Consider the following 56552-nt stretch of genomic DNA (forward strand, 5'->3'; position numbering starts at 1 on the left):
GATCGCGTTGCGTTGTTCTAAATACTCGCTTTCTGCTTGCTCAAATCCGAGCAAATTTACCATCAACGCACCCTGACAATTCAAGGCTGGACTGCCCAAAGGCAAATCGCTCACGGCTCGAAGCTGTTGTTCAAATTGTGAGGTTTCACAAGCATCGATCGTGTAATGTCCTGAATTGTGAGTTCGAGGTGCAATTTCATTGACAAGAACGCGATCGTCTTTCGTCAGAAATAGCTCAAACCCGTAAATTCCGACGACATCGAGCTTTTCTAGTACTGTTTGAGCAATTCGGTGAATCTCTTGCTGAACACCTTTTGAAACTTCAGCAGGCGCAATCACTCGACGACAGACTTGATTTTCTTGCTGCGTTTCCACGATCGGATAGATTGCAATTTCACCCGAACTTGAGCGAGCCGCCATCACCGCTAATTCGCGATCGAACGGAATAAATTCTTCCAGCACGATCGGAATATTCTGCAATTTCTCGATCGTTGCTTCCCAAGTTGCCGCATCCCGAATGATAAATGTCCCTTGTCCGTCGTAGCCTAACCGACGAGTTTTTAAGACCACCGGAAATTCAACATCTCGCTCACCAAGTAACCAGAAATCGGGAGTCGGGAGATCATACGTTTTGAGAAAATTCCGCTGGACATACTTATCTAGCAATGGTCTCAACGCAGACAAGCTAGGGCGAAAGATCACATTCTGAATTTTAGCGAGCGCATCGAGATCGACAAATTCATTCTCAAACGTAATCACATCGACATGCGTGCTTAAAACCTCGGTTGCACTGGCATCATTCACCCGCGCAAACAGCGTTTCTTGTGCTACCGACACGGCTGGATCACTCTCATTTGGGGTTTGCACCACCAATGTTAGATTCAGCTTTCTGGCTGCCTCTGCCATCATCCAAGCTAACTGTCCGCCGCCAATCACACCGACTCGGTTCATACTTGCCTCCTAGGACGGGCAACCGAGCGACTCACGAGTTTCGACCCCAGTTTTTGAGTTCGTTCCTTGAGCCACCTTGCACAATTCTCGAATCTGATAGCGATCGAGAATTGCCCCCGTAAAATCTGCCCCAGTGATATTAACATTCAAGAATTCACTGCGCAGCAACATTGCATCCGTTAAAATCGCATCGCTCAGATTCACCCGCACCATTGGAACTTGATCGACCATTGCCTGTTGCAGATTTGCACCATGCAGATTCGTCTCTGTCATATTCGATGCACTCATCGCAGCCCCGGACAAATCCGCATTCGAGAAATCTGCATCTGTGAGATTGGCATTCGTAAATTCTGCCAATCTCAAGGTCTGACCTGAAAAATTCTGACCTTTCACATCTGCATTGCTATAAGACAAAGGCGGGCGATATTGCTGGTCGTAGCGTTTTCCTACAATCGGATCAGCACCAGCGCTTGCCATGATCCAGACGCTACAGATGAGAGTCAAGCATACGATCGCGATTCGCCGTCCCATAACTATCTTGCCGATTCAACACCCTTCACTGTAGCGAACTTTCCGCGATCGCAATCGTTACCCCTTGGATCACTTGTTTCGGCACTATCAAAATTTGCGTTTGTGCAGCACACATTGCCGCTGCTTCTGCCACACTCGGCGTGTGTGTGGTCATCGCAACTTGTACAGAAGGATTGGGAACCGCGATCGTACTCAGCCGATCTGCGGAGAAGCATCGTAAGGACAAAGCGTGATCTCGACAATATTCGACCAGTCCAATTTCATCAGATTTACGATCGAGCGTTGCAATTCCTGCGATCGTCCTATGCTCCAATTGATACAGATCGAGAACTTGATCAATTGCAGTTTGAATGATCAACTTGGTCGCACCTCGACGACAGCCAATCCCAATCCAGAGGCAAAGCGACGACTGTTTCAGGTTAAGCCAATTGTCGAAAAGTTCTTGAGTACGGATTCTCACTGCAGCCAACTTAGTGCAAAATAGAACAAATTAGGGTGCGTTGGGTACGGAAAATGACTTGTCACCAACGTTTTAGGGCAAAAAAGATGCAAGTTTCTAAGCAATCGGCTCTCCCCCTCCTTTTGACTCTAGCAGCAGCAGCACTCACCACCGGATGCGATGATGCTCGCGATGCGGTTCGTGCTTCTACTCCAGAACTTTCAGCAGATCTCTCGCTTGGTGATCCTGCTTATTACGTCAATTTAGGACACGAACTGCAATCGAGTCGCAAATACGAAGAAGCGATCGCGGTCTATCGCAAAGCGATCGTGCTCGACATGGAAAACTCTGAAGCCTATAACGGTCTGGGACAAGCACTGATCGAACAACGTCGAATTGCAGAGGCGATCGCCGCCTATCGCCGCTCGATTGAAATTAATCCACAAAATGCCTCTGCCTATGCCGGATTGGGCAATGCTCTAGCCGATCGCAGACGCAACGAGGAAGCAATCGCAGCTTATCGCCGCTCGATCGAGGCGAATCCGAAGCAGATGATGGCTTATGCAGGATTGGGAAATGTGCTGGCAGAACAGAAGAAAATCCCAGAAGCGATCGCGCAGTACGAACAAGCCTTAAAAGCACCCGAGCAAACCGAGAAAGCGCAAGCGATCGCGTATGTCGGATTGGCACGAGCCTTGCAGACTCAAAATCGCACAGAAGAAGCGATTAATCTCTATCGCAAAGCGGCTCAAGTTGCGCCGGACTATGCTTGGGCACATATTTTCCTCGGTCATGCTTTAGCCAATCAGAATCAGTTCGATGCCGCGATCACAGCTTACCGAGAAGTGCTGAGCCAACCGAGTGAGCGCAAAGGCAATCTCGGCAATACCCATGCCATTGCACTGAATGGATTGGGTTCTGCTTTACAGCGACAAGGAAAACTCAAAGAAGCGATCGCGGAGTATGAAAAAGCAGTCGATACAGATCTCAACTACGAAGCCGCACAGAACAATTTGAACCGCGCCAAACAGCGCCTCGCTCAAGAAGTTTCCAAAACAACTTCGGCTCGGAGTTAACTCGCCGCATAATGGCAGAGATGACTTAATTCCGATGCCTTATGCGAACTCTGGCTGAAATCAACGAGAAAATTCAACGCGGAAGTGCGATCGTACGAACTGCCGAAGAGGTGAAAGCTCAAGTAGCAGAAATCGGAGTCGCTGCAACCGCAAAGCTCGTTGATGTCGTGACGACAGGCACGTTCGAGCCAATGGAGTCTTCGGGGGCAGTGTTGAACTTAGGACAAACTGATCCCCCGATCAAAATTCGCCAGTGCTGGGTCGATGGAGTGCCCGCTTATGCAGGATTTGGCGCAGTCGATTTGTATCTAGGCGCGTCGCAGGTTGTAGAGTATCCGGGCGGATCAGAGCCGTTAGATCATGACGATCGAGAATCCCCAGATGCCAGACAGCGACAGCGCGGTGGAGGGCATGTGATCGAGGATCTGATTGCCGGACGATCGGTAACGTTGCGAGCACTCGGACAGGTGACTGACTGCTATCCGCGATCGTCTTTTGAAACCAGCATTACGCGGGACACGATTAATCAATTCTATTTATTCAATCCTCGGAATCTGTACCAGAACTTTATCGTGGGCGTGAATGGGGGCGATCGCCCTTTATTTACATATCTAGGCGCGCTACAGCCCCAATTGGGCAATGCTGTTTTCTCAAATCCGGGTGCAATTTCGCCGCTGTTGAACGATCCAGATTTGCAATTGATTGGCATTGGGTCACGGATTTTTTTAGGTGGGGGAATCGGCTATGTCGCTTGGGAAGGAACACAGCATTTTCCACTTCAAAAGCGCTTGCCCAATCGGACACCCATTGGACCCGCTTCGACACTTGCATTAATTGGTGATGCAAAACAGATGGATGCGCGCTGGGTGCGAGGCTGCTATTTCCGCGGCTATGGAGCTTCTTTGATGCTTGGGGTGGGAATTCCGTTGCCTGTGCTGAGCGAAGAGGTGATTGCCCATTGTGCGGTGCAAGATCAAGATTTGGTTGCTCCGATCGTTGATTTTTCGATTCCGCGCCGAGTCCGTCCCACCTTTGGACTGGTGAACTATGCCCAGTTAAAGTCTGGGAAATTAACGATCGATGGCAAAGTCGTGCGAGTCGCACCGCTGGCAAGCCTTTATCTGTCGCGCCAAGTTGCAGTCGAGCTAAAACACTGGATTGAGGCAGGCACGTTCACATTAACTGAAGCTGTTGCCGCCATTCCCAACGATCGCGCATTTATTCCCCAAGATATGCGAGGGATGTAAATCCGTTTGGTGACAAATTTTGAATGGGTTGACCTGAGGGGAGACAGGAGCGCTACACTGCGATGAAGTTTGACTAGGTAAAAAGCATATGGATACGAAAGCCGCAGTTGCCTACAAAGCCGGAGAGCCTCTCAAGATCGAAACGGTGCAGTTAGAAGCCCCAAAAGCGGGAGAAGTTTTAGTCGAAATCAAAGCGACTGGGGTCTGTCATACCGATGCCTATACGCTGTCTGGCGCTGATCCTGAAGGCTTGTTTCCAGCCATTTTGGGACATGAAGGCGCAGGCATTGTGGTGGAAGTGGGAGCCGACGTCAAGAGTGTTAAGCCTGGAGATCATGTGATTCCGCTTTACACGCCAGAATGTCGAAATTGTGAGTACTGTCTCAGCGGCAAGACAAATCTTTGTCAAGCGATTCGATCGACGCAAGGAAAAGGAGTGATGCCCGATGGCACCAGCCGATTCTCGATCGGGGGAGAGCCGATTCTGCATTACATGGGCACTTCGACCTTCTCAAATTACACCGTTCTGCCAGAAATTGCCGTTGCTAAAATTCGCGAAGATGCTCCGTTCGAGAAAGTCTGCTTAATCGGCTGCGGTGTGACCACTGGAATTGGAGCCGTGATCAATACTGCCAAAGTCGAACCCGGTGCAAATGTGGTGGTTTTTGGCTTAGGTGGGATTGGGCTGAATGTGATTCAAGCAGCTCGTATGGTCGGTGCAAACATGATTGTGGGAGTCGATCTCAATCCGAGCAAGCGGGCTTTAGCCGAGAAATTAGGCATGACTCACTTCGTCAATCCCAGCGAAGTAGAAGGCGATATCGTTCCGTATTTAGTAGACCTGACGAAAGGTGGAGCAGACTACTCCTTCGAGTGTATTGGCAATCCCAAAGTCATGCGACAAGCGTTGGAATGCTGCCATAAAGGTTGGGGAGTCAGTGTGATTATTGGAGTCGCTGGTGCAGGGCAAGAAATTAGTACTCGCCCCTTTCAACTCGTTACTGGGCGGGTTTGGAAAGGCACAGCATTTGGTGGGGCAAAAGGTCGCACGGATGTGCCGAAGATTGTCGATTGGTATATGGATGGCAAAATCAACATTGATGATTTGGTGTCGAAAATTTTACCGATCGACGATATCAATCAAGCCTTTGATCTGATGCATCGAGGCGAAGTCATTCGCTCAGTCGTAACGTTCTAAAAGTAACAAGCAGCTTGCAATGGATTTAGTTAGTCAAACCAAATGCTTCGGAGGCTCGATCGAGGTTTATTCTCATGCCTCGATCGCTTGTCAGTCTCCGATGAAATTCTCGATCTATTTGCCGCCCCAAGCAAAAGCGCGATCGCTGCCAGTGTTGTACTTTCTCTCTGGCTTAACCTGCACCGAAGAGAATTTCATGGCAAAAGCAGGCGCACAACAGTTTGCCGCAAAGTATGGGCTGATCTTAGTCGCGCCAGATACTAGCCCCCGCAACACCGGAATTGCGGGGGAAGATGAGGATTGGGACTTTGGAACTGGCGCAGGATTCTATGTCGATGCAACGGCTGAACCTTGGAGCCAGCACTATCGCATGTATAGCTATATCGTCGATGAACTCCCAGAGTTAATTGGTGAAAACTTTCCAGTCTTACGCGATCGACAAAGCATCACCGGACATTCAATGGGCGGACATGGTGCATTAATCTGCGCCTTGCAAAATCCCGATCGCTATCGATCGGTTTCTGCCTTTGCGCCGATTTGTGCCCCGATACAATGTCAGTGGGGACAGAAAGCATTCTCAAATTACTTAGGAGCAAATCAGAACGACTGGCGATCGTATGATGCGAGTGAGCTAGTTCGAGTCGGACAATTTCCCGGATCGATTCTCATCGACCAAGGCAGCGAAGACAAATTCCTCGCGAATCAGCTTTTGCCAACCGTATTTCAGCAAGCCTGTGCAGACGTTGGACAATCATTAAATCTGAGAATTCAACCCGGCTACGATCATAGCTACTATTTCATTGCTTCCTTCATTGAAGATCACATTCGCTTTCATGCAGAAATGCTTTGACGGATCGGAATTTCAATCCAAAATTCAGTTCCCTGCCCCGGTTCAGAATGACAGTTTAGACTGCCCTGATGGTCTCGCACGACCACTTCATGACTGATCGCTAATCCCATGCCTGTTCCTTTTCCGATCGGTTTCGTTGTAAAAAACGGATCAAAGATACGCAGCTGAGTTTGGGCTGAAATTCCGCATCCATTATCTGCGATCGAAATGAGCACGCGATCGTCATGAACTTGTTTTGTGCGGATACGAATTGTGGGATTCTCGACCGTTTCAAGCGCATCGATCGCATTACTTAGCAGATTCATAAACACCTGATTCAACTGCCCTGCATAGCATTCAACTGGGGGCAATTCCGCATATTCCCTAATCACCTCGATGCTGCAATCTCCCCCGTTTGGTTTCAAGCGATGCTGCAAAATCAGCAGTGTACTTTCGATTCCTTCATGGATATCAACTGGCTTCATTTTAGCTTGGTCAAGCCGTGAGAAATTGCGGAGAGAGAGCACGATTTCGCGAATTCGTTCTGTTCCGACTTGCATTGAAGCCAGTATTTTAGGTAAGTCTTGGCGAACAAACTCAAAATCAATCGATTCGATCAGATCAATCACTTCTGATCGAGGTTCAGGATAAGCTGCGCGATAAGCGTCAAGCAGCCTCAGCATATCGATCACATAATGATTCAAATAGTTGAGATTGCCATGAATAAAGCTGACCGGATTGTTAATCTCATGGGCGACTCCAGCGACTAATCGCCCTAAGCTCGACATCTTTTCAGTTTGAATCAACTGCGCTTGAGTATGCTTCAAAGAATGCAGCGTTGCCTCGATCTGCTGAGCTTGATGCTGAGTTTGCAAGAGCAATTCGGCTTGCTCAAGTCCGATCGTCAACTGAATCGCAACTTGTTTCACAAATTGAATCTCATGCTCTGTCCAATTGCGCGGACGATCGCATTGATGCACACACAATAATCCCCACAGTTCATCTCCTCGTAAGATGGGCGCAATCAAATGGGCACGAATCGCAAGGCGCTCTAAAATTGCTAAATAACAAGGTTCGATTACGAGTGCTTCCACATCTGAGATCGAACTCACCCGACCATGCCGATATTGGGTTGCAAACCGTTCTCCAAAGCAATAATCTTCGATACGCGTGCCCAAAACAGAGGAAAGTCCTGAAACCATATTTTCAGCAATCACCTGCCCTGTATTGTATTGACGATCTAAATCAAATTGATAAACGCAGACTCGATCGACATTCAACGATCTCCGAAGCTCTTCGGTTGCGGTCGCACAAATCTGCTCAACTTGCAGCGATTTCCGCATATTCGTCACCACACTGAACAGAACATGCTGCTGCTCAGTTGCTTTCTGCAATCGAGCCGTACGCTCTTGAACTTGAATCTCTAAACTGGCATTCAGCTTTTGCACATGTTGATGCGTTTCATATTGTTGAATCGCGCTTGAAAACTGATGAGCGATCGCGCAACCTAGCTCTAAATCTCCTGCTGTCCAGGGCTGAATTTGTCCCCGTCGAGATTCACACCACGCCTTAAAAGACTGACGCGGATAAAGCTGCCGCTCGTCGGAGCTAATTTGCCCCGCCCAAAGAATCTCAGTTTCAATTTCATCTCGAAAGATAGTGAGATAGCCAAGCAATTCTCGGCGATACCACAAGGGCAAAATCAGTACCCCTCGGATTTTGAGCGATCGGAATGCAGGGTAGAACTTTTGCAATGCTGGCTCTTGATATAAATCCGCGATCGCCCAAACTGCATCTTGCTCAGACTGAAACTTATCTTGCCAAGCACTGTCTTCTTCGAGCAGCACAAATTCAGCCGTTTCGATACGCTCATCTCTAGGAGCCATTGGCTGGCTCCCACATTGAAACAATCTGACACAAGCACTCGGCAGTTTTAGATTGCGAGGAGAATGTTCGACTGCCAATGATGTGGCATTCACCCACAGTCGTCCCCCTGACCCTGCGAAGGCTGAAACTGCTGTTTCTAAAGCAGCTTGAAGTTCAATCGTCAAAAGCGAATGCAGTAAGCAACTAATGCGACGTAGCGTCGATTCGCGATCGGCTTTAGCACGCGCTTGTTCGATCAAATGATACTGAGCAATCGCTACAGTCAGCAAATCAACGACCATCTGCAGCGCACTCACTTGTGCGTCTGAAAACGATCTCGCTTCAGCATGGTGAATGACAAACAATCCCCAAAGCTTGCCTTCTTGCAAAATTGGGACGACCAGCGAAGACTGAATTCCCATTGCCATCAGATATTCAGCATGACAGGCGTTCAGCGGACGATAGCGGATTTCATCGGGTGCAGTAGAATCAATTCCCGTTTGTCCAATGCGACGTTCAGCCACATTGACAATCGATCGCGCTCCGGTTCTTGCAAACAGTTCGCGTGCTCCAGGGGGAATATCATTCGCAGGAAATGTTAACCCTAGCAGCGAAGGGAGGCGTTGTTCGCAAATCCACTCTGCGACTACGGTTCCCGTTTCATCAGGATTAAACTGGTAGATTTTTACCCGATCACAACTTAAAACGGCACTGATTTCCTGAGCGATCGCAGCTAAAAGTTCAGATAAACTTTTCGACCTCCGAATCCAGTGTGTCACTCGCCCAAATAGTTCTGTATTCGGAGATGAAACATTCGTCTGAAACTCATCGCTCGTCATTTAATTCCGCCCTATCCGTACAAGTTAACTTCTATAGAAACTCTTAACTAGCGTGTTTCTATTTTTAGCCTCAGTATGGGCAGAGTTTTTTGGAAATCTACATGCAGAACGCAGGTTTTCGACTAATAATCATTCTTTTTTGAGCGATTAACGACCATTCTTTTTTGAACGATAATCTTGACATTCATTTGCGGCTGATGTCATCACAACATAAGGATTAACAGCACATTTCATGTAATGATTATTACTAAAGAATTGACATTTCTTACAGGGAAGTCGAGCGAGTTCACGGCTAACTCTCGTCGATTTCTGGTTGTACTTCCAAGTATCAGCAATCACATAGATTAAGCCAATCCAAATCGCAATAAAGCATAAGGGAATCAGCACCATTCCCCCGTCTGGCTGAGGAGAATTCGAGGGGGTAGAAGTGCGTTCGGGCGGGATTTGTGCGATTTGAGTGTTGGCAGTTGGGCTAGGTTGTTGAGGAGATAGGTAGAGAGACATAAGGCTAGAGGGGACGCAAAAAGACTGACCTACTCACTGTTTTATCGATCGAGCTTTTTGACTATCTCTATCAAGGGGACTGATTTCTATCAATGTGGGTATATCTACAGATGGACTTGCTGAAAGATGTAACGCGGATCAAAGGTCTGATAACGGATGTGAATCGCAGGTTGCCTCGATAAGATGGCGCAAAACATTGGAGATTAAAATGATTCAGCGACTTCTCTTGAGTGGATGTGTCTTGGTGATAGGTGGACTGTGTCAGATGCCTGTCCAAGCTCAAACTCCAACCAGCAAACCTGCTCCAACAAGCCAGCCTGCGAATCAGACGGTGACTCCTGCCGAAACTCGCCAATTTGCAAATGCAGTCAAACAGGTCTTAGCGATCAGCCGTGAAGCAGAAAAACAGGCAACTCAGGCAATTCAATCGGAAGGATTAACCGAGCAACGGTTTGATGAGATCTTCCGTTCTCAAAACAATCCGCAGCAAAAGCCATCTAAACCCGTGGAAACAGGGGAGCGGCAAAAGTACGATCGTGTGATTGCAAAATTGACCCAAATCAGCAAGGACAATGATTCTAAGGTAGAAACTGCGGTGAAAAAAGAAGGGCTAGAAATCCCCCGATTCAATCAAATTTTCCAGATTGTCCGATCGAATCCCCAATTGCGCCAGCAGGTTCAAGACATGATTCGCCAATAGGCAGTTTCGACTACACTTCTCAAGTGCTGCATACCAGCCAATGAGCGTCTGAAAGGAATAGAACTCAGAAGATTTCTATTTAGTCTGCAACTTGATCAAAGCCGATGAGCTTTGATCAAGTTGGTCGATTTTTTGCTATCCCAAAATTTTACTGTCCCAAATAAGCCTCTAGTACCTTTGAATTGGATTGAATCTCAGCAGGACTTCCATCTGCAAGATTGGTTCCTTCTGCCAACACCCAAACGCGATCGCACAAGGACATAATCACATCCATATTGTGCTCAATAATCAAGAACGTTAATCCTTGCCGATTCCAGTACTGGATGTACTCACAGATTTGCTGAATCAACGTTGGATTCACTCCTGCCGCAGGTTCATCGAGTAACACAAGCCTCGGACGCGTCATCAACGCTCGCGCAATTTCCAAAAGCTTCCGCTGTCCCCCAGAAAGTGCGCCTGCATAGTCATTTGCTTTCGTCGCTAAGCCGACTGATTCGAGAATTTCCATCGCTCGATCGCGGTTTTCACGTTCCTCTTTGCGAATCTGTCCCGCTAGTAACCAGGTGTTAAGAAAATTCTCCCCGGTTTGCTTCTGAGCCGCTAACAGCATATTTTCGAGCACCGAGAGCCGCGACAACACTCGCGCTACCTGAAACGTGCGAATCATGCCACGCTGAGCAATTTCGTGCGGTTGCAGTGATTCGATCGCCTCTCCATCGAATAGAACTTGCCCTTGATCGGGCTGAATGAAATTCGACAGTAAGTTAAACAGCGTTGTTTTTCCGGCTCCATTCGGTCCAATCAAGCCTGTAATACTTCCAGCGGGAACCTCGATCGCCGCATGATTGACCGCTTTAATTCCACCAAAGCTTTTGACCAATCCACGTGCAGAAAGGACAGGAGTACTTGAAGTCTGCATGATTATTTCCCTAGTGTCAGTTCGTCTTTGTTGCCCAAAATGCCTTGCGGTCTAAATCGCATCAACACCATGAGAATCAATCCAATCAACATAATCCGCAGCGCCCCAACTTGATCAGCCCCGAGTCGAAGAACTCCATCTAAATCGCGAGTAAATGCAGTGTAAGCCCAGTAGATGCCCGCTCCCAAAATCGTGCCTGCATTGTTCCCGGCTCCACCCAGAATCATAATAATCCAAGCTTGAAAAGTAACAATCGGTTCAAAATTCGTCGGATAAACCGTACTCAACTGCCAAGCAAAAAATGCACCCGCAATGCCTGCAATAAAGCCCCCAAGCATTAAGGATTGTAGCTTGTAGCTAAACACATTTTTACCTAATGCCTTTGCAACCTGCTCATCTTCGCGAATGGCTTTGAGAACCCGACCCCAAGGCGATTTTACTAATCTTTCTAATGCCCAATACACAATTGCTAGAGTAATCAGCGACAAGAACAACAGTCCATTGCGCGCTTGATTGTCCCGATAGTTATAGAGTGCTACCGCAGCCACACTGTACAGTCGCAGCGTCAGCAGAATCAGCACTGCTGATACGATCGCTTGAACCGTGTTTTTGCGAGATAAGATCCGCTGCACTAATTTCCAAATCACAACGGCAAAAATCGGAGTCACGATCGCAATCATGCCAATCCGAGTCGCAACAGTGGGGCGAAATTCTGCCAGCGGCAACGGAAAATTTTGAACCCCAAATGCGCCTTTGGTGAGCCAACTTTCATTCAGCGCTACTAATCGCACTAATTCTGAAACCCCAATCGTGACGATCGACAAATAATCTTCGCGCAATCGCAGTGTTGAAAACCCCATCAATAAGCCCAACAAGGCTGCCAATAGTCCGCCAATCAAAACAGCCAGGAAAATTGGCATTCCACTTAAAGTAAATAACGAGGTCGCATAAGCTCCGACCGTCATAAAGGCAACATGCCCAAAATTGATCAATCCGGTGTAGCCCCACTGCAAATTCAGCCCTAGGCTAAAAATTGCATAAATCGCAACTGAGACGAGGAGAAACACCAAATAGCCGATCAATCCGGGATCAAATGAGAAAAGGTAATCTAGCATAAACATGAACTGCGATCGTGTAAGCAAATCGTACCGTAAGCAGGAACATAATCTGTCTTGATTCGCACCAGTTGCGCGGGATTTCCGGCAAGTCGATGGGCATTCTCAAAGGGACTAGTTGCTCCTCCTTAGCTATGAATCTCTATCGCAACCGCGCTCACCATTTAATCGATCGCATGTCTGATGCTGAACTCGAAACGTTTTGGCCGGTTCTAGAAACAGCGTATTGTGATGCATATATGTTGAAAGCAATCGCTGATGGCAGACGGACTCACAATCCGGGGGATACCCTGACGCGCGAAGAAGCGATGCAACTCTTACCGCTCCTCCAACCCGCACCGCGCACATTATGAAACCGACGAAAGCCTCATCGGCAGGTAGCATGATTTTTCCAGCCAGGTTAGAAGTGCGCTACGATCGCGCCTTCTTAATCGATCTCAAAGGACTCGAAACAGCCACGATGCAGAAGCTGCACAGTTTTGTGTTTGACGAGTTTTACAGAACCCATCAGCTTCAAGATTTGCCTGAATTCCAACCGCTTGAGACAAGCGAAATTTGGTATCGATTCACGATCGAGAATTTTCTCATCAGTATCGAAGTGACCGGACAGATTATTAAATTCCTACGCATTTTGCCCAAGCCGAGCGTTTGAGTTCAATTCGTCAAACCCTTGCCAAATCTGCTTTCTGGACTCTTTAAAAGATTTTAGTACCCTCGTACTAAATCTGTGTTATCCTGCTTGCGTTAGAGAGAGTATCAGAACACGGCATGAGTATTGACGACACAACCCAACTGATTCAGCTAATTCTCAATTCGGTGCTAATGCTGCTTGCCTGTGCATTTGTACTGGGTGGTCTACTTCTACGACGCAGTGTGATCGAAAATCGCCTGCAAATTACGAATATCGAATATTTTCAAATTCTCGATCGGTTTGAGCAATCCAATCGCCTCGCCATGCTGCAAAAGCAACTGCGCCATCTCCAGCAGCGAGTCAAGACCGCAAACAATGGCATTTTAGTGATGTACTACGCACTGACGCTATTTGTTGCGAGTACGCTGCTGTTGTCGATCCGAACGGTGATTAGTGCCGAATGGTTAATCACTTCTTCAATGGCAGTGTTCGTGGCTGGGGTTGGAGTTTTGCTGTTTAGCGTTGCGATCGTCTTGCTCGATTTGCATCAATCGGATCGTCCGTTCTGGCAAGAAATGCGAGATATTCTCTCGACAGATTTGCCCAAAAAACGTCGAGTTAAGAAAATTCGCGTTGCCCGATCGATCCGTCGCGTTGCAGTTCGTTAAACAGGTTCGTTACGCTTCCGGTGCGATGACCTTGGCAGATTTGCCCGCAGCATCCACCACGATCCATCCGGTTGCCGTGTCGCTTGGTTCAGCTTGACTCACCCGAAACGGGACTTTTTCGCCCTTTGTACTAATGTAAAAATCGGCATTTTGAGTCGGCTGAACCATAAAACCGCGATCGCGTAAACAAAACATTGCCCAGCCTTTCAGCGTTTGATTGACTGGGTTAAATGACACAGGAGGGTTATCAAATACTGTTTGCATCACTTGGATCAGTTGCGACATATTTCCCAATAGAAATCACTATTTTCAGCGTAAACGGTTATGGGCTGAAAAGATGGAAACCACTCCCTACTCCCTAAATTTGGTACATTGGTATTAGACCTTGGACGTTCGCCAAATTTGAGGAGTTAACTCCATATGTAGGGTTAAAGCTTCAAAAAATTTATAAATATAGCGTTCAAGATCGGTTACGCTAAGACTCATTCCTTCGCGTGGGTTGAGTGAATTATGTCTTTCGTCGGTCTGCACATTCACAGCGATTACAGTTTGCTCGATGGAGCTGGACAATTAGACAAACTGGTCGATCGAGCCGTTGAACTCGAAATGCCTGCGATCGCATTAACCGATCACGGGGTGATGTATGGCGCGATCGAACTCATTAAAACCTGCCAAGGTAAAAATGTTAAGCCAATCATTGGCAATGAGATGTATGTCATCAACGGCGACATTACGAAGCAAGAACGCCGCCCCAAATATCATCAAGTTGTCCTTGCTAAAAATACTCAAGGCTATAAGAACTTAGTTAAACTCACCACGATTTCGCACCTCAAAGGCGTTCAAGGAAAAGGCATCTTCTCGCGTCCTTGCATCAACAAAGATCTGCTTGCCGAATATCACGAAGGTTTGATTGTGACGAGTGCTTGCTTGGGTGGCGAAGTTCCGCAAGCGATTCTACAAGGGAAGCCTGAAATTGCTCGGCGGATTGCGACTTGGTACAAAGAGCTATTCGGAGACGATTACTATCTCGAAATTCAAGATCACGGGTTACTAGAAGAACGAATTGTTAACCCTGAGATTGTCCAAATTGCAAAAGAGCTAGACATCAAACTCGTTGCAACGAATGATTCTCACTATGTGTCTTGCTATGACGTGGAAGCTCACGATGCATTGTTATGTATCCAAACCGGAAAGCTAATTTCCGAAGATAAACGACTGAGATATACCGGAACTGAGTATTTAAAATCAGCGGATGAAATGCGATCGCTCTTTCGCGACCATTTGCCGCAAGACATCATTGAAACAGCGATCGCCAATACCGTAGAAGTTGCAGACAAAGTTGAAGAATACAAACTGCTCGGCGGCGAAGCGCGAATTCCGAATTACCCGATTCCAGAAGGCTACACAGCCGACACATACATTGAAAAAATTACTTGGGAGTCTTTAGTTCAGCGGCAAAAGCTCAACTCACGCGAAGAAATCAGTCAAGAGTATCAAGACCGCCTCGTCTACGAGCTGAACATGCTGAAGCAGATGGGCTTCTCCACTTACTTTTTAGTCGTTTGGGACTACATCAAATACGCGAGAGACAATAAGATTCCAGTCGGGCCGGGTCGAGGTTCCGCAGCAGGTTCACTCGTCGCTTATGCATTGGGAATTACCAACATTGACCCCGTTCATCACGGTCTACTCTTCGAGCGATTCCTGAATCCAGAACGGAAATCGATGCCAGACGTAGATACAGATTTCTGTATTGAGCGGCGGGGTGAAGTGATTCAATACGTCACCGAAAAATACGGCACAGAACGGGTTGCACAGATCATCACGTACAACCGCATGAACTCAAAAGCCATTTTGCGAGATGTTGCCCGCGTGTTGAACATTCCGCTGAGCGAAGCCGATCGCATGGCAAAGCAAATCCCCGTTTTTCGTGGAAAATCCACAAAGCTCAAAAAGATGGTTTCTCCCGAAGAAACCCCCTCGAAAGAATTCAGTCAAAAGTACCAACAAGATCAAGTCATTCCTAACACCAATCCACCGATCACTTATCGGCGTTGGTTAGATATGGCAATCCGCATCGAAGGGACAAACAAAGCAACCGGAGTTCATGCCGCAGGGGTCGTGATTGCGGCTGATCCATTAGATGAAATTGTGCCCTTAGAAATGACGAAAGATGGCGGTGTTGTGACCCAATACGCCATGGAAGACATTGAACAACTGGGTTTGTTAAAAATGGACTTCCTGGGGTTAAAGAACCTCACGATGATCGAAAAAACGATCGACTTAATCGAACAAAGCCGCAACATCAAACTCGATCTCGACACCTTGCCGCTCGACGATCCAGAAGTCTACAAGCTCCTCGCAAGAGGTGAACTCGAAGGGATCTTCCAGCTTGAATCGTCTGGTATGCGCCAAATCGTGCGTGAACTCAAACCGGACGGAATTGATGATATTTCTTCTGTACTCGCGCTCTATCGTCCGGGGCCACTGGATGCAAAGCTCATTCCCAAATTCATCAACCGCAAACACGGGCGCGAGAAAATCGACTATGCCCACGAAATTCTCACCCCAATCCTGAAAGAAACTTACGGCATTATGGTCTTCCAAGAGCAGATCATGAAAATTGCTCAAGACATGGCGGGGTATTCGCTCGGTCAGGCAGATCTGCTGCGTCGAGCGATGGGGAAAAAGAAAAAATCTGAGATGGAAAAGCACCAAGCCATGTTTGTCAAAGGTGCACAAGAGCGCGGTGTATCTGCCAAAGTTGCCGAAGAACTATTCGAGCAAATGGTGTTGTTCGCCGAATATTGCTTTAATAAATCTCACTCAATGGCATATGGATATGTCACCTTCCAAACGGCTTATCTCAAAGCGAACTATCCTGTTGAGTACATGGCAGCGATCCTGACAATCAACAGTGGAGAGCAAGATAAAGTTCAGCGCTACATTGCGACTTGTCTAAGTTTGGGTATCAAAGTTCTTCCGCCTGATATCAATCGATCGGGTATCGACTTTACCCCGATCGGGGATGCGATTCTCTTTGGACTTTCTGCCGTGCGCAACGTCGGTATGGGCGCGATCGAAGCAATTCTCGAAGCCCGCAACCAAGATGGCAAGTTCAAATCATTAGCCGATTTATGCGATCGCGTTGATTCTCGTGCAATCAACAAACGCGCCTTAGAAGCCTTAATCCACTGCGGCGCACTCGATTCAATCAATCCCAATCGCCATCAACTCGCAAGCGATCTGGAACTCGTGATGGATTGGGCACAGTCGAGAGCACGCGATCGCGCCAGCGGACAAGGCAGCCTCTTCGATCTCTTAGGTGCAACCACTCAGCAAGGCAGCTTTGAAACGGCTCCAAAAGCTCCAACAGTTGAAGACTACCCCTCTCAAGAAAAGCTCCGACTCGAAAAAGAAGTCCTCGGCTTCTACATCTCCGATCATCCGCTCAAACAATTGCAAGACGCAGCAAAAGTCCTCGCCCCAATCAGTCTCGGCAACATTCAAACCTGTCGAGAAGGTTCAACGGTCAGCGCCATCATTATGATCACGGCTGTCAAACGAGTCACTACCAAAAAAGGTGATGCAATGGCAGTGATTCAAATCGAAGACCTCACAGGTCGATCGGAAGCGGTTGTCTTCCCGAAAGCTTTTGAGCGAATTGGTAGCTTGATCGAACCCGATGCACGCTTAATGGTTTGGGGCAAAATCGACAAGCGCGACGAAGATCAATATCAATTCATTGTTGACGATGCAGAGCCGATTCAAGATGTTCGCATGGTGATGGTCGAACTCGATGCAAAAGTTGCAGACGATGCAATGGAACGTCATCGCTTAAAGACTGTTTTGCAGCAGCAAGGCGATCGAGACAAAGCCAAAATTCCAGTGATTGCGATCGTAGGTACACCTGTAAAAAATCAAATCGTCCGTTTCGGCTCCCAATTCCGCGTCCAAGATGAAGCTGCAACCGTCGATGCTTTAGAAAAAGCAGGCTTCAGAGCGCATGTTTCCTCATTAGTTTAGGATTGAGATCAGCCCTTGAGGAATTCACTCATGAGTCAGACGACAAACAATTTTCGTTGGACGATTCGCGATATTGAAGCTTTGCCTGACAACGAGTGGATTCGCTATGAAATCATTGATGGAGAATTGTTTGTGACGAGATCTCCTCACCATAAACACCAGCAAGTAACCGGACGCATTTTTGCTGTTCTCGATCAATGGTCAGTTGAAACTGGACTTGGACAAGCTTCAATCATGCCAGGGCTGATCTTTTCAGATTCCGACAATGTTTCTCCAGATGTCACCTGGACAAGTCAGCAACGATATACTCAAATCGTTGACGACGCTGGGCATTACCAAGGCGCACCAGAGTTAGTTGTCGAAGTCTTATCTCCTGGGAGAGTGAATGAAGATCGCGATCGCTCTGCCAAACTCAAGCTTTATTCGACTCAAGGCGTTCTGGAATATTGGATTGTCGATCGCATCTCTCAACGCTTAGAAATCTATCGCCGCAACAATGCCCAACTCACTTTGGTTGCCACATTAGTTGTGGGTGATCAACTCACATCCCCTCTCCTGCCTGAGTTTCACTGCGATATTGCCCGTTTTTTTCTATAAAGTCTGTGGTATCAGATGTTGCGTTGAAATTTGACACCTAGCAATTCCAAATCTGAAAACAATCCGGGAAATCCAACAAATCCCGCCCCAGACGGTATGCTAAATCACAGATTTGAGGAATTTTCATGTCCTGGCAGCGTCCAGATGGTCGGCAATCCGATCAACTCCGTCCCACCCGATTCGATCGCCGATTCACCAAATTTTCGGCAGGCTCCGTTCTCACCCACTGTGGCGACACCCAAGTTCTCTGCACCGTCAGCATCAAACCTAAAGTCCCCCGCTTCCTCGAAGGCAAAGGACAAGGCTGGCTCACCGCAGAATATCGCATGTTACCTGGAGCCACCCCCGATCGCCAAGATCGCGAATTTCTCAAACTCTCTGGTCGCACCCAAGAAATTCAACGCCTGATCGGACGCAGTTTGCGCTCGGTTCTCGACATGCAAGCCTTAGGAGAACGCACCCTGACGATCGATGCCGATGTCCTACAAGCCGATGCTGGAACTCGCACTGCTTCTATTACAGGCGCATTTGTCGCACTGCATGACGCAATTGCCACATTAATCCAATGCGGAGAACTCGACCAGTCTCCCATTCGCCATCAAGTCGCAGCCGTTTCCGTCGGCTTACTCGAAGGCGAAGCCTTTCTTGACCTCAACTATCCGGAGGACGTAAGCGCAGATGTGGATTGTAATGTGGTGATGAATGATGCGCTGGAAATCATCGAAATTCAAGGAACCGCAGAGCAAGGCAGTTTCACCCGACAACAATTGGATCAGATTGTTAACCTTGCCGAGAAGGGGATCAAAGAACTGCTACAATTGCAGCGCGAAGCACTTGAATTCAATAAGATTTGTTGATAAAGCTCTATAGACATCGCCTGTTCTATGTATCAAAAAGTGTGCAATCTCACTGGCTCATTCGTAGAAAATCCAACGAATTGACAGAGAAAAGACACGTATCATAGTTAAAGTTAGGAACTGAACATTACACACCCAGACGCGCGATCGAGTGGACGAATCGGAGCATGTTTCAGCAAGATCATCTGTCGGTTAGTAGTAACCTTACAGTGTTGAACCACGTCCAGAAATGGTTCGAGAGATTCTGGTTTCAACACGATCCTCACTTTCCACGACGGGAAAATCAGCTTCACCGTCTCAATCTCGCTCTTGCAGAAGGCTTTACCAACGCCGTTCGGCACGCTCATTCCGGTTTATCCAACGAAACCCAAATTGATATTCAGGTTGCGCTGCATGACGATCGCATGGAGATTGAAATCTGGGACTGGGGACAACCTTTTGATCCCAATAATATCCGTGAACCCCAGCCTGGAACTCTTCAAGAAGGAGGATACGGCTGGTTTTTATTACGCCGACTCGCCGATGAAGTCAGCTACAATCGCCAAGGTCAGCGCAACTGCCTAAAAATTGTCAAATATACACCCGAAACCCGTCCTTCAGAAACTCGAGCCGCGCAAGTGTCCAAACTCTATTGAGAAGGCTAGACTAGGGACAGATTATTGTTACCGTCCCTTTACGGGCGATCTGCCCCTTTCGCGTTCCACCAGGCATAAGGCAATCCCATGATCAAAGGTTCTCGTCAATTCGCGCTCTCACTCCGTCTGACAAAAGCCAAATCGAAAGCGGCTAAATCCGCGATCGTCGGCTGGATGCTCCTGCAAAGTGTCCTGATGAGTGTCCCCGCAATGGCTCAAGCCCGCGAATCTCTCAGCTACACTGGATTGCTAAAAAAAATCGATGCCGGAGAAGTCGAGCGGGTCGAAATCGACGAAACGCAGAATGTTGCAAGAGTTCGGCTTCAAGGCAAGAAGCAGAGTGAACCCGATATCGAAGTGCAATTGCTAGAGCGAAATCCAGAACTGATCGATCGTCTCCGCAAAAACAAAGTTACGTTTGAATCGAAACCCACCACAGACAATAGTATTTTGGTGGGTTTGATTGCGAACCTGCTGCTATTTATGCTGCTCATTGCTGGGTTGCTGCTAATTTTACGACGATCGAGCAACTCACCCGGCGGTCCCGGACAAGCCATGAATTTTGGTAAGTCTCGTGCCAGGTTCCAGATGGAAGCCAAAACTGGTGTGATGTTCGATGATGTGGCGGGCATTGAAGAAGCCAAAGAAGAACTTCAAGAAGTCGTGACATTTCTGAAGAAGCCAGAACGCTTTACCGCAGTAGGCGCACGAATTCCCAAAGGCGTTCTCCTAGTGGGATCACCTGGAACTGGCAAAACCTTACTGGCAAAAGCGATCGCAGGAGAAGCCGGAGTGCCATTCTTCTCGATCTCGGGTTCAGAATTCGTCGAAATGTTTGTCGGTGTCGGCGCTTCCCGGGTTCGTGACCTGTTCAAAAAAGCAAAAGAGAATGCTCCTTGCATCGTCTTTATCGATGAAATTGATGCAGTTGGACGACAACGCGGAGCTGGAATTGGCGGCGGCAATGATGAGCGCGAGCAAACCTTGAATCAGTTGCTGACTGAAATGGACGGGTTTGAAGGCAACGCAGGTATCATTATTATTGCGGCAACAAACCGTCCAGATGTTTTGGATTCTGCATTACTTCGTCCGGGACGATTCGATCGACAAATTAGCGTCGATTTACCTGATCGTAAAGGTCGCCTGAAAATTCTTGAAGTTCACGCCCGCAATAAGAAATTAGCCGACGAAGTGGATCTCGAAAAAATTGCTCGGCAAACGCCTGGATTCTCCGGCGCAGAATTGGCGAACCTGTTGAATGAGGCTGCGATTCTCACGGCACGTCGGCGCAAAGACGCGGTGACGATGCTAGAGATTGACGACGCGATCGACCGAGTGTCGATTGGGCTGTCCAAAAATCCCTTACTCGACTCGAACCGCAAGCGCATGACGGCATATCACGAAATCGGTCATGCCCTGCTGACCACGATTTTAGAGAATGCTGACCCCTTGAACAAAGTCACGATCATTCCACGCGCAGGCGGAATTGAAGGGTTCTCTCAAACTATTCCAAACGAAGAAACGATCGATAGTGGGCTTTACACCCGTGCCTGGATGCTCGATCGCATTAAGGTAATCTTAGGCGGTCGCGCCGTTGAAGCAGAAGTATATGGCGAAGATGCGATCGATACGGGAGCCGCAAGCGATATCGGCAAAGTCACACAAATTGCCCGCCAAATGGTGACAATTTTCGGAATGTCTGATCTCGGTTCAGTTGCCTTTGAAAGCATGGGCGATGAAGTGTTCTTAGGACGGAATTTGATGCCTCGATCAGAATACTCCGAAGAATTGGCAAGCCAAATTGATACCAAAGTCCGTGAAATCGCGAAGTTCTGCTATGCGGAAGCGCGGCGCTTAGTGAGTGAAAATCGTCCTTTAGTCGATCGCTTAGTCGATGTCTTGTTAGAGCAAGAAACGATCGAAGGCGACCAATTCCGCAAGATTGTTGAAGAATACCGCCAATCTATCCCCACCGCGAACGTCAGCAGTTAGGAAAAATAGATACACCGATTAAAGGCGGATGATCCTCGGATCATCCGCCTTTATTGCAGTTCGCGTTTACATACAAATTTAACCCGTCAGGCTTGAGGCGAAATGAATCAATCGCCTACTCGAAAAACTTACCCCTGCCGTGGAAAATGCGTCACTTCCGCATATCCACTAAAAATCAGCTTATCGCCCTCCGTATCGAGTCGATTCAACCGCATCGTTACCCCATCCAAATTAAATCGATCGAGATCCACCATATTGTTCAAAATCTGAGCAAACGCATTCGTCAACAACTCTGAAACTCCACGCTGGGCTTCAGGAATTCCCTCTGCCGAAAATTGCGGATTTTGAAACAAAATGCGACGACGACGTTCGATTCCAATCGTCGCTGTCAAAGAAATTGGCACAATACCATTCGGCAAACTCGCCTTTGCTAAAATCCGAATCTGATTCTCCGGCAATAATTTCAGCTCAACATCAGAAAAAGCAACAGGTTCCCCACCCGATAAATCCATCAGAGAAGACTCTGTAATATTTTCCATCCGGGGTTTCACCAATTCGGATTGAAATGCTTTGTTGATTCCAGCTTCAGTCAATATTACCTTCGCCACAGCCTGCGCTGCCTGCTTCAACCGAATTTTCCCAGACAATACCGAGCCAAAATCGATCGAAACTGCATCTGTTTCAAACCACATCTCCTCGACCCAAAATTCGCGACGGATCAAAAGCCCGCGACCGCTCATTTTGAAGCTGTCAATGCTCCCTTGCAGCAACTTACTCGATGGAAAACATTTGAGCGAGACATCCACATTCTCGCTCTCTGTAAATAGATGACGAATGGACTGACTCAGCACTGAATTGAGCATCTGCTCTCCAAAATCGGTTTGATTGGAAGGGGGCTTAAAGCCAGTAAATCCGCCAAACATAAGCACTTTTTATTTCTTCCTTTACCCATTATGTAACACAATATTAAGACTAGCAATCAAGAGTCATTGGGAGACATGATGAAACCCTTCAATGATCCAAATCAATCGTTAGTCAGGAATTCGTGTTCCCCTCGCCTGCATGAAAACTCTGTGAACTTAATTGACGCTACCCGGATATCTAAGCGAAATTACGGAAGTAGGTGATACATTACGTGTCACCTCGTCGAGAATTCGAGCAACAAATCAGCGATCACGCTTAGGTTTGTCTGAATCTTGCAGGGTTCGGTTGAATCTCCCCACAATTGGGTTGCATCACCTTCAACGTAATCAAACGACAACGAACTCACTGAACCGGGAATGCAGTGAAATCTGGAGGTGCTATGACAAGTATTAGCTGTGATACAACATTCAATCCGTCTCAAGGTTGGTTGGGACGTGCGATCGCGCTGAGCCAAAACGGCTGGCACGAAGCCGCGATCGCCTGCCTGGATCAGGCGAATTCAAACGATCCTGATACTCTACACTATCGCGGCTATATTCTGGGCAAATTGAAGCGCTACGAAGCTGCCATTACGAATTACGAGACTGCCCTGCAACTCAATCCAGCTGATCCGAAAGTCTGGTACAACTGCGGACGAGCACTGGCAAAACTGAAGCACTACGATCGAGCGATTGCTTATTATGATCGAGCGATTGAGCTTGATCCGACCCACCTCAAGTCCTGGTATCAAAAAGGCAAAGCCTTAGCGTATTTAGGTCGGTATGCAGAAGCACTCCGCAGCTTAGAGAAAACGGTCAATCTCCAGCCCGATTACTACAAGGCATGGGGCTACCAGGCGCAGATTCTCGGCAAATTGGGCAATTACGAAGATGCAATCAACCGCGTCGATCAAGCCATCAAATTCGAGCCGAACGATGTGCAGTTATGGAATTTCCGCGCCTATGGATTGTGGAAACTCGATCTTTACCCTCAAGCGCTCACCAGCATCAATACAGCGATCGCGTTGACTCCAGACCGTTTCCAGCCTTGGTGTATGCGGGGCATGATTCTTGGCTCAATGGGCGAATTCAAGCAAGCTCGATCGAGCTTTGACGCAGCCCTTCAGATTCAGCCGGGTGAAATGTCAGCTTTATTCAATCAAGCGATCGTGCTGCGCAAATTGGGACAATTGACAACCGCACTCAGCTTTATCGAGCAGGCGTTATCGATCGATCCGCAAAACTTCAAACTCTGGGTGCTCCGCGCTTTGATTTTCTGGGAACTCAAGCAACCCGAAGAAGCCATTCAAAGCCTCGACCATGCTTTGATGCTGCATCTGAATCATCCTAAGGTGTGGCAATATCGCGGCACGATTCTCGATAGCATTCACCGGCATGATGAAGCGATCGGCAGTTACATTCGCGCCCTGATGATCGAGCCTTACGATTCTCAAGGCTGGATCTCACTTGGCTCAGCCCTACAAAGTGCTGGACGATACGAAGAAGCCATCGCCAGCTATGACAAAGCGCTCGGCATTGAACCCGATGATGCAGAAGCTTTTTACCACGAAGCGTGCTGCTATGCGATGCAAAACAATTCAGAATGGGCACTAGAGCACTTAAGACGGGCGATTGCGCTCGCTCCAGGCTATCGAGAAATTGCCGCCAACGATCGCGTCTTTGCGAGACTGCAGAAAGATTTGAGATTTCAAGCCTTGCTGCAATCGCGTTCTACCACAAGCGTGATGACAGGCTCTTGCTGATCCACGTTTAATCAAGTTAAAGATTGAGCATTGATTCAGAATGAAAAGGCTGCTCGTAATCCTTAGCAGCATTGCGCTAATGCTGCTTACCCTTCAAACTTTTTTCCCCGCTCAGGCACAAGTTGGACTCGTCGAATCACGACTTGCCCGAGTTGAATCAGAATTAGCGGGCATTCGCTCGCAATTAAGCCAACTCTCTGCTCTTCGTGCGAGTCCAGGAGTTTCAGTGCCTGCTCCGAGAAACGCCCTGCCCCCGCAACGCCCAACGAAGTTTACAGATGCTCAGTTTGATCGGCTTGCCACCTTGGTGATTGAATCGCGCGATCGCATCGAAGCACTCGAAGCAAAAGTCGCCCAACTCGAAGGTCGCTAATTTTTCTCCGCAAGTGCAAGACGGCAAGGTATATTAAATTGCGCTTACCACAATAGACTTTTCTCTGGAACTAAATTCAGAAAAACTCTATCTTGTTCAACAGCACGCAGTATTTCTTACATACAGTAATTTTTTAGGCATGAAGAGGTTCTTTCAAGCATTTGCGATCGCGATTATTGGACTATCCGGTTTCTTAATTGCGATGCAAGCCGGTCAAGCATCCTGGCTAGACGGCATTCAAATCCGGAATTCGCCATTGCAATTGATCGCACAGCGTCAACCCATTGCCGATACAACTGACCTCTTATCCAGTGCTTGCGCAGTTAAACCAAACCCGAACAAAAATAAACTGAGAAATCTGCCTGCAATTCGAGGCACAGTCCCTTTGACTCGTTTCCGACAAGAGTCTCCAGACGCTGATTCTACTTATCGTCCCAGAGAAGAAGTTGCACTCGCCCATCCTTCTAACTTTGGACGACGATTCACCCAAGATTTATTCGGTCGCCCTGTAGACAATGAACCGATCGTGGTTCTGCACGAAACAGTGGGTTCAGGCAGTTCTGCGATTAATTATTTTCAAACCCCGCATCCGAGAGATGATGACCAAGTCAGCTATCACGCCCTGATTCGGGAAAATGGCAATGTTGTCTATTTAGTTCCGCCTGAGCGACGCGCTTTTGGGGCTGGCAACTCGATTTTCAACGGTACAAAAGGCGATGAAGCGGTTAAAACAAATCCGGTATTTCCCCCTTCAGTCAATAACTTCGCCTATCACATTTCGTTAGTCACACCACCTGATGGTCGGGGAAATGGATCACGCCATAGCGGATATACGCGTGCTCAGTATCAATCATTGGCATGGCTAGTTGCAAAAACAGGGGTTCCGAATAACCGGATTACGACGCATCGATTGGTGGATCGATCGCGCCAACGTCTCGACCCGCGCAGCTTTGACACTAAGTTATTTGCTCAACTCTTAGAGTCGTTCCCCAAAACAAACGATATTTCGATGCAATGTACGATCCCAGCGATCGCCCAAGAAGAATAAAAAAACAGGAATGCCTTTGCAGCATTCCTGTCTTAACTCAGTTCTTGCGCAGACTAGGAGAGCGTGAACTTGAGGTAGTTCTTACCTAGGGTGTCTTCCGCCGTTTCAGGGTTGAGTTTGTTGTCGAGGGGATCGTCTAATGGAACGCTGTTGTTCAGCGGATCAATCCAAGACGCAAGGTAGAAGGTCGTCGATCCATCAGTCCATCCACTCCAGTCTGCGGACGGCAGTTTCAGGTCAACCATAAAGGTGAAGGTATTCGAGACTCCACCCGCACCATTCTTGCCACCCAAAGCAGGCACTGGAACCGGATTATTCGGATCGAGAGGACGGCTCACTATGTAGGAGGAGAACAGATCTGAATCCTCCACCACCATTGCAGTGCGATCGCCACCCTCTGCACCCTGTTGAGTAATTACAGTATCAGTTGACAAGAGAAACTGGATTGGGATACCGACACCGTTGGGGGATGATCGGTTGCCCTGATTTTGGAGCGTGAATTCCACTGTCACAATTCCATCGGGTGCGAAGGTCGATGGATTTGAGATCAGAGTCATTTGTGAACCGACGATAGCAATTGTGTCTGTGTCAAGAATCTCAAGTGTCACTCGATCGGTTCCCAAAGCACCATTGAAGTTATTCCTTTCATTAGTCTCAGTCAGACGATTGTTTGGATCGACGACTAAACCGATCGTATATTCACCGTCCACAAACCAGAAAGAAGAGTCAGTATTCGGCAGCAGCAGTTGAATATTCTGAAATTCTCGTTCTTCGCCTGGGTCTAACGGAGTTGCGATCTTGAGAATTGTCTTATCTGGAGCCGTTGAACCCAAAAATTCCAAACGAGTATCCGTTGTGCCCGTATCCAGATCAATCACACCATCACGCGAGATGACAAAGCCCACTTCAATGTCGCTGATTGCCATTGAACTATTGTTCTTCACCTTGAACGTTGCGGTAATCACGTTCGGCGTTTGGTTTTGTCCAGACGGATTGAGATTCACCGTGCTAACCGTTGTCGTCAAGCCTGCGGTCGCAATATCAGTAGACTCGGGTTGCCCAAACACTCTCAATTCGTAATTGGTTGGTGTACCTGTGGTCGTGAACACGCGAACCGCATAGGAACCAAGCTCAAGCGCCATGTCCTTGCTATAGGTCAGTGCAGATCCTAAGGTGCCGTCTGACAGAATCGGGAAGAGTGCAAACTGTACGGACGGACTGTTGAACAACTCCAATCGAATATTCGATTTCACAGGGGTTGTGAATTTGAAGTAGTCATCAAAGCCCGATCGCACATCATTTTTGTACGTACCGCGCCCTTCAAGCGTTCCCATATCAAAGGCAAGCGCACTGGCAAATCCACCGGCTGAAGTGCGATCGCTAATGTCGAATGGTTCCGAGGAGACATTGCGCTCCATAATTCCGCGCACTTTCCAACCCGCACCAATTCCACTATAGGATTGGATGTCAATGATAGTGGTTCCATCCATCAGCAGCACTTCGACAAGTCCTTGCTGCTCATTGCGATAAAGAATGTCTGCTTTGCCATCATTGTTAAAATCGCCCACGCCTGCGATTGTCCAGTCTGCACCTTTGTTGAAGGCAGCGCCATTTAAGGTAATTCCTGCTTGCTTGGTAAACCCAGTCCCTTGTGAGTTAAACAACCAGATGCCCATCTCGCCGGTTCTACGATTGCGCCAGAGCAGATCTGCATTGCCTCCATTGGCAGTTCCATCAAAATTGCCAATCGATTCAATTTGCCATTCCTGGCTGATCGCACCGGTCAGCCAAGAATTTTTGATGGTGACACCATCCATTTGCCAGAACGCGATCGCGCCACTGTTCGTGTCGCGCAGTAGAATATCGTCCTGCAGATCTCCGTTGAAATCCCCATAGAACTGAGGAATCCAAGTCGGGCCTGTGTTAACGATCGTGCCTTCTTCAATCACAGTTCCATTCAGCTTCCAGAACGCAATCTGCCCTCCCACTGAATTGCGCAGAACAAAGTCAGCTTTGGTGTCCGCATCCAGATAAGCAGGTGCAAGAGGCTGCCAACTTGCACCCACATTAATCGTACTCGAGCTGATTAATGCCCCAGCTTTGAGCGTCCATAGCCCAATCAGTCCAGCTTGAGGATTATGCCAAACCAAATCCGCATTGAGGTCACCATCTAGATCTTTTACAGCAACAATTTTCCAATCTAGGGGAATCGGCGCACCAAAAGAGATTCCCGTCGAAACGCGTTGCCCATCCTTAAACAACCAGTACGCAACATCACCAGATTTCATGTTGCGCCAAAGCAAATCATCTTCTCCATCTCCATCCAAGTCTTCAACGCCTTGGATTTCCCATTCTGCTGGAAGCTGACTGTAAAGCTCTGTGCCAGCAATATTGATGCCGTTCATACGCCAAATTGCGGCTTGGGCAGCAGCAGAATTGCGCCACCAGATGTTACTGAGGTCTGCTTCAGCTTTGGCAAGAACATTCAGGGTGTAGGTCGCGTTGCTCGTTCCTTCAGCCAAGGTGACTTCGATCGTATAAAGATCAGGCGCAAGGAGATTTTGCTGGGAACCCAGCAGAATCGATTCGGACAGCTTACCAGTGTTTTCAGAAGATGCAAGAACCGTGCTGTTTCGGAGCACTTTGAGATTGACATCATCAGACAGGTTCGTTAGGGAGAGGCGAGCCGAACTGCTGCTAAAAGAACGTAGATCAATCTGAAAGGTATCTGTTCTGTTGCCAGGGCTGAGAGAACCGTCCAGTGCCGAAGGAATCAGAGGATTTTGAATCAGTTGTGGAGAAGACATAGTGGGTTGGTTTTAGGCTGAATTGTTACTGACTTCTGCTATAGTGTTCCCTGGTTTGGGAAAGGCAGAAGCTTTTGATATGGACGCGATCAACTCAGCCGAACTCAACAGAGCAAAACAATTGCTTAGAAGAATTTATACATATAGAACCGGAATAGCTACAGAATAAATACTGACGGATTTTCATAAAAAATCGCATCGCAGTCTTTCAACCAATCTGCGGTGCGAGTCTAAGTGCAGTAAATTGCAATTTAGAATTCGATGCCGGGCTGTGCTTTAATCCCTTGTTCTCGGAAGGGATGTTTTACGAGAGTCATTTCAGTGACGAGATCCGCTCGATCGAGCAACGCATTTGGAGCACCTCGTCCGGTCAAAATGACATGGGAATCTTCTGGCTTTTGATCTAATCCTGCGAGGACAGTTTCAACTTCTAGATAGCCAAGCTTGAGAGCAATATTCACTTCATCAAGTAGAACTAAGCGAAACTCAGGGTTTTGGATAAATGAACGTGCTTTTTCCCAAGCGGCTGTCGCGTGGAGAATATCACGATCGCGATCTTGAGTTTCCCAAGTAAACCCTTCTCCCATTGCGTGAAATTCGATTTGATCGCCCCAAGGTGCAAAGGCTGCTTTTTCAGCAGGTTCCCAGGCTCCTTTGATGAATTGTATGATCGCGACTTTATAGCCATGCCCCAGCGATCGTAAAACCATGCCCAAAGCCGCTGTTGTTTTACCTTTGCCGTTGCCTGTGTTGACGATAATCAGTCCTTTTTCACGCGTGCGATCTGCTATGCGCTGGTCTTGAACTTCCTTGCGGCGCTGCATCTTGAGGCGATGCTGTTCGGCGTTGAGCGTATCAGACATATCTAAGCCAGAATGACGAGAAGCTGATTTTAGCGCAGTGCTGAAGCACAAGCCAAGATTCTCACTCAGGATTGATTAGGGCGTTTGAGGCGCGACAGTCCCTGGAGCAGTTTGAGGAGCAGTACTATTTGGGGATAAGGAACTTCCGGGAACGGTCGGCTGAGGAATCGTATTTCCGGGTGCAGGTTGTACAGGTGCTCCAGGAGTCAGCGTCGGATTTGTACCGGGAGAGGTAGGAAGAGAATCTGTTGGATTTGGAATCAGTTGGGGAGCAGGGGTCAGTTGGGGAGAAGAACCCGGGAAAGGAGATTGACCCGGTTGCGGCTGTTGTCCAGGCTGATTGTTAGGTGCAGTGGAGAGGGCAACACGATCAGCAGCGACTGAGCGCATCACATCTAAGACTTGAATCACATCGTTATAAAAAGCCGTTTGAGAGGCTTCGAGAACCAGTAGACCTTCGGGCTGTTGTTGGTGATAAGACTGCACGAGTTGAAAGAGTTGAGTGCGATCGATGAGTTGTCTCTGCCCTTGATTCGACAGATAGGTTTGACCATTAGAATCGATGCCAATGATCAACATTTCACTCATCAAAACACTGCTCGTCTCAGCTTTCGGAAGTTCTAATCCGATGCCTTGCTGACGAGTTAATTGCAATGCAGCAAGGATAAAGAACGTCAAAATACAAAAGATCACGTCGATCAGCGGAATGATCTGGATCTGAGCTTCATCGGCGGGAGAGTCAAGATTGATTTTCATAACGCTGACAAGAAGGGTCTATAAATCGTTGGGAGGCAAAGCTTGATCGTGAGTAATCTGCCATTTCTGACGGTACAGCAATTCTAAATCGTTGCCTGTCCGGCGGAAAATCTTTGCTTGGTTGAAAATAAGACCCTGAAAAATGCGATAGAACGCAAGGCTAAAAATTGCGACAACTAGCCCGGTTGCAGTACTGATGAGCGCTTCACCAATCCCAGTTGTTACGCCAGCCGTTGAAGCGGTTCCAATATCACCAATCCGGATCGATCGCAGTGACAAAATTAGACCGATAACTGTCCCAAGTAGACCCAGCAACGGAGAAAGCGCGATCACGGCTTCTAAAATTTTGTCGCCACGACGCATAGAGGCGATTTCTTCATCCGCAGAGGATTCTAGGGCGAGACGGAAGAGTTCAGGATCTGGATTTTTCAGCCGCATCGGGGCATATAAGAACCGTCCGATCGGTTGATCATAAGATTGACGTGCAATTTCAACTGCAGATTCCCAATCTCGCCGGGAGGTTTCGAGAATTCTTCCCGCAACTTCTTTCTCTTTATTGAGGACGTTAAACCAAAACCACGATCGCTCAATAATGGCTCCTAGGGACAAGATTGAAAGAACAAACAGCGGGAGCATCGTCACGCCGCCTTTCTGAAATAATTCGATGATGTTCATGTTCCGCCTTCCTGCACGTCCCTCTTTGATCTGAGTGATTTTAAAAAGAGTCCATAAAATCTTACTGCGCGATCGAAGCGATTTCCGTCGATTTCTCAAAGAAAAAAGAACTTCAAGCTAGAAATTCCAGCTTAGAAGTTCTTTTTCAATCCCAAAAACCCGTTAAAACGATCGATTTAATTCCTCCCAAGCTGCGATCGTTTGCGGAACGATCGGCTGGATTAACTGCTCGATCGCACTGGCATAAGTATGGATTTCTTGCTGTGCACCTTCGCCTTTGCGTAATCCAATAAAGTGCAAGACGGTTTGCAAAGAAGCTGTCCAAACCCAAGACGTATAAACGCTTGGAACCAATACACCTCTTGCCTGTTCCCGTCCGACTCCTAGCTCAAGCAGGTCTTTGTAAGCTTTGTAGCTGGCTTCGCATTGTGCCTGATAGATTGCCAACGCCTTTTCGTTATTATCTTCAGGAATTTCGCCAAAGGTCGCTTGGCGGTTGCTCTTTGACTGTTGGCGAAACGATTGCGGAATGTAGAAATCTTCAGAATCCTCGATCGCGACATAGCGAAAACTCTTTTCATTCCAGCCGACTTGCTCATCGTTATGGCTACTTGCGATCACATGCTTCCACCATTGGCGCGCAACAAACAGCGGGGCTTTGACTTTGAATTTGAACACAACGCCTCGGAAAGGAGACGTGTGATGATGCTGAATCAAGTAGCGAATCAGTTTGATATCTTTTTCATCGAGTTCGGTTGAGAGTTTGTCAAAACTCGCTCTCGCATCATTGACCACATCGAGATCGCTGCCCATATGTGACAAGAGCGCAATCCGGCTTTTGCCATCGTTGAGCGGATCAATCTCAGGAACCGTAGAAATTGAATCATTCATTTTAGGAAGGGTAATCGATTGAACCATGAAAGGATTCCTCAAACGATGGAGAATTTAGTGACGCTAGATGTAGCGTGTAATTTACCCTTACTTTCGGAAAAGTTCAAGATGTAGAGTTCAAATTTAATAATCGCGCCGATATTCCCTGAGCGCTAGCCCCTTGAAAACGAACTTCTTTCTCGATTCCAGCGTCCCAAACTCAGTAAGATCGATTAAGCTAACGGAAAGTTTCATCTCTCGTCGTTTTTCAAAGGCTTTGTTGTGCCCAAACGTGTCTCTCTCTTCTCAGCCTGCTTGATCTTAGGGTTGTGGACAGCCCAACCCGCTTTCGCTCAAGCTCTGATCCCCCATGCTCCTCAAGTTGATTTTGAAAAACTTGAACAGCAAGGTCTTGGCTTAGTTCAGGAAGCGTCGCAGTTGGCGCAGTTCAATCAGAATCAACTGGCGCTAGCACGAGCGAGATTAGCAGTTCAATTGGCTCCGAAGCGACCCGAAGCTTGGGCGGTTTTGGGTGGATTGTATTTAGAGACAAACCAAGCAGAGCAAGCGATCCCCGCTTTGAATCAGGCGGCAGCGCTTGATCCCCGCAATGCCGCGATCCCGTTTGCGTTGGGAACTGCATATTTTCAGAAGCAGCAATACGAAGAATCGATCAAGCATATTCAGGCAGGGCTGAAACTTAAGCCGAATGTGCCAGGGGCTTACTTCGATATGGGCAATGCCTATCTGATGTTGAAGAAAAATCGAGAGGCGATCGCGAGTTACGAAAAAGCGATCGCACAAGAGAAGCAGTTTTGGCCAGCGATCAACAATATTGGTTTGATTCGGTACGAAGAAGGCAAAATCGACGAGGCAATCAAGCTGTGGCGGCAATCGGTCGCGCTAGATCCCAAAACGACCACCGAGCCGCAATTAGCGATCGCAGTTGCGCTTTTCCGCAAAGGCAATCAAACCGAAGCAACGACCCTAGCTGAAGCCGCGCTGAAAACCGATGCAAGATACGGCGAGATGAAATTTCTCAAGGATAATCTTTGGGGTGAAAAGTTATTAGCAGATACGCAGAAATTCTTTGCGTTGCCTCGGATTCAAGCCGCGATCGCTCAAGCTCAGTCCGAACAAGCTGCTCAAGAACGTCCGCGCGGTCAGTAATCGCTTGAGAAAAGCCAAACTCTCTGATAGGTTAAGCTTGAGTTTTTTCAATCCGTAGGGGTGGCATCGTGCGCTTGAGAGCCGTTTCGCCGAATCAATTTCATCAGTCCGCTCGAAGACGAAAGCGCTCGTTTCCTTTGTTGCTCCTACTTACACCTTTTTTTCTGTGGATGGGAGTGCGATCGCTGAGATTACACTTTGAGAAGCCCGACGCAATTCTGGTGCTAGGTGGCTCAGAGGATCGAGAGCTTTTTAGTGCCCAATTTGCGAAATCGCATCCCGATTTACCAGTTTGGATTTCATCTGGTGCGCCTCGCGATTATGCGGAACGCGTTTTTCGCAAAGCGGGAGTTGATTTAGAGCGTTTAAATTTAGATTATCAAGCGGTCGATACGGTCACGAACTTCACGTCGGTCGTCGATCGTCTACGCCAACAAAATGTTCGCAGTGTCTATCTGATTACATCCGATTACCATATGCGACGAGCACAGGTGATTGGAGAAATCGTGTTAGGCAGCCGTGGGATCAATATTCAGCCCATCTCGATCCCGTCTACTCAGACAGAAGAACCGATGAGTAAAGCAGTTCGAGACGGGGGGCGAGCCGTGTTATGGGTTGCAACTGGAAAAACCGGAGCAGGGTTTTCGATGCCGAAGTTTGAACTTCCTACAGAGATTAAGCAGCTAGTTCCTGAACCAGAACATAAGGCTGAAGAATAAGGGCTTTGAATCGTTTCGTTTGATCGCTATCCCAAACGATTTTTTGCTCGATCGACGGCTTGTAGAGCAAGCTATCTTGAATCCATTGATTGACAGAACTCGCTTGATCATTGGCGATCGCGTAGCCAACTTCTACCAAATCGAGCGATTTCGAGACAATAATGACAGCATCGCGATCGGCGTGCGGGATCAACCATTCCCATTGAGCTTCATCGATCGCGTCTTTTAGTTCGTCTTTCAAATCTGACATCTCAAAAATGATCCGAATAATTAGAGTGATGTTAGCGATTGCAGTCGTATGTTTCTGCGTTCTAGCTAACCCTAGCGCACTTTGGGCAGCCACAGAACCTGCCGAAATCTCGATCGTATCCGATGCAGTTGCTAGTCCGGGGATCAATGCAGATACGATCCCATCTGAGAAGTTAAATCAGTTCGTGCAAGCGTGTCTACAAGTCGTTGCCTTAATTGAGCGCCGAGAAGGAGAACTACAAGCCGCAGAAACCGATTCAGAATCCGTCAGAATCCAGCAAGACATCGAAGCCGACGCGATCGCCATCATTGAAAAAGCCGGACTAACCCGTCAAGAATATTTGCAACTTTTAAGCCTCGCCAACGTCGATCCAGATTTCGGAGAAAGAGTCGCCACCCTACTACAAGAAACCCCAAGCTAACCCAGTCCCCACTCCCTACTCCCCACTCCCCACTCTCTTCACTAAAAAACCTTGCACTTTCAAGGAAATCGATTAAAGTAAACCTCTGAAACCCAAGACCGGAAAGGACACCAGGTTTGACCATTTAAACCTTGAGTTCCATCCCCAGTCCTGTCAGAATGGCTTCATTCAGTTTCAGTCCGCTCTTGTTGCCTCACGCACTCCATGACAAGCATCGCCCCCGTGTCTCGCATCGAACTTTCCCAGCGTCGCAAAACCTTGCGTCGTCAACGTCGGACTCGATTTTTTCAAACCAGTTGGCGCAATATTGCGATCGCATCGCTTGCCATTGGCGCAGTTTGGGTTGCAACTTTACCAGAATGGGTGATTCGCAAACCAGAGCAGGTTACAATCAAAGGCAATCGATTTATCTCTGAGCAGACAATTCGTAATCTGTTACCGATCGCCTACCCGCAATCGCTCTTAAAGGTTCAGCCACAAGCGATTTCAGATGCTTTAAAAGAAAAAGCTCCCATCGCTGAAGCGACTGTCGATCGACAATTGATGCCACCGAGTTTGACCGTCCGAGTGCAAGAGCGCATTCCGATCGCCCAAACGATCTCCAAAACCGCTCAGCCCGGATTGTTAGACGAAACAGGTATGTGGATTTCGCAAGACAATTACAAAGCCTTAAATCCCAATCTGCAACTTCCCCCTCTGAAAATCGTGGGTGATCCAGAGCAATATCGATCAGACTGGTCAGAGTTTTATCGCACTCTGCGCCAAAGTCCTGTAAAAGTGCTTGAAGCAAACTGGGAAGATCCGACAAATTTAATTCTCAAAACAGAACTGGGTGCGGTACAGTTTGGTGTCTATGGCTCTAAATTTCCGACGCAGTTAAAAGTATTGGATCAGATGCGGCGACTGCCCAACCGCGTCAGTTCGGGTCAAATTCTGTCGATCGACCTAAGAAACCCGAATTCTCCCACTGTGCAAATGAATGCGACGAAAACTCCGGTAAAATTAAGTACTCCATAGAGCAAAAAGTGTGGAAAAATTTCCATTCCAGTTGCCGCGAGTCCTGCTAAGCTAATGTGCTAATCGAGTTCAGTCGTTTTTTAGACTTCTCTCTGTTCATCTCCACCGCTTGTAATCCCAATGACGCTTAATCATAATGAGTCGAATTCCAACCCAATGACGCTGAATCACCCGCAAGAGCAAGGCTACGTAAGCTCGAATGTGGAAGGTCAGCCGAATAATTTTTCGAGTCCAGATAGCTCGAATCCTTTTAATTCGGGTCTGTACCATGCCCAAAATAATGCCGGTTTAAAGGCGGTTCCTGAAGATGGAAGGAGTGGGGATATCGTGCCAGGAAGTGTTGCAAAGATTAAGGTAATTGGCGTTGGTGGCGGTGGCAGTAACGCGGTCAATCGAATGATTGCCAGCAATGTCTCAGGCGTTGAATTCTGGTCAATTAATACCGATGCTCAAGCTCTTGCTCAATCGACCGCCTTGAAACGGTTGCAAGTGGGTCAAAAGTTGACCCGTGGCTTAGGTGCAGGGGGTAATCCTGCGATCGGTCAAAAAGCAGCCGAAGAATCCCGTGATGAGATTGCAGCAGCTTTAGAAAATGCGGATCTCGTCTTTATCACAGCAGGCATGGGCGGCGGCACAGGCACAGGGGCAGCACCGATCGTGGCTGAAGTTGCAAAAGAATTAGGAGCTTTGACCGTTGGAGTCGTGACTCGTCCGTTTACGTTTGAAGGTCGTCGCCGAACCGGGCAAGCAGAAGACGGGGTTTCAGCGCTTGCAAGCCGAGTCGATACGCTGATTATCATTCCAAACGACAAGCTATTGACAGTAATTTCCGAGCAAACGCCTGTACAAGAAGCATTCCGAACTGCGGATGATATTTTGCGGCAAGGGGTTCAAGGCATTTCCGACATCATTACGATCCCTGGCTTGGTCAACGTTGACTTTGCAGATGTGCGCGCCGTGATGGCAGATGCAGGATCAGCTTTGATGGGCATCGGGATCGGATCTGGCAAATCGAGAGCGAGAGAAGCAGCAGTGGCGGCGATTTCTTCACCGCTGTTAGAAGCGTCGATCGATGGTGCAAGAGGAGTCGTCTTCAACATTACAGGCGGTTCAGACTTGACCCTGCATGAAGTGAGTGCCGCAGCCGACATCATCTATGAAGCGGTTGATCCGAATGCGAACATTATTTTTGGCGCGGTGATCGACGATCGCTTACAAGGCGAAGTGCGGATTACCGTGATTGCCACCGGATTTACGCAAGAAGCACAGCCTCAAGCTGTGGGTAAAGGGGCAGCAGCTCCCGCAAAACCGCGATCGATTAGTGCGCCTGCGGTCAGTCCGAATCCTGTACAGCCTGCGGCTGAACCCCAAAAGCCTGGAAGTGGTGGTTTAGATATTCCTGAGTTTCTACGTTCTAGAAGAAAACCGCAATAATTCCATATTTTGCAGAGTCAGAAGTCGGGGTTTTAGTAAAACTCCGGCTTCTTTGCTGTTTGGTAATCAAATCAGATGTTCAAATCAAAAGAAATTTGACCGCTTCGCCAGCATTGATCGCAGTTTCCCCAATTGCCATCACACCTAGCGCATTCGTTCCTGCTAAATGAATCAGATTCCCGGATAATCGGCTGCCTCCAGCAGGTGTGAATTGAAATCCACCTTGTTCGATCGATACAGATCCCCACAAATACAGTTCTCGCTTACCATCGGATTTCAAATCATGAGTTGTCGTTGCCGTGAGAAATTTCGGCTCCCATCCCTGCGCCAATCCTGATAATTTTTGAATTGCAGGTTTTGCAAATCGCCAAAACGTGACGAATGCGGAAGCCGGATTACCCGGAAGTCCAAAGTAGAGAGCCGCATTCGGAAATGTTGCAAAAGTCAGCGGTTTACCCGGCTTGATTGCGATCGCTCTGACCTGAATTGTTGCACCCAATTTTTCTAAAATGCGATCGACATAATCGTAATCTCCCACAGAAACCCCGCCTGAAGAGATCACGACATCAGCCGACTCGATTGCATGAGCGATCGCATCTTCTAAGACTTTGGGATCGTCTTGAACAATCCCAAGCGAAATCACTTGCGCGCCCAGTTCAGCCACCAGCGCTTCTAATCCGTATTGATTCGAGTCAACAATTTGCCCAGGTTGCAGCGGTTGATTCGGCAAAACTAATTCGCTCCCCGTCGAAAGAATTGCCACGCGGGGACGGCGAAATACCGGAACCTCAAGACATTGAGCCGCAGCAAGAATCGCGATTTCAGGTGCTTTGAGAACCAATCCAGGCGACAGTAATGGATCTCCCGCTTTGCAATATGTTCCTTGATAGCGAACGAAAGCCCCGCGATCGCGGGGTGGCGTCAAAATCGAAACTCGATCGCCTTGTCGAGTCGTATTTTCTTGCATAACGATCGTATCTGCCCCTTGAGGGAGCATCGATCCAGTGAGAATTCTTGCAGCTTGTCCTGATTGAATCGTTTTTTGAGGGGGAGAGCCTGCCGGAATTTCTTCAATGATGTCAAGCGTTACAGGCGTTTTCACATCCTCGAATCGCACAGCATAGCCATCCATTGCGGAGTTGTCCCAGTGGGGAAAGTCGAGCTGACTACTGATCGACGCTGCCAGAATGCGATCGCGTATCCGTACAGCAAAGCTATCGCCACCGTCCTCTAATTTCACGACCTCCACATCCTGAATCACCTGAACCGCATCAAAAATAAGCTTTTCTGCTTCCTGAACTGATAGCATCAGCATCAACCCCAAATCGCCGTAAGATAATCAATACTTCAGAGTAAAGCGAATCTATGCTGCCGAATCAGGTTTATCCCGTTGTTTGGAATCACGATCGCGTGTTGCTGATCGACCAGAATCGTTTGCCGAGCGAGTACACCTTGGTTGAAATTAGCCGCTGCGATGACATGGCACATGCGATTAAAACGATGATTGTTCGGGGTGCGCCCGCGATCGGCGTTGCTGCCGCTTATGGTATGTATCTGGGTGCAAGAGAAATTGAAGCGACAAATCGAGACCAATTTTTAGCAAAATTAGAGCGAGTTGCAGAACAATTGCGATCGACTCGTCCAACAGCAGTAAATCTATTTTGGGCGATCGAGCAAATGCTGAAAACAGCGCGGCACACGATCGGATCGCTCGATCATCTGAAGCAAGCTTTACTCGATGCAGCACAACGAATTCAACAGGCGGATTTAGAAACTTGTCGATCAATTGGCGATCACGGACTCGCAGCATTGCCCCCCGGAAAGTTGAGACTTCTAACCCATTGCAATGCGGGTGCTCTGGCAACGGCGGGATATGGAACAGCATTGGGCGTTGTGAGATCGACTTGGAACGCAGGTCGTTTGGAACGACTTTATGCCGATGAAACTCGCCCCCGCTTGCAAGGTGCAAGACTCACAGCTTGGGAGTGTGCTCAAGAAGGAATTCCAGTCACAGTGATTACCGATAGCATGGCGGCTCACTGTATGCAGCGAGGCATGATTGATGCAGTAGTTGTGGGAGCCGATCGCATTGCCGCAAATGGAGATGCAGCGAACAAAATCGGAACTTACAGCGTCGCACTGATTGCGAAAGCACACAATATTCCGTTCTTTGTAGCGGCTCCCGTTTCAACGATCGATTTCAATATTGCCAGCGGAAAAGACATTCCGATCGAGGAACGCGATGCGTCTGAGGTGTATCAAGTCGGCGAAACAATGCTCTGTCCCCCTGGAGTCGAGTATTACAATCCAGCGTTTGATGTGACTCCAGCCGAATTAATTACGGCGATCGTGACCGAATTCGGAGCCTTTCCACCGGAGCGAATTCAGGCAGAATTAAGTCCGATCAGTTGACACGTCGCGCACTGGAATCACGGGTTCGACGGGTTCGATCGGATCTAAAGTTTCGAGCGGGGGTTCGGGTTCGATTTCGACTTGAGGAGCAGGCTGAACTGGAGGAACTTCTGGCTCGATTGGAGATGCAGGTTGAGTCTCTTCATTTCCAGAGTGGCGAACGATGGGCGCATCCTCTTTCGGTGTCCAGATTGGACGTTGCGATCGCGCAATCTTCGGCAATTCTGGCAAATTCTGCTCTATTTCTTTGAGGGGCTTCTTAGGTTCAACTGGATTTTTAAATGTTTCATCGCGCAGTTCGCGATCGCGCTGAATCTGCTGGCTCAGCGAATCGTACTGCTGGTTCGCCCAATACTCATTGTCTAATTGCCGTAATTGCCTTGCAGTTTGAAAAGCCTGTTGCCATTCGCGTTTTTCAACCTGAGATTGGGCAGTTCTCGTCAGAGATTCGCCCTTTTCCCAAACAGATTTCCAAGCTTTGATTTTTGGATCTTGCGGCAGCACTCTCAGCATTGAAATTGCTTTATCCAAGTTTCCGGCTTGAAATTCGGATTCTGCCTGAGTGATCAATTCCAGTGACCAGCGTTCGATCAAGCGTTGACTTTGCTCGTAATACGGATCGTCAGTTGCAACATTGTCTAAAAGCTCGATCGCGGCAGCTAGACTTTCGGGAGTTTGGCGCTGAGCGCGTTGTTGAGCACAATGCAGCCGAGTCGAAATCTCTGTGTTTTCAGAGAGAGAATCACATGAGATGGAAACCGGAGTATTAAGAAATCCGAATGCGATCGTACCAATGCCCAATGGCAAACTCACCAACCCAGTCAGACAGGCTTTTTCCAACCGATTCATCGGCTCTGCTCCTGAAACGCTTGCTCTCAGAGTTGGCAATTTCAGAAACGAATTCTCTATACAATCGTTAAAATTCATCTTGACTTTAACTGATCGCCCTTCAGTAGTTCGCTGCGATCGAGGATCTTTTCAACGAAAATAGCCCTGTCGTCTCCAATACTGATGAACCCGCGCTTCCCACTGCTGCCAATACTCTTCGATCGCACTTGGCTCGAACCAAAACACCTCCGCAGGCATCTCTGGAATCGCAACGACGAGCAAAGCATGGCGAATATTCAGGTCATAGTCGCGATAAAGCTGGTTCACTGCGCCACAATACGCCACAATCTGCAGCGGGTAGTCAAACAAGCGATCGACTGTTTTTTTGGGTCGATCGCTGGTCTTCCATTCACAAATACAAGGCACACCCTCATAGCTGGCAACGCAATCGACGACACCTGCGTAACCCAGTTGATCATGAATCACGACACCTTCGACCAGCCGCACTGCTTCTACCGCTTGGACAATCGGCTCCACACTTTCCCAATACGGGCGAATCGACTCAGGACACTCCACCTCCTGACCTTGCAGAAATTTTTGAATATAGCGATGCGTTCCCGTACCGCGCCGACTCGCTGATTTGGTAATTTCTGCCGCCTGTTCTACTCCAATCCGTTGCTGCCAACTGAATAATCGATCGCGATCCTCACGGGACTTCGTTGCATTCAAAATCGTCGTCACACTGGGAATCCGCAAGCCTTGAGAATTCACATAAAACTGCTTCCCCGCTTCCCGGACAGATTTCGACTCATAGCGAGGCAATTCAGACACCGATTTCTCCTTTTGAAAACATGCTCGATCGTATCGGAAAATGAAACGAAGAAACTGCAAAACATCGAGTTTCTTCAACCACTTTGGAAAGTGTCCTAAGTTTAGAAACTTCTTAAGGAATCGAGCGGTCATAGGTGAATATAAAGAGTAGATAACTGAGCGAAGAAACCGCATCTCCTACTAAAGAAATAGAGATCAAATTGATTATTTCTACCGCAAGATGCAGGAACTTTTCAACTCAATCAAACATCTACTTAGTTAACAAGAAAAAACACTCTCTCGCTTGGGGAACCGCTACCTATGTATAGCTCTGTAAAATCTGGTTTGGCTCTAACTTTAGCACTCGGCACAATCGCAGGCGCAGCGGCTCCAATGGTAATGACCGCACCTGCTTCAGCACAAGCTGCCTTCTCTGATGTCGCGTCTGATAACTGGGCTTCTCCTTTCATTCAAGAACTCGCTTCTCGTAACATTATTGCTGGATTTCCTGATGGCACTTTCCGACCGAATGATCCGGTCACTCGCGCTCAATTTGCAGCCTTGCTTCTCAAAGCATTTCCCAATGCTCAGCGAGTGAATACTCCGATCAATTTCGCAGATGTTCCTAGCAATTATTGGGGTCTTCAAGCCATTCAAACTGCGTATGCAACTGGCTTCTTAGCAGGCTTCCCCGGTGGCACTTTCCGACCCAATGACAACATTCCTCGCGCTCAAGTCCTAGTATCCCTCGCGAACGGTTTGCGATATGCCAGCACTCAACCGGCTGACAGTTTGCTTGACCAAGCTTATTCTGATGCTTCCAGCATTCCTGGTTTTGCGCGCAACAGTATCGCGGCTGCAACTGAACGCCGCATCGTCGTTAACTACCCGGATGTTCGTTTCCTTAACCCGAACCAAACTGCAACGCGTGCAGATGTTGCTGCGTTTATCTACCAAGCCCTTGTTAGTACTGGACAATTAGCTGCGATTCAATCTCCTTACATCGTCGGTCAAGTTGCACCTCAACCGCAAGCGATCAACATTCCTGCCGGAACTGCCATTCCTCTGCGCTATGCAAATGCTGAACGGATCTTGCTGGCACAAAATGAACCGCAACCCACTCCGATCACGCTTACAGTTGCTCAAAACATTGTCACTGCTGATGGTACGGTCTTGATCCCATCAGGTAGCCAAGTCTCTGGTCAATTAACCGTGTCTCAAGGTGCAGCACAGTTTACTGCGTCTGAACTGACGTTGACCAATGGTCAGAAGGTTGCGATCGCAGCGACTTCTGATCCGATCACCACAACTGAATCGATCCGCCGTGGCGCAAACACAGGCACAATCCTCAAAGATGCTGCATTAGGTAGCGCTGCTGCTGCGGGTATCGCAGCTGTTACAGGCGATCGTAACGTCAGAGCAGGTGAAGTTCTTATCGGCACAGGAGTCGGTGCATTAGCTGGCCTGATCTTTGGCGGCGATCGCATTGACCTGATTTCAATTCGCCCCAACGCAGATCTCAATCTCCGTCTCACCAGCGAATTGATCTTGCCTCGCTCATAATTCGTAGCGACTCTGCTGACCAAGATCTAGGGCGATCTTGAGCTGTGAATACTCAAAAAGATCGGGAGTGGGGAGCCACTCAAAGAACGATTCCTCCTCCCCACTTCACAGCTCAGGACTGCCATCGGTCTCAATCTTCTGAGTTTCAGAAGACCCAAGACTTAGATCTCAAGACTCACGCTCGCGATGAGTCTGAAGTATCACTAAAAAACTTGTCCCCTGTTTAGGGGGCTGGATGCCTTGAGGAATCCAGCCCTCTTTTTTCAATGGGCTGAACCCCTGAATCGAGCCATTCATCTGTTCCACCAATCGACGCGCGATCGCTAACCCCAACCCCGTGCCTGGAATATCTCCCTTTGCCTGCACTCCCCGATAATGCCGCTCAAACAAGTGCTCTAAATCTTCCGGTGGAATTCCCAATCCGGTATCACTGACCCAAATACAGATGCGATCGTAATGAGAATATGCCCTAATATGCACTTCTCCGCCGCTAGGCGTATATTTCAATGCATTATCGATAAGATTACTCAATACCTCTCTTAAAGCCCCAGAATTGGCGGAAACAAGGGGCAGAAATTGTGGTATTTCTGTTCGCAGGAGAAGATTGCGATCTTGCGCGATCGCACGAGCCGTTTCCACTAAGGGCAGCAAAATCTCGTGAATCGAACAAGGCGCTAATTCTAAACTTGATGCCGTCAGCACTCCAGCCGGAAGCAAGGGAATCGGGCGGATTGGATTTTCTGATAAAGCATCCACGGGATTTAAATCGATCGCTTGGTCAAATTGCTGTAAGAGTTCCTGCACGCGATCGCTCTCCCGCAAGATACTGCCTGCAATATTGCGATTCGGATCTTCCGGCTGTAACCGCTTCACTAACAATTTGCCAAACGTTCGCAATGCTGTGACGGGACTTTTCAACTGATGTAGCAAATTATCTAAAACGTCATGCTGCTGCGTTTGCATCGAGCGATGTTGTCGCTGAGCCTGATCCAACCACTGCGCCCGTTGATCCATCACACAAGCGAGGGCTAACGTACTCGCAACTCGTTCAACTTGCGATCGCTCCCAAGTTGTCCAAGGTCGATCTTCGCGCTCTGTCACTAACAACCCAAAGACTAATTCTTCATGAATCAACGGCAAGACGAGTTGCCGGGGTTGAACCAGTCCTGTTGTCACTAGATCCAGTTCTGGAATGTCCGAGGAAGGAAGAGCCAAACGGTTCGATCGCTCCAATGCCACAGAATTATCCGGATACGCTGCAACTGGGATCAAACGGGCTTGAGAACTTTCAACTAATTCTTCCGTTAGATAGATTACGCTTAGTGAAGCGCCTAACGCCTGAGTCAGCAATGCAATTTGTGATCGACACAACTCAATGAATTCGGAACTTGTAGGCATTAGCATCGACTTTTCTGCCGGATGAATCTAAGAAATAGGATTGACGTTGAGTAATTTTTCTTATTAATTTAATAGATAGTCCTGATCCCCAACTCTTTCGCACCAGTTTTTCTTAACTTTTGCCCGACTTTCCGCAACTTTTGCTGACGTAAGCGCTCATTTTAGTCGTTACATAGCAAAAGAACTCGGAAAACAACCTTAAGAAATTATGTAGATGCGTTAAGAGAAGTTGAAATCCAGGGCTGAAGCTGATATATTTTCGACGGATTTTGTAACGATCATTACAACTTTTAGGCAGTTTGGAACTTAAGGAGGTACGGGGTTTGGCAAGGAGACGTAAGCGGAAAAGTCGTCGTCGGCAGGAAGGAAGACGGATCTTAGAAAGCGTTCCTCAGTTTAGCATTGAGTGTGGCGAAGATAAGCCCGTTACCGCTGCCCGCAAGTTTATCCACGCTGAAGGCATTCTGCCGCCTGCGCTGTTACTGGTTAAGAGAAACGAGCATACTACAGATCGCTATTTTTGGGCAGAGAAAGGTTTGTTTGGCGCACAATACGTCGAAGAAAATCACTTTTTATTCCCAAGTCTGAGAACATCTGAGGATGAAATCGATGCGGTTGCTGTTCCTTCACGGAGCCGCTAAGCGTTCAGATCTCGATCCGGATCAAGTTCGAGTTTTCCAAATTTTGCTTGCCCTGAATGCAGATTTGGTGGTAGTGCCAGTCGCTACTGACCTAGTTGGGCAAGCTAAACTCAGTTACCCAGCATTCACTTCATCAAAGCTCTCCTCAACGCAACGAGGAGAGCTTTTGTCTAGAAATTCCCGTCTAAAAATTTTCTATTCCGCTTGCAGTTCCAACGATCGCTGCAATTCTGCCAATTCATCACGATGTGCTCTGACAGTAATCACACTGCGCGCATCTGTGCCCCCTTCCAATTTCAGCGAAACCTGCTCCACTCGCTCTGCCCCTTTCCAATAAAAAACACCAGCTAGAGGCGACACGAACAACAAGCCCCACCAGAAATTCGACCCATCGGGTAGCACCATCGTCAGGACTAACGCAAAACACAGCGCTCCCACCGAAGCAAGCAGCGACAAAAATACCGCCAGGAAAACGCTTGGACGGACAACTCCTTCAAACGTCACCTGATTTAAATCGGCATCGATCGCAGCTACTCGGTAAGAGCGCTGTCCAAAATATTGGCGCAGTTGCGCCATCAGAGAATCTTCAGGCTGCTCAGAGAGCAATCGCATCTCCTGGGTTCTATCTTTGACTGAGGCGCGAATGAAGAAAAACAGCCCAATCATTAATAGAACCGTGAGGAGAAACGTCGAGGCAATTATAGGCTGATTCATGGCGCAAGAAGACAAAATCCCAGTTACACCACAAGTTTAGACAACAATGGGGATCATTCTCAGATCTCCACTGTTATTTCTCAGCCCCACTGACTGCGGGCACGCCCGAATTTTCTCGTGCATTTTCGCGTTTAACGGCATACTCTCGCCAAAGCCGAGCCAGATCTTGCGCCTGCTGCATTGCCTCAGACTTAATCTGATACATGCGGCGAGGACGACCCCGACCTTCGACTTTTTTCCAGTAGCCGGTGACCATTTCTTCGTCTTCAAGAAACTTTAGGGCACTATAGAGAACCGTATCCGATAAGCGGTACAGCGGATATTCGGTTTCGAGCAATTGGATTAGCTCGGTTCCGTAGGAGTCTCCGCGTAAGAGAACCGCTAACACATAACAGACCGCCAGTTCTTTATTGAGATAGAAAGGGGGCGGATCTTTGAAAAATTGATAGATATCCTCAAATTTCATCTGTCTGATTCCAGGCATGTGAGAAACGACTTGTTTGAGAAAGCGATCGATTAAATCAATTCAATCAATCGAAATCACAATGAGTAGGGTCATAACCCTACATTAACAATCACGCGATAGGGTTTGCCGTCCTCCCAAAGGATTAATCCTCCTGCGTGAAATATTAAATTAACGCGAATTGCCGAGATATGTAGGCGAGTTTGGGAAACTCTACAATTCGCGGAGTACCCACATCGCAGGATCAAGTTAATGATTCGCGAAGTTGGGGGTTATCATCGCAGCACCGTTGCTTTGAACGAGCCAAAATGAGAAATCAGTGGTTAAGAAGCAGGAAAGCAATGTGCCTTTCTGAACTTGTCTATTCGTAGATCAAGCTGCGCATCTCAAATCGTCTTCTTAAGCAGTAATTTCTTTAACTGGCTTAACTGACTACAAATTGTACATCTTGATTCTAAACTTGGATCGTTAATTTGTGGGTCTTGAAGTAAATTAGTTTGTACTGTAATCGATGTTGGGTTAGGGATTTGATGCTATTTGAAGAATTATTGCAATTCTGGTGAATCTTTTTCATGATCCTTACGGTCGATTCAGGATGTTTATGGTCGAGCTAAGCTTATCTTCTGCCGTTTTGGGACTTCGGATCGACATTTCAGAAATTCCAGAATCGCGCCTGCTCATCAGCGGTCTTTCTACCGAGAAAAATGATGAATTTTTGGCAAATGCGCCACAGATCGGGAACAAACTTTAAAGAATAGCTTCAACAATTTGCGCAATTCGGTTTAAGCTTCATACCCGAAACAATCGAAGAAATTTTATTTTCTCTAAAGCTAAAATTTTCAGACTAATCCTGTTCTCAAAGCAACAACCGCAGCTTGAACTCGATCGTCTACTGCGAGTTTATTCATGATGCCTCGTACATGAGTCTTCACGGTGTTGGGACTGAGATAAAGCTTTGCGGCAATTTCTGGATTGCTCAAGCCATCAACCATTAATTTGAGGACTTGATGTTCACGTTGGGATAATTGCCCGATCGTATTGTCCGCTGCGGGGGGTTTGAGATGTTCGATCACGCGACGGGCAATTTGGGGATCAAGATAAGTCGCGCCCTCACAAGCTGCTGCGATCGCAGCAATTAAACGCGTCACATCTGCGCCCTTAATACAGTAAGCATCCGCTCCACTTGATAGCGCTGCAATAATTTCGTTCTCAGACGTATGCGAAGTCAGCATGACGATCCGAACATTCGGGAGTGCAGCTTTGATCTGCTGTGTTGCAGCAATGCCATCCAATCGAGGCAAGCCAATGTCCATGACAACCAGATCGGGGCGATGTTTGAGCGCCGCTTCAACTCCCAAATAGCCATCATTGGCTTGATCGACGATTGTTAACTCTGGATAGTCCTCTAAGGACTGCTCCAACCCCAATTGCATCATAGGGTCATCTTCTACAATCAAAACCCGTAAAGCTGGAAGGGTGATTGATGACATAGAGCACGCTAAAAAATGGCTATCATCCATGATAGCGGGGCGGATTCCCAGAAATTAAAAGCGTCGCCCTAAAAGTCGCTGCTTCACGCCTTCGGCAATCTTCTGACCCAGATATTCTGGAATCAAGCTTTCGTTTGGTCCTAACAGATATAAAATCAGCCGCGTTCGTCCCCGCCAGACTAGCAAATTGGCATTGACAACCAGCAAATCTTCTTGCCAAATCGCATACATCACCTTGTAGAAGAGTCCCGGCTGGTTGTCGGCTTCGATCAGCAAAGCAGGCAAATGGAAAACTGGATCGACATAGAACTCTGTCTCTACCTGTTCTAGACCTGCATCTAGATTGAACTCAACCGCCAGCATTTCTTCGACTTCAAACCGTCCCGCGAGCGCTTCTCGAATTGCCCGACAGACGTTTTCAGAGGTTTTGTCGGTGAGCGCTTTTCCACTGCGAGACACGATCAGCTTGATAAACACCAGCATCGGGGGATAAATCTGCCCGTACAGGCTGAGGCTGTGAATCGTCAATCCATATGCTGCTAAAACCCCAAAAATATCGCTGAGCAAGAACGACTGATTTCGGTAGGCAAAATGGAGCGCGCTTTTTGTGCCCTCAGATTTCAGTTCAATCACCGCCTGCTTCGACTTATAAAGTTGATAAGCCAGTCGTAGATTTTGCAGTTGGATTTCGCTGCTGACAAATTGCTCATAAAACTGCGGAAACGCTCGGTTGAAACGCTTTAACAGTTCTAGTGTGGACGATTTTAGACCCAGAGCCATAGTGGTGGAGACTGACCTTAGACGACACGCGGATAGAAATTTGGGGTGGAATTTAGAATGGAGACGATATTGGAAAGCGCAACCCCAAGATACGAATTGCCAACATTTCCATAAAATCGGCAGAATGCAACCTAAATCCGAGAGATATACTAACTATTACTGCTTCACTGTTATCACCACGCTTGCATGGGTTTTTGGAAAAGCTTATTTAGTAGTACGGATGCTTCGATCGAGAAACCGACTTCGACGGAGAGCTATGTTGTCCCCGGCTCCGGTGAGGGAGCGAGCGATCGCGCCACTCCTCGGATTTTCTTCTCAACAGAGCGAGAGATCGATTTGTATGAGCTTGAGGAATTGTGCGATGCAGTCGGCTGGTCGCGCCGTCCGCTGAGGAAGGTAAAAAAGGCAATTCAGCATAGTTTTTTGGTGGCTTCGATGTGGGAGCAGCGAGGAGTCCAACGACGGTTGGTCGGATTTGCGCGCGCCACTTCTGACCATGCGTTTAACGCGACGATTTGGGATGTGGTCGTGCATCCGGACTTCCAGGGCAAGGGGCTAGGTAAGGCTCTGATGAAGTTCATGATTAAGAAGCTTCGCAGTGAGGATATCAGTAATATCACTTTGTTCGCTGATCCCCATGTTGTCAATTTCTACCGAAATTTGGGTTTCATGCAGGATCCAGAAGGAATCAAAGGGATGTTTTGGTATCCGGATTAAGGTTATATCCGCGATTCCACTTCAATAAGAGTGCCCACTTCCTGCTAAGTCTCTCGATTTGCACAAAGGTGTTTGGCTTGATGAATCCATAGTCCAATAGAGTCGGCGCTGGGGCAGAGATCACGGCGCTGCATCGTAGAAACATGGAGACGGAGTAGTTGGCGGTGTAGCGCTGCGATCGAGGTTTGAGCCAATTGAGCGGGAGAGGCGATCCCGGCATGCAGCAGTAAGCCTGAATATTCGCATCCTACACTGGGAATTCGAGCCAGATCAGCCAGCGCAACCCACTTATTTAATTGACGAATTGGCACTTGAAGATGGGTTGCCAGCAGATTTCTTTTGTCTTGAGTTTGACCGAGCTTGAGTAACTCTAGCGTCGTCCGAATTTCATGATCCATTAATCGAGTTGCATCGTCAGCAGCAAGTCCCGGTAGTTGCACGATCGCCCAGCTAGCAGAGACGAGTCTCGCTCGTTTTGGAGGATTAGAAGAGTAAGCCACAAAAAATCCGCAAGAATTGAGATATTTCAGTGTAACGAACTCTCTTCGTGAAAGGAATCATAAAAAGCAAAGTTGTAGCGATTTCGCTTTAGCATGTGATAGAAATAGGACAGATAATTGATCATCACGCAATTGGTAGACTCTTACTTTAAGAGTTACAAAATAATTTGACTCTACACTGTTTCAAAATTTTCAATCGATCGATAAACAACCTACTTCAAATCCGTATTGCTCACCGATGAACACTGAAACCTCGTCAGACCTCAAACCGATTCGTTGCCTAGATGACGCGATCGAACGCTGTCAAGTCTTGGGAATGCGTCTGAGCCGCCAGCGCCGCTTCATTCTGGAATTGCTGTGGCACGACCAAGAACATTTGTCAGCACGCGAGATTTACGATCGTTTAAATCGGCAAGGCAAAGACATTGGGCATACCTCGGTGTATCAGAACCTAGAAGCTCTCTCTGAGCAAGGCATCATCGAATGTATTGAGCGCTCTGATGGCAGACTCTACGGAAATATTAGCGATGCTCACAGTCATGTGAACTGTATTGACACTCAGCAAATTCTCGACGTTCACATCCAGCTTCCAGAAGAAATTATTCAACAAGTCGAAGCGCAGACGGGTGTGAGAATCACGGAATATCACATCGATTTCTATGGTTATCGAGCGAATTAAGCTGTATCGCAATAGAGCGATCTTTTATACGTAACCTGTTGCGTCTTTCGGAGTGCAGATCGAGAGATTCGTGTTTCAATGAAGCAAAACTCGGCTTTCTCAAAGTATCCGCATCAATGCTTACAAAACTTGATGTTTTGTGAGTACTGTTTTGCGAGATTATTCCCGGAAACCGTGATCCCCCTGCGGATCACGTAAAAGCATTTAATGTCGAGGGTTCCATCGGCAAAATCGCTTGTAAAATAGCCGAGACTCTGAACTTCCGCTTGATATACGGTTTCGCAGCGATAAATGGCTAGAAAACTCCCAACCCAATGGCTTCGGGCATTCCAGAAGCCGAAAGCTGACATTGAGCATCCACCTGCCCCGATCGAGAATTACCAGCACCAGCCTTACAGTGACCATTCTCCAGTCTTGCTGGAAGATGATCTTGATGCCGAAGCGTTGCCTGAGCCGGAAACCGAGAAGTCGTCTCGTCCGGTTCAGCATCGGGTTGCCAAGTTAGGACATCGCGCCGCTAGCACTGCGTCCTCCGCAACTCAGGTCACTGCACGTCGCTTGGGCAAGTTTGCGAAAGCTTGGAGATGGCAACTGATCTGGTTAGGGATTTTTGGCGTGTTTGGTGGGACTGGTGCGATCGCGCTTCATTGGCTATCGAGCGCTCCGCCTGCGGTGGACTGTCAGCAAGTCACAGCGCAATCTCTAGAAGCGGAGCAGCTATTTTGCGCTCAGCAAGCCGCTCAGACTGGAAATGCGGATCAGATTCTTGCGTCGATCAATTTGGTCAAGGGTTGGACGACAGAACATCCTTTGTATGGGCAATCTCGACCGCTGCTGCAAGATTGGTCGAATGCGGTGTTGATTTTGGCTCGCGATCGCGTTGCTCAGCGAGACATCAAAGGGGCTGTGAATCTTGCTAGTCAGATTCCTCAAAGCAGTCCTGTTTATAAAGATGCTCAAGCCGCGATCGATCGTTGGCAAGCAGAATATCGTCGCGGCGAAGCCATTTACGCCAAGATCCTGGAAGCCCTGAAGAAACGAGCTTGGGAGAGCGCCTCACAACAAATGGCGCAGTTGGCACTGGTCAATGATCCCGGTTGGCAAGAGCGCTTAGGCGAAGTTCGAGAACGATCGAATCAAGAGAAAAAAGCCTGGAAATTCCTGCAAGATGCGCGGAATTTTGCGAAAGCGAATCCGCCTGCTCAATTAGGACAAGCGATCGCGATGACGGATGGGATCGATCGCAACACTTTTATTTGGACTTTGCAGGCGAATCAGGAAGTTCTGCGCTGGCGGAATACGATCATTGGATTAGCGATCGCGCAGTTTGATCAGCAAAATATTCCCGCTGCTGTCGCGCTGGTCAATTCGATTCCGACTAGCGTTCAGTTGACGACTGCAAACCAGGATTTGATTCGATTAGTCCGCGCCAGAGAAATCGAAACGGTTGATAACTATAGAGCGCCTGGATTAGAGCGAATTGTGCCGCTGATCATGGCAACTCAGATGGTCAAACAGATTGACGCTCAAAGTCCGTTTGCCAATCGCGCTAAAACTTTGATTCCCAGGTTGGAGCAAAAAGTACAAGACCTGACGCAGTTGAATCTGGCGAGTTCTGTTGCAAACTTACAACAGATTCCCATGCTGCATTTTGCGATCGCTCAAGCGAGTACCATTTCGCCGAAACGTCCCGGACGGCTCCATGCTCAAACCCTGGTCGCACAGTGGCAAAAAGAGTTGGAATCCATGCAGGATCGTCCCTTGCTCGACCGCGCAAAACAAGTGGCAAAATCGGGGAGTCTTGGCAATTTGAAATCTGCCGTGGCAATGGCAACGTTGGTGAAGCCGAAGCGGAGTTTGCGGATTGAGGCACAAACTGATATCGCCAATTGGAGCAATCAAATTCAAATCATCGAAGATCGTCCGATCTTGAACAATGCAAGAGCGATCGCGAGTGCTGGACAGCTTGGGCGCGCCATCGAGGTTGCAGGTAGTATTCGACCGGGACGGGCACTATACGCGGAAGCACAAGGGTTGATTGGCGAGTGGGTTTATCAGATTCAGATTGCAGAAGATCGATCAATTCTGGCTCAAGCAAATCGCTTGGCAAGCCAGGGATATCTGACACGCGCGATCGATGTGGCTTCAGGAATTGGATCGGGTCGCCCCTTATTTGGTGAGGCACGAGGTGCGATCGCGCAATGGGCAGCAGAACGGGCAGCGATTTGGCGACAACGAGAGGAAGAGTCTCAATCTGTTCCCAGTGATGAAGATCCAGAGCAGAGTTCAGGGTTTGAGTCGCCGATACCTGACCCGACCCCACCCGCTTCAGAACCGACTCCGCCCTAAAACTGCGGTAGATTAGAGTTCTCTCTTAAAAAGAGCTTTATATGAAGCGAGCAGTCAGAGTTTTTAAAGAACTTTGACTGCTGGTTAGGCATTCCTGACCTAGGTGTTCTTGCGCTTTGGGAGTGGGAGTTTGTTGGGATGCGAACCTATTCAACATATTTCACCCAACCATTCGCCTAATTCTATATTGCAAATCTTGTATTTGAAGTTTTTAGGATGTTTAATCGATAGAAATGCGCTGGCAAATGGATGAGTAGTTTAAGTGGAATAGCGCGACTAATGCTTGTGGAGCAAGATCCGGTGTTTCGATCGGGGTTGCTCAACTGTTTGAGTCGGTTTGCAGAATTTCGAGTCGTTGCAGAAGCAGAAACCATTCCAACGGCATGGCGCAACCTGACGGAACTGGCACGAGACGAATTAGATGCCGTTTTAATTGGAATTGGGGGCGAATTTGCTCAACAGGTGAAAGCCCAGTATCCGGATTTGCCTGTTTTAGTGATTGAGCCGTTAGCCGAACGGGAGCTACTCGCGGCGTTTCAGGCAGGCATTGAAGGGTATTGTCCCAAGGGAAGCTCAATTTCTGAATTTGTTGCTGCCGTTCGACAGATCACAACGGGGCAAAATTATTGGCGATCGCAAGTCTTAGATCAGATTCGACTTGTCAGTTCACGGTCGCAGTCAGTCAGTATTTTGAAAGTGATTCGGCAAAATTGGCGATTGTCAGGGTTAGGGCAGATTGAAGCTGCCTTGAATGAGATTAACGCTCAGCTCAAATCGACCTCCCTGTCTAACCTCGATCGCGCTTTTTTAGCTGGACGAAGACGAGAGTTAAAAGCGGCGCAGTGGTTAATTCAGAAAACACTTCCGGCTGAGGAGATTGCACCGACCCCGCGCACGATTGTGCCGGTCGAGTCATCGCTTACTGTGTCTGCACAGGAGATCGAACCTGTTCTAGAAATGCCGCGCCCGAAGGCATGGCAGGGGGAATTGTGCGATCGCATTGCAGCAAAACTTCAATCAAATTTAGAAAATTTAACCGACATACCCCTAGAAATTGACATTCTCAAATTAGAAAAGAAACGGGAATTATTTTTTATCATCCTGCGGCAATTTGAAGATTTGCTGGACGAATTGAGATTTTCGCAACTTTTGCCCGACCAATTTGCGGCAAAGCAATCGCATATTTTGCGCGATTTGTGGCAAGCCATTGTGATGCAATTCTTCGGGCGTTATTCCACAATTCGAGTGAAGAATCGCGACTTTGAAATTGTTGCGACTTTACTTGAAGAAGGCAATACGGTTCAAACTGAAATTCTGGATAAAATTCCCTTGGTTCAGGAGATTTTTGAGCATTTATTGTTTGAAACGCCGCTGATTGTCGATCAAATGCAACATGAAATCGGCACGATCGAAGCGCGCGATCGCGCCCTTGATCTTCTAGAAAATCTGATCATTCAGCTTGCAAATGCGACGATTCAGCCTTTATTGAATCGGTTTGCTACCTTAGAAGCAATTAAACAAGGCTTCTACGATCGCCGACTTTTATCCACTCGTGAAATCGAGCGATTTAGAAATGATTTATCCTGGCGAGTGCGATCAGAGCGATTATTTTCTGAGCCAAAAGCCATTTTTGAAAGTCGATATCGGCTGTTTGTCTTAGAAGAGTATGGGATTAATCGCATCGTGATTTATTCGCCTAGAACTGAAGAATTAGCAGAGCTTTCTGGTCTACAACTTGCAGTCACTCTCGCCCTAGAAACGCGAGATGCAATTTCACCCCGATTGAGGAGTGTAATTGCATTTTTAGGCAGTGGAATTGTCTATGTTTTAACCGAAGTGATTGGACGTGGGATTGGGCTAATTGGTCGGGGAATCCTCAAAGGGATTGGTAAATCAGTTCGTGGCTAGCAAACGCAACGACCAACAGGCACAATAATATCGGTTAAACCTGCCAAAGGTCTTGAATTTCAGCCCCGAATCTGCAACATTTTCAGGTAGAGAGATTAGACTAAACTTGCAACCTCTATTTTGAAAAAGTCATCGATAATTTGGCTCGGCGGGAGCACAACATATGATTGAGATTACTGGTGCATTGTGTCTTATTGTTTTGGGTTACATCATAGGTTCTATCCGCATCGTTGAACAAGGCGATCAAGCGATCGTGCAACGTCTCGGGCAATATAAGCGCATCCTCAATCCAGGACTCAATTTTGTGATCCCGTTGTTGGATACGGTGTTAGTCGAGACGATTCGGGAGCAGTTGTTAGATATTGAACCGCAACGGGCTTTTACGAAAGATAATGTGCCGATCGAAGTCGATGCGATCGTGTCTTGGCAGATTCTCGATTTGAGAAAGGCTTATTACGCTGTCGAAGATCTCGAAGAGTCGCTGAAACAGATTGTGATTTCGACGTTGAGAAATGAAGTGGGGCAATTGACTTTAGAGGAATCTTTCTCATCGGCGAGCAAGATTAATCAGGCTTTGTTACGTCAACTCGATAAGTCCACGGCTAACTGGGGCGTAAAGGTGATTCGCGTGGAGGTGCAAGAGTTTATGATTTCTCAAGCGCTGCGAGATTCACTTGAGAAAGAGCGGGCAGCGCGAAGTGAGAAGCAGGCAGAACTGACTCGAACAGAAGGAACGGTGAAGTCGATTCAGCAGCTTTCAGCAGCCTTGGAAGGACAGAATGCGGATGTGTTGCGCTACTTGGTTGCGAAGGATTACGTCGATGCAAACCGCGAACTGGGTAAGAGTGAGAATTCCAAGATTGTCTTCCTTGACCCGCGAGCACTCAATGAAGCAGTGACAGATTTGATGGGACATACGGGCGTAATTGACGCGCGCAATCGCGGGAATATCGATGGGGATATTGATACTTAATGGTGTGAAGACGAGATTTGGAATTTGGAGGGAGGCAATTGCCTCCCTTTTTTAGCGGCTTTTTAGCGCCAGATCGCATCTGCAACGCGGCAGGCATCTCTGAGTTCGGCGACATCGTGAACGCGAACCATATCGGCTCCATTGGCGATCGCGCTGACACAAGCGGCGGCAGTTCCCCACACTCGTTTCTGAGGATCAGGTTGGTCAAGAATATGACCAATGAAGCTTTTTCGCGATGCACCGAAGAGAATCGGGCAATTCAAGGATTGCAACGCTTTGAGATTGCGGATGATGTCTAAGTTTTGATCGAACTGCTTGGCAAATCCAATGCCTGGATCAATGATGATCTGGGTGATGCCATGGGCGATCGCGCTTTCAATTCGCGTGTTCAGGAATTCATAAATCTCTGGCATCAGATCTTGATACTCGGTCAGCGATTGCATGGTTTTGGGAGTTCCTCGCATATGCATCAAAACGATCGGAACGCCTAATTTGCCGACAGTTGAGAGCATTTCTGAATCGAACACGGCTCCAGAAATATCATTGATCAAGTCGGCTCCTGCCGCGATCGCATGTTTCGCAACGACAGCACGAGTTGTATCGACTGAAATCGGGATTTCAAAATTCTGCCGAATTGCCTCGATGATCGGAATGACGCGATCGAGTTCGGCTTGAAGTGAAATTTCTTCGGCATTCGGGCGAGTAGACTGTCCACCGATATCGAGAATATCTGCACCGTTTTGAATCATGTGATCGGCTTGAGCGATCGCGCTTTCCAACGTGTTGAACTGTCCGCCATCACTAAAACTATCGGGTGTGACGTTCAAAATCCCCATGATGTAGGTTTTCTGTCCCCAATTAAAAGTCGATCGCCCTAGATTCCAAGCTTGCATATCGAGTCGATTGAATCATTGCCTTAAAATTATCCGTCTTTGTGCAGAACTCAGACCCCGCATTCAGAAAGAGGTTCGCTTGGGAGAGCGCACTCATCATAGGTGCATCCCATCTATGGAGTTACTGTACTATGTTTGAATTGCCTCCTTCTGGTGAACTGTGGAACTGGCAAGGTACGCCGTTTATTGTCGGTGCTTGTTTGCTCGTTCTATTAATCGGTTCGCGGACTATCAAACACCCTCATACGGGTGCAAAGATGCCGCTGCCATTTTCTAAATCTTTATTCAATAACATTAGTGTTGCTGGTTTTCTCGCTTGTATGAGTTTCGGGCATATTTTGGGCTTTCTCCTAACTCTAGGCTTTGCGAATACCGCATTAAGATAGACAACCAAGTAAAAACTCCGAGTCTTAAACCGCTCGGAGTTTAAGCCGTATCAGCGCGAATCTATTTGAGCAGAGTGATGATCTCATGAATCACCTGACTCGGTTCAATGGGTTTAGCTAAGTGTCGCTGAAATCCGGCGGCTAAGATTTGATGCTGATTGGTTTCTCCTGCATAAGCCGTTAACGCGATCGCAGGCACATCACTCTGCTGCCGAACTCGCTGGATCAACTCATACCCATCGAGATCCGGCATGGCAATATCGCTGATGACTAAATCTGGCGAGAATTCAGACAACTTTTCTAGCGCCAGTTTTGCACATTGAACCCCTTGTACAATTGCGCCTGCGGCTTCGAGCACAA

Annotated in this window: 57 protein-coding genes (2 of these 57 cut by a window edge); 31 read left to right on the top strand and 26 right to left on the bottom strand. The window is 47.9% G+C overall.

Annotated elements, in window-relative coordinates; genetic code table 11:
- The 3 genes in view from LEPBO_RS0110440 to LEPBO_RS0110450 are tightly spaced (at most 25 nt apart) and all read right to left on the bottom strand, a layout consistent with a single transcriptional unit that may run on beyond the window.
- A protein-coding gene (locus tag LEPBO_RS0110440; RefSeq protein ID WP_017287508.1) for a 5-(carboxyamino)imidazole ribonucleotide synthase crosses the window boundary here: on the bottom strand, positions 1–951 show its 5' portion. The gene continues 162 nt to the left of window position 1, outside the view; the window shows 951 of its 1113 coding nt (coding positions 1–951); it begins with the start codon at positions 949–951; its stop codon lies beyond the left edge, outside the window.
- A 9-nt stretch (positions 952–960) separates the two neighbouring features.
- Entirely contained in the window at positions 961–1482 is a 522-nt protein-coding gene (locus LEPBO_RS0110445; RefSeq protein WP_017287509.1) for a pentapeptide repeat-containing protein, read from the bottom strand.
- 25 nt (positions 1483–1507) lie between these two features.
- Positions 1508–1942, bottom strand: coding sequence for a cobalamin biosynthesis protein (locus LEPBO_RS0110450; RefSeq protein WP_017287510.1), 435 nt, complete (start codon positions 1940–1942; stop codon positions 1508–1510).
- Positions 1943–2028: 86 nt separating this feature from the next.
- Here LEPBO_RS0110450 and LEPBO_RS0110455 point away from each other — a divergent pair, with 86 nt between their 5' ends.
- From LEPBO_RS0110455 to fghA, 4 genes are all read left to right on the top strand, one after another.
- A complete protein-coding gene (locus LEPBO_RS0110455) occupies positions 2029–2997 on the top strand; it encodes a tetratricopeptide repeat protein (RefSeq protein ID WP_017287511.1) in 969 nt (322 codons plus the stop codon).
- 41 nt (positions 2998–3038) lie between these two features.
- Complete coding sequence (locus LEPBO_RS0110460; RefSeq protein ID WP_017287512.1) at positions 3039–4244, top strand: homocysteine biosynthesis protein; 1206 nt, start codon at positions 3039–3041, stop codon at positions 4242–4244.
- An 88-nt stretch (positions 4245–4332) separates the two neighbouring features.
- Positions 4333–5442 carry an S-(hydroxymethyl)glutathione dehydrogenase/class III alcohol dehydrogenase gene (locus LEPBO_RS0110465; RefSeq protein WP_017287513.1) on the top strand — a complete coding sequence of 370 codons (1110 nt, stop codon included), beginning with the start codon at positions 4333–4335 and terminating at the stop codon, positions 5440–5442.
- Between the two features lie 19 nt (positions 5443–5461).
- On the top strand, positions 5462–6292 hold the full coding sequence (gene fghA, locus LEPBO_RS0110470) for an S-formylglutathione hydrolase (protein WP_017287514.1): 831 nt from the start codon (positions 5462–5464) through the stop codon (positions 6290–6292).
- Here the strand turns inward: fghA and LEPBO_RS0110475 are convergent.
- Entirely contained in the window at positions 6274–8976 is a 2703-nt protein-coding gene (locus tag LEPBO_RS0110475) for a GAF domain-containing protein (protein ID WP_017287515.1), read from the bottom strand. The genes fghA and LEPBO_RS0110475 overlap by 19 nt on opposite strands.
- Before the next feature lie 147 nt (positions 8977–9123).
- Positions 9124–9480, bottom strand: a complete 357-nt coding sequence (locus LEPBO_RS36725; RefSeq protein ID WP_017287516.1) for a hypothetical protein — start codon at positions 9478–9480, stop codon at positions 9124–9126.
- A gap of 208 nt (positions 9481–9688) precedes the next feature.
- Here LEPBO_RS36725 and LEPBO_RS0110485 point away from each other — a divergent pair, with 208 nt between their 5' ends.
- Positions 9689–10180, top strand: coding sequence for a DUF4168 domain-containing protein (locus tag LEPBO_RS0110485; protein WP_017287517.1), 492 nt, complete (start codon positions 9689–9691; stop codon positions 10178–10180).
- Positions 10181–10328: 148 nt separating this feature from the next.
- On the opposite strand, the gene LEPBO_RS0110490 is transcribed toward LEPBO_RS0110485, so the two are convergent.
- Together LEPBO_RS0110490 and LEPBO_RS0110495 are read right to left on the bottom strand one after the other, a co-directional pair.
- A complete protein-coding gene (locus LEPBO_RS0110490; RefSeq protein ID WP_017287518.1) occupies positions 10329–11099 on the bottom strand; it encodes an ABC transporter ATP-binding protein in 771 nt (256 codons plus the stop codon).
- A gap of 2 nt (positions 11100–11101) precedes the next feature.
- A complete protein-coding gene (locus tag LEPBO_RS0110495; RefSeq protein ID WP_051077787.1) occupies positions 11102–12214 on the bottom strand; it encodes a branched-chain amino acid ABC transporter permease in 1113 nt (370 codons plus the stop codon).
- A 134-nt stretch (positions 12215–12348) separates the two neighbouring features.
- Here LEPBO_RS0110495 and LEPBO_RS0110500 point away from each other — a divergent pair, with 134 nt between their 5' ends.
- From LEPBO_RS0110500 to LEPBO_RS0110510, 3 genes are all read left to right on the top strand, one after another.
- On the top strand, positions 12349–12567 hold the full coding sequence (locus LEPBO_RS0110500; RefSeq protein ID WP_017287520.1) for a hypothetical protein: 219 nt from the start codon (positions 12349–12351) through the stop codon (positions 12565–12567).
- Positions 12564–12866: a hypothetical protein gene (locus LEPBO_RS0110505; protein WP_017287521.1), complete on the top strand. Its 303-nt coding sequence runs from the start codon at positions 12564–12566 to the stop codon at positions 12864–12866. Before LEPBO_RS0110500 ends, LEPBO_RS0110505 begins: the two co-directional genes overlap by 4 nt.
- Positions 12867–12982: 116 nt before the next feature.
- Complete coding sequence (locus tag LEPBO_RS0110510) at positions 12983–13513, top strand: DUF2721 domain-containing protein (protein ID WP_017287522.1); 531 nt, start codon at positions 12983–12985, stop codon at positions 13511–13513.
- Positions 13514–13522: 9 nt separating this feature from the next.
- Here the strand turns inward: LEPBO_RS0110510 and LEPBO_RS0110515 are convergent, their stop codons facing one another.
- Positions 13523–13798, bottom strand: a complete 276-nt coding sequence (locus LEPBO_RS0110515) for a hypothetical protein (protein ID WP_017287523.1) — start codon at positions 13796–13798, stop codon at positions 13523–13525.
- A gap of 225 nt (positions 13799–14023) precedes the next feature.
- On the opposite strand from LEPBO_RS0110515, the gene LEPBO_RS0110520 reads away from it, so the two are divergent.
- The 5 genes from LEPBO_RS0110520 to ftsH all read left to right on the top strand — a co-directional run bounded on the left by LEPBO_RS0110520 (position 14024) and on the right by ftsH (position 21620).
- Entirely contained in the window at positions 14024–17539 is a 3516-nt protein-coding gene (locus LEPBO_RS0110520) for a DNA polymerase III subunit alpha (RefSeq protein ID WP_017287524.1), read from the top strand.
- A 30-nt stretch (positions 17540–17569) separates the two neighbouring features.
- Entirely contained in the window at positions 17570–18136 is a 567-nt protein-coding gene (locus tag LEPBO_RS0110525) for a Uma2 family endonuclease (protein WP_017287525.1), read from the top strand.
- Between the two features lie 125 nt (positions 18137–18261).
- The gene (rph, locus tag LEPBO_RS0110530; RefSeq protein ID WP_017287526.1) at positions 18262–18993 is read left to right on the top strand and encodes a ribonuclease PH; all 732 of its coding nucleotides are present in this window, start codon (positions 18262–18264) and stop codon (positions 18991–18993) included.
- Positions 18994–19160: 167 nt separating this feature from the next.
- Positions 19161–19628: an ATP-binding protein gene (locus tag LEPBO_RS36730; protein WP_017287527.1), complete on the top strand. Its 468-nt coding sequence runs from the start codon at positions 19161–19163 to the stop codon at positions 19626–19628.
- 87 nt (positions 19629–19715) lie between these two features.
- Positions 19716–21620, top strand: a complete 1905-nt coding sequence (ftsH, locus tag LEPBO_RS0110540; protein WP_017287528.1) for an ATP-dependent zinc metalloprotease FtsH — start codon at positions 19716–19718, stop codon at positions 21618–21620.
- Between the two features lie 128 nt (positions 21621–21748).
- Here ftsH and LEPBO_RS0110545 read toward each other — a convergent pair whose 3' ends face one another.
- Positions 21749–22543, bottom strand: coding sequence for an LmeA family phospholipid-binding protein (locus LEPBO_RS0110545; RefSeq protein WP_017287529.1), 795 nt, complete (start codon positions 22541–22543; stop codon positions 21749–21751).
- 380 nt (positions 22544–22923) lie between these two features.
- Here LEPBO_RS0110545 and LEPBO_RS36735 point away from each other — a divergent pair, with 380 nt between their 5' ends.
- The 3 genes from LEPBO_RS36735 (at position 22924) to LEPBO_RS36740 (ending at position 25706) form a co-directional block, all read left to right on the top strand.
- Entirely contained in the window at positions 22924–24285 is a 1362-nt protein-coding gene (locus tag LEPBO_RS36735; protein ID WP_017287530.1) for a tetratricopeptide repeat protein, read from the top strand.
- A 79-nt stretch (positions 24286–24364) separates the two neighbouring features.
- A complete protein-coding gene (locus LEPBO_RS0110555; RefSeq protein WP_017287531.1) occupies positions 24365–24658 on the top strand; it encodes a hypothetical protein in 294 nt (97 codons plus the stop codon).
- 139 nt (positions 24659–24797) lie between these two features.
- On the top strand, positions 24798–25706 hold the full coding sequence (locus tag LEPBO_RS36740) for a peptidoglycan recognition protein family protein (protein WP_017287532.1): 909 nt from the start codon (positions 24798–24800) through the stop codon (positions 25704–25706).
- Positions 25707–25759: 53 nt separating this feature from the next.
- Here LEPBO_RS36740 and LEPBO_RS0110565 read toward each other — a convergent pair whose 3' ends face one another.
- The 5 genes from LEPBO_RS0110565 to thyX form a co-directional block, all read right to left on the bottom strand.
- Positions 25760–28513: a CARDB domain-containing protein gene (locus tag LEPBO_RS0110565; protein ID WP_017287533.1), complete on the bottom strand. Its 2754-nt coding sequence runs from the start codon at positions 28511–28513 to the stop codon at positions 25760–25762.
- 251 nt (positions 28514–28764) lie between these two features.
- Entirely contained in the window at positions 28765–29376 is a 612-nt protein-coding gene (cobO, locus tag LEPBO_RS0110570) for a cob(I)yrinic acid a,c-diamide adenosyltransferase (RefSeq protein WP_017287534.1), read from the bottom strand.
- A 75-nt stretch (positions 29377–29451) separates the two neighbouring features.
- Positions 29452–30132 (bottom strand): ExbD/TolR family protein, encoded by a 681-nt coding sequence (locus LEPBO_RS36745; protein ID WP_017287535.1) that lies wholly within the window; start codon positions 30130–30132, stop codon positions 29452–29454.
- Positions 30133–30150: 18 nt separating this feature from the next.
- The gene (locus LEPBO_RS0110580) at positions 30151–30807 is read right to left on the bottom strand and encodes a MotA/TolQ/ExbB proton channel family protein (RefSeq protein WP_017287536.1); all 657 of its coding nucleotides are present in this window, start codon (positions 30805–30807) and stop codon (positions 30151–30153) included.
- A gap of 162 nt (positions 30808–30969) precedes the next feature.
- Complete coding sequence (gene thyX, locus LEPBO_RS0110585) at positions 30970–31725, bottom strand: FAD-dependent thymidylate synthase (protein ID WP_017287537.1); 756 nt, start codon at positions 31723–31725, stop codon at positions 30970–30972.
- A 234-nt stretch (positions 31726–31959) separates the two neighbouring features.
- Here thyX and LEPBO_RS0110590 point away from each other — a divergent pair, with 234 nt between their 5' ends.
- Both LEPBO_RS0110590 and LEPBO_RS0110595 read left to right on the top strand, forming a co-directional pair.
- Positions 31960–32847, top strand: coding sequence for a tetratricopeptide repeat protein (locus LEPBO_RS0110590; RefSeq protein ID WP_017287538.1), 888 nt, complete (start codon positions 31960–31962; stop codon positions 32845–32847).
- 137 nt (positions 32848–32984) lie between these two features.
- Positions 32985–33566 carry a YdcF family protein gene (locus LEPBO_RS0110595; RefSeq protein WP_239741311.1) on the top strand — a complete coding sequence of 194 codons (582 nt, stop codon included), beginning with the start codon at positions 32985–32987 and terminating at the stop codon, positions 33564–33566.
- Here LEPBO_RS0110595 and LEPBO_RS0110600 read toward each other — a convergent pair.
- Entirely contained in the window at positions 33523–33816 is a 294-nt protein-coding gene (locus LEPBO_RS0110600) for a DUF2288 domain-containing protein (protein ID WP_017287540.1), read from the bottom strand. The genes LEPBO_RS0110595 and LEPBO_RS0110600 overlap by 44 nt on opposite strands.
- Before the next feature lie 28 nt (positions 33817–33844).
- Here LEPBO_RS0110600 and LEPBO_RS0110605 point away from each other — a divergent pair, with 28 nt between their 5' ends.
- The 3 genes from LEPBO_RS0110605 (at position 33845) to ftsZ (ending at position 36688) form a co-directional block, all read left to right on the top strand.
- Positions 33845–34237 (top strand): DUF4168 domain-containing protein, encoded by a 393-nt coding sequence (locus tag LEPBO_RS0110605; RefSeq protein ID WP_017287541.1) that lies wholly within the window; start codon positions 33845–33847, stop codon positions 34235–34237.
- Between the two features lie 204 nt (positions 34238–34441).
- Positions 34442–35254, top strand: a complete 813-nt coding sequence (locus tag LEPBO_RS0110610) for a cell division protein FtsQ/DivIB (RefSeq protein ID WP_017287542.1) — start codon at positions 34442–34444, stop codon at positions 35252–35254.
- Positions 35255–35374: 120 nt separating this feature from the next.
- A complete protein-coding gene (gene ftsZ, locus LEPBO_RS0110615) occupies positions 35375–36688 on the top strand; it encodes a cell division protein FtsZ (protein ID WP_239741313.1) in 1314 nt (437 codons plus the stop codon).
- 79 nt (positions 36689–36767) lie between these two features.
- Here the strand turns inward: ftsZ and LEPBO_RS0110620 are convergent, their stop codons facing one another.
- Positions 36768–37997 (bottom strand): molybdopterin molybdotransferase MoeA, encoded by a 1230-nt coding sequence (locus LEPBO_RS0110620; protein WP_026148546.1) that lies wholly within the window; start codon positions 37995–37997, stop codon positions 36768–36770.
- 56 nt (positions 37998–38053) lie between these two features.
- Between LEPBO_RS0110620 and mtnA the strand changes: the two genes are divergently transcribed.
- Positions 38054–39100, top strand: coding sequence for an S-methyl-5-thioribose-1-phosphate isomerase (gene mtnA / locus LEPBO_RS0110625; RefSeq protein ID WP_017287545.1), 1047 nt, complete (start codon positions 38054–38056; stop codon positions 39098–39100).
- On the opposite strand, the gene LEPBO_RS0110630 is transcribed toward mtnA, so the two are convergent.
- Complete coding sequence (locus tag LEPBO_RS0110630) at positions 39083–39949, bottom strand: tetratricopeptide repeat protein (protein WP_144056185.1); 867 nt, start codon at positions 39947–39949, stop codon at positions 39083–39085. The genes mtnA and LEPBO_RS0110630 overlap by 18 nt on opposite strands.
- 129 nt (positions 39950–40078) lie before the next feature.
- Positions 40079–40759: an exonuclease gene (locus LEPBO_RS0110635; RefSeq protein ID WP_026148547.1), complete on the bottom strand. Its 681-nt coding sequence runs from the start codon at positions 40757–40759 to the stop codon at positions 40079–40081.
- Between the two features lie 300 nt (positions 40760–41059).
- Here LEPBO_RS0110635 and LEPBO_RS0110640 point away from each other — a divergent pair, with 300 nt between their 5' ends.
- A complete protein-coding gene (locus LEPBO_RS0110640) occupies positions 41060–42301 on the top strand; it encodes an S-layer homology domain-containing protein (RefSeq protein ID WP_017287548.1) in 1242 nt (413 codons plus the stop codon).
- A 168-nt stretch (positions 42302–42469) separates the two neighbouring features.
- Here LEPBO_RS0110640 and LEPBO_RS0110645 read toward each other — a convergent pair whose 3' ends face one another.
- Entirely contained in the window at positions 42470–43699 is a 1230-nt protein-coding gene (locus LEPBO_RS0110645) for a GAF domain-containing sensor histidine kinase (RefSeq protein WP_017287549.1), read from the bottom strand.
- 323 nt (positions 43700–44022) lie between these two features.
- On the opposite strand from LEPBO_RS0110645, the gene LEPBO_RS0110650 reads away from it, so the two are divergent.
- A complete protein-coding gene (locus LEPBO_RS0110650; protein ID WP_036044536.1) occupies positions 44023–44340 on the top strand; it encodes a DUF3155 domain-containing protein in 318 nt (105 codons plus the stop codon).
- Between the two features lie 195 nt (positions 44341–44535).
- Here LEPBO_RS0110650 and LEPBO_RS0110655 read toward each other — a convergent pair whose 3' ends face one another.
- On the bottom strand, positions 44536–45054 hold the full coding sequence (locus LEPBO_RS0110655) for a cofactor assembly of complex C subunit B (RefSeq protein WP_017287551.1): 519 nt from the start codon (positions 45052–45054) through the stop codon (positions 44536–44538).
- A 73-nt stretch (positions 45055–45127) separates the two neighbouring features.
- A complete protein-coding gene (locus LEPBO_RS0110660; protein WP_036045667.1) occupies positions 45128–45520 on the bottom strand; it encodes a PadR family transcriptional regulator in 393 nt (130 codons plus the stop codon).
- Between the two features lie 598 nt (positions 45521–46118).
- Between LEPBO_RS0110660 and LEPBO_RS42860 the strand changes: the two genes are divergently transcribed.
- A complete protein-coding gene (locus LEPBO_RS42860) occupies positions 46119–46268 on the top strand; it encodes a hypothetical protein (RefSeq protein WP_154660826.1) in 150 nt (49 codons plus the stop codon).
- An 88-nt stretch (positions 46269–46356) separates the two neighbouring features.
- Here LEPBO_RS42860 and LEPBO_RS0110670 read toward each other — a convergent pair whose 3' ends face one another.
- The gene (locus LEPBO_RS0110670; protein ID WP_017287554.1) at positions 46357–47007 is read right to left on the bottom strand and encodes a response regulator; all 651 of its coding nucleotides are present in this window, start codon (positions 47005–47007) and stop codon (positions 46357–46359) included.
- A gap of 54 nt (positions 47008–47061) precedes the next feature.
- Complete coding sequence (locus tag LEPBO_RS0110675; protein WP_017287555.1) at positions 47062–47787, bottom strand: hypothetical protein; 726 nt, start codon at positions 47785–47787, stop codon at positions 47062–47064.
- A gap of 186 nt (positions 47788–47973) precedes the next feature.
- Here LEPBO_RS0110675 and LEPBO_RS0110680 point away from each other — a divergent pair, with 186 nt between their 5' ends.
- On the top strand, positions 47974–48504 hold the full coding sequence (locus LEPBO_RS0110680; protein WP_017287556.1) for a GNAT family N-acetyltransferase: 531 nt from the start codon (positions 47974–47976) through the stop codon (positions 48502–48504).
- A gap of 44 nt (positions 48505–48548) precedes the next feature.
- Here the strand turns inward: LEPBO_RS0110680 and LEPBO_RS0110685 are convergent, their stop codons facing one another.
- Positions 48549–49004 carry a DUF4332 domain-containing protein gene (locus LEPBO_RS0110685; RefSeq protein WP_017287557.1) on the bottom strand — a complete coding sequence of 152 codons (456 nt, stop codon included), beginning with the start codon at positions 49002–49004 and terminating at the stop codon, positions 48549–48551.
- 238 nt (positions 49005–49242) lie between these two features.
- On the opposite strand from LEPBO_RS0110685, the gene LEPBO_RS0110690 reads away from it, so the two are divergent.
- From LEPBO_RS0110690 to LEPBO_RS36755, 4 genes are all read left to right on the top strand, one after another.
- Positions 49243–49683 (top strand): Fur family transcriptional regulator, encoded by a 441-nt coding sequence (locus LEPBO_RS0110690; RefSeq protein WP_017287558.1) that lies wholly within the window; start codon positions 49243–49245, stop codon positions 49681–49683.
- A 291-nt stretch (positions 49684–49974) separates the two neighbouring features.
- Entirely contained in the window at positions 49975–52032 is a 2058-nt protein-coding gene (locus tag LEPBO_RS36750; RefSeq protein ID WP_017287559.1) for a hypothetical protein, read from the top strand.
- 279 nt (positions 52033–52311) lie between these two features.
- Positions 52312–53940: a DUF3685 domain-containing protein gene (locus LEPBO_RS0110700; protein ID WP_017287560.1), complete on the top strand. Its 1629-nt coding sequence runs from the start codon at positions 52312–52314 to the stop codon at positions 53938–53940.
- 163 nt (positions 53941–54103) lie between these two features.
- Positions 54104–54913, top strand: coding sequence for an SPFH domain-containing protein (locus tag LEPBO_RS36755; protein WP_017287561.1), 810 nt, complete (start codon positions 54104–54106; stop codon positions 54911–54913).
- A gap of 62 nt (positions 54914–54975) precedes the next feature.
- Here LEPBO_RS36755 and folP read toward each other — a convergent pair whose 3' ends face one another.
- On the bottom strand, positions 54976–55806 hold the full coding sequence (folP, locus tag LEPBO_RS0110710; RefSeq protein ID WP_017287562.1) for a dihydropteroate synthase: 831 nt from the start codon (positions 55804–55806) through the stop codon (positions 54976–54978).
- A gap of 131 nt (positions 55807–55937) precedes the next feature.
- Here folP and LEPBO_RS36760 point away from each other — a divergent pair, with 131 nt between their 5' ends.
- Positions 55938–56192: a hypothetical protein gene (locus tag LEPBO_RS36760; protein ID WP_017287563.1), complete on the top strand. Its 255-nt coding sequence runs from the start codon at positions 55938–55940 to the stop codon at positions 56190–56192.
- A 61-nt stretch (positions 56193–56253) separates the two neighbouring features.
- Here LEPBO_RS36760 and LEPBO_RS36765 read toward each other — a convergent pair whose 3' ends face one another.
- Positions 56254–56552, bottom strand: partial view of a hybrid sensor histidine kinase/response regulator gene (locus tag LEPBO_RS36765; RefSeq protein WP_017287564.1) — the final stretch only. It continues 2848 nt past the right edge of the window; the window shows 299 of its 3147 coding nt (coding positions 2849–3147); its start codon lies off the right edge, out of view; it ends in the stop codon at positions 56254–56256.

Source organism: Leptolyngbya boryana PCC 6306 (genome assembly GCF_000353285.1).
In the GTDB taxonomy this organism is placed as follows: domain Bacteria; phylum Cyanobacteriota; class Cyanobacteriia; order Leptolyngbyales; family Leptolyngbyaceae; genus Leptolyngbya; species Leptolyngbya boryana.

Excerpts from the sequence above, each read along its gene's own strand:
- LEPBO_RS0110545 (WP_017287529.1), bottom strand. The coding sequence starts at position 22,543 with ATGTTTGGCGGATTTACTGGCTTTAAGCCCCCTTCCAATCAAACCGAT.
- LEPBO_RS0110645 (WP_017287549.1), bottom strand. The coding sequence starts at position 43,699 with ATGCCTACAAGTTCCGAATTCATTGAGTTGTGTCGATCACAAATTGCA.
- LEPBO_RS36750 (WP_017287559.1), top strand. The coding sequence starts at position 49,975 with ATGGCTAGAAAACTCCCAACCCAATGGCTTCGGGCATTCCAGAAGCCG.
- LEPBO_RS0110565 (WP_017287533.1), bottom strand. The coding sequence starts at position 28,513 with ATGTCTTCTCCACAACTGATTCAAAATCCTCTGATTCCTTCGGCACTG.
- folP (WP_017287562.1), bottom strand. The coding sequence starts at position 55,806 with ATGCAAGCTTGGAATCTAGGGCGATCGACTTTTAATTGGGGACAGAAA.
- LEPBO_RS0110520 (WP_017287524.1), top strand. The coding sequence starts at position 14,024 with ATGTCTTTCGTCGGTCTGCACATTCACAGCGATTACAGTTTGCTCGAT.
- LEPBO_RS0110620 (WP_026148546.1), bottom strand. The coding sequence starts at position 37,997 with ATGCTATCAGTTCAGGAAGCAGAAAAGCTTATTTTTGATGCGGTTCAG.
- ftsH (WP_017287528.1), top strand. The coding sequence starts at position 19,716 with ATGATCAAAGGTTCTCGTCAATTCGCGCTCTCACTCCGTCTGACAAAA.
- rph (WP_017287526.1), top strand. The coding sequence starts at position 18,262 with ATGTCCTGGCAGCGTCCAGATGGTCGGCAATCCGATCAACTCCGTCCC.
- LEPBO_RS0110600 (WP_017287540.1), bottom strand. The coding sequence starts at position 33,816 with ATGTCAGATTTGAAAGACGAACTAAAAGACGCGATCGATGAAGCTCAA.
- LEPBO_RS36730 (WP_017287527.1), top strand. The coding sequence starts at position 19,161 with ATGTTTCAGCAAGATCATCTGTCGGTTAGTAGTAACCTTACAGTGTTG.
- LEPBO_RS36755 (WP_017287561.1), top strand. The coding sequence starts at position 54,104 with ATGATTGAGATTACTGGTGCATTGTGTCTTATTGTTTTGGGTTACATC.
- LEPBO_RS0110495 (WP_051077787.1), bottom strand. The coding sequence starts at position 12,214 with ATGCTAGATTACCTTTTCTCATTTGATCCCGGATTGATCGGCTATTTG.
- LEPBO_RS0110500 (WP_017287520.1), top strand. The coding sequence starts at position 12,349 with ATGAATCTCTATCGCAACCGCGCTCACCATTTAATCGATCGCATGTCT.
- LEPBO_RS0110475 (WP_017287515.1), bottom strand. The coding sequence starts at position 8,976 with ATGACGAGCGATGAGTTTCAGACGAATGTTTCATCTCCGAATACAGAA.
- thyX (WP_017287537.1), bottom strand. The coding sequence starts at position 31,725 with ATGGTTCAATCGATTACCCTTCCTAAAATGAATGATTCAATTTCTACG.
- LEPBO_RS0110675 (WP_017287555.1), bottom strand. The coding sequence starts at position 47,787 with ATGGCTCTGGGTCTAAAATCGTCCACACTAGAACTGTTAAAGCGTTTC.
- LEPBO_RS0110465 (WP_017287513.1), top strand. The coding sequence starts at position 4,333 with ATGGATACGAAAGCCGCAGTTGCCTACAAAGCCGGAGAGCCTCTCAAG.
- LEPBO_RS0110510 (WP_017287522.1), top strand. The coding sequence starts at position 12,983 with ATGAGTATTGACGACACAACCCAACTGATTCAGCTAATTCTCAATTCG.
- LEPBO_RS0110690 (WP_017287558.1), top strand. The coding sequence starts at position 49,243 with ATGAACACTGAAACCTCGTCAGACCTCAAACCGATTCGTTGCCTAGAT.
- LEPBO_RS36735 (WP_017287530.1), top strand. The coding sequence starts at position 22,924 with ATGACAAGTATTAGCTGTGATACAACATTCAATCCGTCTCAAGGTTGG.
- LEPBO_RS0110700 (WP_017287560.1), top strand. The coding sequence starts at position 52,312 with ATGCTTGTGGAGCAAGATCCGGTGTTTCGATCGGGGTTGCTCAACTGT.
- LEPBO_RS0110525 (WP_017287525.1), top strand. The coding sequence starts at position 17,570 with ATGAGTCAGACGACAAACAATTTTCGTTGGACGATTCGCGATATTGAA.
- LEPBO_RS0110515 (WP_017287523.1), bottom strand. The coding sequence starts at position 13,798 with ATGTCGCAACTGATCCAAGTGATGCAAACAGTATTTGATAACCCTCCT.
- LEPBO_RS0110485 (WP_017287517.1), top strand. The coding sequence starts at position 9,689 with ATGATTCAGCGACTTCTCTTGAGTGGATGTGTCTTGGTGATAGGTGGA.
- LEPBO_RS0110445 (WP_017287509.1), bottom strand. The coding sequence starts at position 1,482 with ATGGGACGGCGAATCGCGATCGTATGCTTGACTCTCATCTGTAGCGTC.
- LEPBO_RS0110660 (WP_036045667.1), bottom strand. The coding sequence starts at position 45,520 with ATGAAATTTGAGGATATCTATCAATTTTTCAAAGATCCGCCCCCTTTC.
- LEPBO_RS0110640 (WP_017287548.1), top strand. The coding sequence starts at position 41,060 with ATGTATAGCTCTGTAAAATCTGGTTTGGCTCTAACTTTAGCACTCGGC.
- fghA (WP_017287514.1), top strand. The coding sequence starts at position 5,462 with ATGGATTTAGTTAGTCAAACCAAATGCTTCGGAGGCTCGATCGAGGTT.
- LEPBO_RS0110455 (WP_017287511.1), top strand. The coding sequence starts at position 2,029 with ATGCAAGTTTCTAAGCAATCGGCTCTCCCCCTCCTTTTGACTCTAGCA.
- LEPBO_RS0110680 (WP_017287556.1), top strand. The coding sequence starts at position 47,974 with ATGGGTTTTTGGAAAAGCTTATTTAGTAGTACGGATGCTTCGATCGAG.
- LEPBO_RS0110460 (WP_017287512.1), top strand. The coding sequence starts at position 3,039 with ATGCGAACTCTGGCTGAAATCAACGAGAAAATTCAACGCGGAAGTGCG.
- LEPBO_RS42860 (WP_154660826.1), top strand. The coding sequence starts at position 46,119 with ATGGTCGAGCTAAGCTTATCTTCTGCCGTTTTGGGACTTCGGATCGAC.
- LEPBO_RS0110490 (WP_017287518.1), bottom strand. The coding sequence starts at position 11,099 with ATGCAGACTTCAAGTACTCCTGTCCTTTCTGCACGTGGATTGGTCAAA.
- LEPBO_RS0110630 (WP_144056185.1), bottom strand. The coding sequence starts at position 39,949 with ATGAATCGGTTGGAAAAAGCCTGTCTGACTGGGTTGGTGAGTTTGCCA.
- LEPBO_RS36725 (WP_017287516.1), bottom strand. The coding sequence starts at position 9,480 with ATGTCTCTCTACCTATCTCCTCAACAACCTAGCCCAACTGCCAACACT.
- LEPBO_RS0110505 (WP_017287521.1), top strand. The coding sequence starts at position 12,564 with ATGAAACCGACGAAAGCCTCATCGGCAGGTAGCATGATTTTTCCAGCC.
- mtnA (WP_017287545.1), top strand. The coding sequence starts at position 38,054 with ATGCTGCCGAATCAGGTTTATCCCGTTGTTTGGAATCACGATCGCGTG.
- LEPBO_RS36740 (WP_017287532.1), top strand. The coding sequence starts at position 24,798 with ATGAAGAGGTTCTTTCAAGCATTTGCGATCGCGATTATTGGACTATCC.
- cobO (WP_017287534.1), bottom strand. The coding sequence starts at position 29,376 with ATGTCTGATACGCTCAACGCCGAACAGCATCGCCTCAAGATGCAGCGC.
- LEPBO_RS36760 (WP_017287563.1), top strand. The coding sequence starts at position 55,938 with ATGTTTGAATTGCCTCCTTCTGGTGAACTGTGGAACTGGCAAGGTACG.
- LEPBO_RS0110670 (WP_017287554.1), bottom strand. The coding sequence starts at position 47,007 with ATGTCATCAATCACCCTTCCAGCTTTACGGGTTTTGATTGTAGAAGAT.
- LEPBO_RS0110580 (WP_017287536.1), bottom strand. The coding sequence starts at position 30,807 with ATGAACATCATCGAATTATTTCAGAAAGGCGGCGTGACGATGCTCCCG.
- LEPBO_RS0110655 (WP_017287551.1), bottom strand. The coding sequence starts at position 45,054 with ATGAATCAGCCTATAATTGCCTCGACGTTTCTCCTCACGGTTCTATTA.
- LEPBO_RS0110610 (WP_017287542.1), top strand. The coding sequence starts at position 34,442 with ATGACAAGCATCGCCCCCGTGTCTCGCATCGAACTTTCCCAGCGTCGC.
- LEPBO_RS36745 (WP_017287535.1), bottom strand. The coding sequence starts at position 30,132 with ATGAAAATCAATCTTGACTCTCCCGCCGATGAAGCTCAGATCCAGATC.
- LEPBO_RS0110605 (WP_017287541.1), top strand. The coding sequence starts at position 33,845 with ATGTTAGCGATTGCAGTCGTATGTTTCTGCGTTCTAGCTAACCCTAGC.
- LEPBO_RS0110555 (WP_017287531.1), top strand. The coding sequence starts at position 24,365 with ATGCTGCTTACCCTTCAAACTTTTTTCCCCGCTCAGGCACAAGTTGGA.
- ftsZ (WP_239741313.1), top strand. The coding sequence starts at position 35,375 with ATGACGCTTAATCATAATGAGTCGAATTCCAACCCAATGACGCTGAAT.